This window comes from Paraburkholderia phosphatilytica (assembly GCF_003443895.1).
Classification (GTDB): Bacteria; Pseudomonadota; Gammaproteobacteria; order Burkholderiales; family Burkholderiaceae; genus Paraburkholderia; species Paraburkholderia phosphatilytica.
Genome location: NZ_QQOA01000014.1, coordinates 57,672 through 115,342, shown reverse-complemented (window position 1 = coordinate 115,342; position 57,671 = coordinate 57,672). Strand labels below are relative to the sequence as shown.

Here is a 57,671-nt window from a genome sequence, read left to right as displayed (position 1 = left end):
TCGCTTTCACCAACGGATCGTCGACGAAAGCGCCGTCGCGCCACGCACATTTGTAGATTTTTGGCGTCGGCGTGCTGCGCGTGGCTGCAGTTGCCCGAGCATAGGCGGCGCCTCCAATCATGGAGCGGAACACAGGGAGATGGCATGCCAAGAGGCAAGATGAGCTCCACCCAGGTCTCGAACTGGGCGGACGGTAATCAGGCGCCGCAGGTCGCGCCCGTGCCGGCCAACCTCGTAGGGGGCTCCGGCGTCGGCAATACGATCGGGAAGCCGGCGAGTTCGGGCAGCGCGGGTGGATCGATCAGCACGTATGGCAAAAACCAGGGCTACAACCTGAAGCCCACGGATCCGGAGTGGAAAGAGCACCTGCACGAGGTGCTGGATATGTTCGGCAATATTCCTGTGCTCGGCGGCCTGTTCAATGCAATCAACGCGGGGCTGTACATCGCCGAAGGAAACCCCGCGGAAGCGCTGCAGTCGCTCATCGCGGCTGTCATGGACGTGATTCCTGGCGGCGAGGCAGGCTCCGCGGCGAAGTCCGCCGGGAAGATCGGCGAGGACCTCTCGAAGACGGCGGAAAAATACGGCGTCAAGCTTGCGGAGGAAGATGCCGGGAAGGCCGCGGAGAAACTGGCCGAGCAGAGAGCCAGCAAGGTCGGGAAGCCGCCGAAAGAAGGGGGCGCGCCCAAAGAAGAGGGGCCGCCGAAAGAAGAGAGTCCGCCGAAAGAAGAGAATCCGTCCGGGAACGACAAGGATCCGAAAAACCAGAAGAAGGATGGTGGCGCGTCCGAGCAGGAAAGGCAGCAGCCGTGCAAGGCACAAAACGGCGTGGGCAAGTGAACGGAACGGATTGCACCGCGCAGTGAGCAACACCGGTGAGCCACACCAGTGAGCCACGCTCGAGGGGCGAAGGCTACCTTGCCCCGCCCGCGGCCTCCAGCCGCCTGGTCGCCTCCGCGACGTCGTGCCGGAACCGCGTGAGCGCGGCGAGCGTCGCATCGGGCGGCTGCAGCGCGGCCCACAGCACCTCGACGAGCGCATCCGCGGTCGCGTCGATGTTCATGCGGCGGTTCGTGAGCGTCGCGTCCCACAGCACGTGCTCCATCGGCCCGAACACCATCGAGCGCAACAGACGCAGCGGCACGTCCGAGCGGATCTGTCCGGTCTCCTGGCCGCGAGCCAGCACGCGCATCAGCGGCGCTGTGTAGCGCCGCTGCAGGTCGGTCAGCGCCGCGCCGAGTTCGTGCTGCCGCGTGCGGCCCTCGGACAGCACCAGCGCACATAGACCCGTGCCGTTGACCAGCATCAGCCGCAGATGCATCCGCACGATGAACGCGAACTGCTGGCGCACGCTGCCGTCGCGCGGCAGGCCGGAGTCGATTGCCTCGATGATTTCGTCGTACCAGTCGCCGATCACGCGCGCGCATAGCTCCCGCTTGCCGCGAAAGTAGCTGAACACCGTCGCTTCCGATACGCCGACACGCTGCGCGATCTCCGCTGTGGTTGCGCGCTCGTAGCCTTTCTCCGAGAACACGTCGCGGCCCGCTTCGAGAATCTCCCGCACGCGCTGTTGCGACTTGCGGCCGGCCGGCTGGCGGCGGGTGGCCGGGCTGGTCGCCGCAGCCGTGGAGGTTTGTTGAGTCGTGGTCATATTAGGCGGGCTATTCGCATCGGATAGTCATCATACTAGCACCTGAAAAGCAATGAAATGCCGGGCTTTATGAATCTGAGCCGTACTCAGAAAAGCCTATTGACGTATACGGAAATTTGGCGTGAAATTCGGGCTGGACGGTTGGCGGAGCGCTCCACACAATGGCGTGTCCGGCAATCCGCACGCATCCCACCCATCCGGCATCAGCCATGCCAGGACCGGCACCGAGGAGACACTGATGAGCAACCTGACAGGTTTGCAGTTCCCGCTCGGCGAAGAGATCGAAATGCTGCGCGACAGCATCGCGAACTTCGCCGCCAAAGAAATCGCGCCCCGTGCCGGTGAGATCGACCGTACCGACCAGTTCCCGATGGACCTGTGGCGCAAGTTCGGCGACCTGGGCGTGCTCGGCATGACGGTGTCGGAAGAGTACGGCGGCGCGGACATGGGCTACACCGCGCACATGGTCGCGATGGAAGAGATCTCGCGCGCGTCCGCATCGGTGGGCCTCTCGTACGGCGCGCATTCGAACCTGTGCGTGAACCAGATCCACCGCAACGGCACCGAAGCACAGAAGCGCAACTATCTGCCGAAGCTCGTGTCCGGCGAACACGTCGGCGCGCTTGCAATGAGCGAGCCGAACGCCGGTTCGGACGTGGTCAGCATGAAGCTGCGCGCGGACAGGAAGGGCGACCGCTACGTGCTGAACGGCACGAAGATGTGGATCACCAACGGCCCGGACTGCGACACGCTGGTGGTCTACGCGAAGACCGATATCGATGCCGGCCCGAAGGGCATTACCGCGTTCATCGTCGAGAAGGGCATGAAGGGCTTTTCAGTGGCGCAGAAGCTCGACAAGCTCGGCATGCGCGGCTCGCATACCGGTGAACTCGTGTTTCAGGATGTTGAAGTGCCGGAGGAAAACATCCTCGGCGCGCTGAACGGCGGCGTGAAGGTGCTGATGAGCGGCCTCGATTATGAGCGCGCGGTGCTCGCCGGCGGCCCGACCGGCATCATGGTCGCGGTCATGGACGCGGTCGTGCCGTATATCCACGACCGCAAGCAGTTCGGCCAGCCGATCGGCGAATTCCAGCTGATCCAGGGCAAGGTCGCCGACCTCTACACCACGCTGCAGGCGTGCCGCGCGTATCTGTACGCGGTGGGCCGCCAGCTCGACACGATCGGCCGCGAGCACGTACGCCAGGTTCGTAAAGATTGCGCGGGGGTGATTCTCTACACCGCTGAAAAGGCCACGTGGATGGCCGGCGAAGCGATCCAGATTCTCGGCGGCAACGGCTACATCAACGAGTATCCGGTCGGCCGTCTGTGGCGCGACGCGAAGCTCTACGAGATCGGCGCGGGCACGAGCGAGATTCGCCGCATGCTGATCGGCCGCGAGCTGTTCGCGGAAACGATGTAAGCGTCAGCGCGACAGTTCACGTCGCGCCTAGCAAGCCGTGACAGCACAGAGGACAGCACGCCCATGCCGATCATCGAAACGAAACTGAACCCGCGCTCCGACGACTTCCGCGCGAACGCGGCCGCGCTCGAAGCGCTCGTCGCCGATCTGCGCGCGAAGATCGACCAGCTCGCGCAAGGCGGCGGCCAGGCGGCGCGCGACAAGCACGTGTCGCGCGGCAAACTGCTGCCGCGCGATCGCATCGCGCAGCTGCTCGATCCGGGTACGCCGTTCCTCGAGCTGTCGCAGCTCGCCGCATACGGCATGTACAACGACGACGCGCCGGGCGCGGGCGTGATCACGGGCATCGGCCGCGTGGGCGGCCAGGAGTGCGTGATCGTCTGCAACGATGCCACCGTGAAGGGCGGCACCTACTATCCGGTCACGGTGAAGAAGCATGTCCGCGCGCAGGAAATCGCCGCGGAAAACCGCCTGCCGTGCGTGTATCTCGTCGATTCGGGCGGCGCGAACCTGCCGAACCAGGACGACGTGTTCCCCGATCGCGATCACTTCGGCCGCATCTTCTTCAACCAGGCGAATCTGTCCGCCGCGGGCATTCCGCAGATCGCGGTCGTGATGGGCTCGTGCACTGCGGGCGGCGCTTACGTGCCCGCGATGAGCGACGAGTCGATCATCGTGAAGAACCAGGGCACGATTTTTCTCGGCGGTCCGCCGCTTGTGAAAGCAGCCACCGGCGAGGAAGTGAGCGCGGAAGACCTGGGCGGCGGCGACGTGCACACACGTCTGTCCGGCGTGGTGGACCATCTCGCGCAGAACGACGCGCATGCGCTTTCCATCGCGCGCAGCATCGTCGGCAATCTGAACCGCACGAAAACGCCGCCTGTCGTGATGCAGGAACCGAAGCCGCCGCGCTTCGACGCGAAGAGCATCTACGGCGTGATTCCTGCGGATACGCGCAAGCCGTTCGACATCCGCGAGGTGATCGCGCGCATCGTCGACGACTCGGCCTTCGACGAATTCAAGGCGCGCTACGGCACCACGCTCGTCACCGGTTTCGCGCACATCTGGGGGCACCCGGTCGGCATCGTCGCGAACAACGGCATCCTGTTTTCCGAGTCGGCGCTGAAGGGCACGCACTTCATCGAGCTGTGCGCGCAGCGCAAGATTCCGCTCGTGTTCCTGCAGAACATCACGGGCTTCATGGTGGGCCGCAAGTACGAGAACGAAGGCATCGCGCGCAACGGCGCGAAGATGGTGACGGCTGTCGCCACCGCGAAGGTGCCGAAGTTCACGGTGATCATCGGCGGCTCGTTCGGCGCGGGCAACTACGGCATGTGCGGCCGCGCGTATTCGCCGCGCTTCCTGTGGATGTGGCCGAACGCGCGCATTTCGGTGATGGGCGGCGAGCAGGCCGCGTCGGTGCTCGCGACGGTGCGACGCGACGGCATCGAAGCGAAGGGCGGTGCATGGTCGAAGGACGAGGAAGAGGCGTTCAAGCAGCCGATCCGCGACCAGTACGAACGCCAGGGCCATCCGTATTACGCGAGCGCGCGGCTGTGGGACGACGGCGTGATCGATCCCGCGCAGACCCGCGACGTGCTCGGCCTCGGCTTGTCCGCGGCGATGAACGCGCCGATCGAAGAGACGCGCTTCGGCGTGTTCCGGATGTGACGCGGCCCGTGTTGCGGCCTGTATTGCACGCCTTCAGACGCGGAGTTCATCGATGACTTACGAAACGCTGCTTCTCAACACTAACGCCCAGATTGCGACCGTCACGCTGAACCGCCCCGACGTGCGCAACGCGTTCAACGAGACGATGATCGCAGAGCTGACCGACGCGTTCGTTGCGCTCGATACGCGCGACGACGTGCGCGCCGTCGTGCTCGCCGCGAACGGCAAGGCGTTCTGCGCGGGCGCGGACCTCAACTGGATGAAGAAGATGGCGGGCTTCTCGGACGACGAGAACCGCGCCGACGCGCGGCGTCTCGCGCAGATGCTTAACGCGATCTATCGCTGCGGCAAGCCGGTGATCGCGCGCGTGAACGGCGACGTGTACGCGGGCGGCATGGGCCTGATCTCGGCGTGCGACGTGGTGGTGGCCGTCGAAGGCGCGCGCTTTTGCCTGTCGGAAGCGCGCCTCGGTCTGTTGCCCGCGACGATCGCGCCGTACGTGATCCGCGCGCTCGGCGAACAGGCATCGCGCCGCTACTTCGCAACCGCCGAGCAGTTCGACTGCGCGACGGCGCTGCGGCTCGGACTCGTGAGCGAAGCGGTGAGCGACAGTGAACTCGATGCGACCGTGCAACGCATTGCCGAAACGCTGTGCGCGAACGGACCGCACGCGGTGCGCGCATGCAAGCGGCTCGTGCAGGACGTCGCGGGCCGCGCGCTCGACGACGCGCTGATCGACGACACGGCCGGCCGTATCGCGCGGATTCGCGCGAGCGCTGAAGGGCGCGAGGGCGTCGCGTCGTTCCTCGAAAAGCGTTCGCCTTCGTGGCGTACGTGAAGCGCACTTGAAGCAACCGCAAGCCTCACAACGAGACCTCATATGTTCAACAAGATCCTGATTGCGAACCGCGGCGAGATTGCCTGCCGGGTCGCCGCGACCTGCAGGCGGCTCGGCATCGCGAGCGTCGCGGTGTACTCGGATGCGGACGCGAACGCGAAGCACGTTGCCGCGTGCGACGAAGCGGTGCATATCGGCGGCGCGACGGCGGCGGAGAGCTATCTGCGCATCGAGCGCATCATCGACGCCGCGCGCGCAACAGGCGCGCAGGCCGTGCATCCGGGCTACGGATTTCTGTCGGAGAACGAAGATTTCGCCGAGGCCTGCGAAAAGGCCGGCATCGTGTTCATCGGGCCGCCGGTCGAGGCGATCGCCGCGATGGGATCGAAGGCCGCCGCGAAGGCGCTGATGCATTCGGCCGCGGTGCCGCTCGTGCCTGGCTATCACGGCGACGATCAGGACGCGGCGCTGTTGCAGCGCGAAGCCGACGGCATCGGTTACCCGGTGCTGCTGAAGGCGAGCGCGGGCGGCGGCGGCAAGGGCATGCGCGTCGTGGAACGAAGCGCGGACTTCGCGGCGGCGCTCGCCTCATGCAAGCGTGAAGCGGCCAGCAGCTTCGGCAACGACCGCGTGCTGATCGAAAAATATCTGACACGGCCGCGCCACGTCGAAGTGCAGGTGTTCGCTGACAAACTCGGCGGCGCGGTGTGGCTGTTCGATCGCGACTGCTCGGTGCAGCGGCGCCACCAGAAGGTGCTGGAAGAAGCGCCCGCGCCGGGACTCTCCGACGAAACCCGTCGCGCGATGGGCGAAGCCGCGGTGGCGGCGGCGCGCGCGGTGAACTACGTCGGCGCGGGCACGGTGGAATTCATCATGTCGCCGGGCGGCGAGTTCTACTTCATGGAAATGAACACGCGCCTGCAGGTCGAGCATCCGGTCACGGAGATGGTGACGGGGCAGGACCTGGTCGAATGGCAGTTAAGGGTGGCGAGCGGCGAGCCGCTGCCGCTGCAGCAACATGAGATCGCAGTGACCGGTCACGCGATCGAAGCGCGCATCTACGCCGAGAATCCGGCGCGCGGCTTTCTGCCGTCCACGGGTACGCTGCGGCATCTGCGTGTGCCCGATGCCGTGGAGTTCCGCGTCGGCACGCTGAGCGGCGAACGCGCGCCGGTGCGCGTGGACAGCGGCGTGCGCGAGGGCGACACGATCACGCCGTTCTACGATCCGATGATCGCGAAACTGATCGTGCACGGCGCCGACCGCGACGAAGCACTGTTGCGGCTGACGCGCGCGCTGCGCGGCTTCGAGATCGTCGGGCCGCATACGAACGTCGAATTCCTGCAGCGGATCGCGACGAGCGTGCCGTTCTCGACCGCGGATCTCGATACCGGCCTGATCGAACGCAATCACGCGACGCTGTTCGCGCCGCGCGACAAGCCGGTGCATGCGGCGCTTGCGCTTGCGTGTGCCGCGTTGCTGGCCGGCAGCATGAGCGGCATGAGCGATGCACAGCAGGCGTCGCCGTGGACCGCGCTGTCGCACTGGCGGCTGAACGGCAGTTTCCGCCAGACGATCGACTGGCGCGATGTGGACACGGATGCCGCGCTGTCCGCGCAGTTCGTCGCGAACGGCGACGGCGCGACGCTCGAGACCGGCGACGAGCGCTATCCGTTCACGTGGTGGCGCTGCGATGGCGAGCACGAATTCGGCATGACGTTCGGCACGAGCCGGATCACCGGGCGCGTGTTCGTCGATGGCGATACGTTCCATGTGTTCTCGCGTGGCGATGCGTTCGCGTTCGAATGGCAGAACCTGCTCGCGCATGCGGCGGACGCCGAGCATGGCGAAGGCCGGCTGACCGCGCCGATGCCGGGCAAGATCATCGCGGTGCTGGTGGAAGCGGGCGCGGTGGTCGAAAAGGGCGCGCCGCTGATGGTGATGGAAGCGATGAAGATGGAGCACACGATCGGCGCGCCGGCAGCGGGCAAGGTGACCGAGGTGCTGTATGCGGTCGGCGATCAGGTGGCGGATGGTGCGCAGTTGCTGGTGCTGGAGGCGGGGTAGCAGGCACCCCTTCGCTACGCGAGCCGCGGATAACCCGCCGCTCGCGCTTCGTCTTCCATCCGCGTGATGACGTCGTAGTCGTTCAGCGTAAGTGTCGAGAATCCGCGCAGATGCAGGCGTGTCGCGCGTGCTGCGTCATGCTGCACGGCTTCCTCCAACGCGGCACGTAACGCCTTGATCGTTTCGGCCGGCACCTGTCGCGAGGCGATCAAAGGCAGACCCGGCGCCGCGCGCGTATAGCCCAGCGTGCGAACCTCGCGCGCAACGGCAGGCAAGGCTTCACGCACATAATCCATCGTCACGCAATCGATCGCCGCGACATCTGCGCGCCGTTCCGCGATCGCTCGCAGCGAACCCACGTGCGAGCCGGTGCGGATCGCTTCGCTGAAAAAGCGTCCTTTGTCAGCGAACGGCGCAACGGTATGGCGCAGCGCGTTCATGCCGCTATGCGAGTCGTCCTGGTTGTACGCCGCGCGCAGATTGCGCAGCGCTTCGATAGAGGCGTATCGCGCATCCGCATGCACAACGATCGCACTCGAATAGCGCGCGCCTTCATAGCCTTCGACATCGAACCTCGGCGTGGCGACGACCTGCACGTCCGCGTCGTTGAGATCGTGCGTGAGCGGATAACCGCAGGTTTGCGACAGCAGCAGGTTCGGTGCGCGCCACAGCGTGGGCAGATCGTCAGACTGAGAGACGATGCACGCATCGGACGCCACTGCGCGCAATACGTCCGCGAGCAACGCGCGCCAGTCGTCGGCGAGCGCGGGCGTGACGTTATACATCGGCAGGGCGGCGATCCAGGTCATGCCGGAGATTGTGGCACGTTCGCGCAGGCGGAGTTCGTGGGACGCGCAACGCCCTCAAGGCGTCCAGCGGTAGACGACGATACTCGACCCGTTGTAGTTGTCCTTCGTGATCACGTACTGCCCGCTCGACGTCAGGTAAGCCCGAAGGCCATACATCGAATCCACGTCGTTGCCGACGTCGACTGTCTGCGGGCTCGAATCGGTCAACGTGGTGACGAGCGCACCCGTCGTCAGATCGTAGACGTCGACGTTCGGCACCGTATGCACGTAACCGACGAACAGATAGTTGCCGGCCGCCGCGATCGACTTCGGATTCGCGCCCGTCTGCGTGATCACGGGGTTGGGCGTGCGGATGTTGCCCGCGGCCCAGCCGTGATACACCTCGATCCGGCCGTCCATCGCGGTCCAGTCCCAGTTGTTCGCGAGACCCTGCGCGAGAATCATCGTGTCGCTGTCGGGCTGGTAGACGATGCGCGTGGTCGGCCGCACGCTTTCCGGAATCGACGTCCACGTGCCGGCGCCCCACGCTGGTTTGCCGCTGCTGTCGAAGCCCGTCAGCGGGTAGTGGTAGATGCGGTTGGTGCGGTTCAGACCCGCCCAGACATCGCCTTTGCTGTCGAGGCAGAAGCCGCCCGTCACCTCCAGCGTCGTGTCGAACGGGTGGCCCGGAATCGCGCCGTCGGGGATCGCGATATAACCGTTCGCTGGGTTGAAGTGGAAGAAATAGAAGATGCCCGGATTCTGGCCCGACGCGACGAGTATCCGGTTGCCGCCGATCACGGCGAGCTGCCCGAAGTGCTCGTCGCGCTGCGTGTCGTTCATGTTGAGGCGTGGATCCGTGGGGTAGGTGAACGGATCGACGGTGTTCGCGACGAAGGTTCCGCCCGCGGTGCCGCTGTAGATGTTCGTGCCGCTGTAGAACCAGGCGCCGTCGGTTGCCGGATCGGGCGCGCCGACCGCTTCGAAGTTCAGCGACTGCAGCGTCCACAACAGCGTGCCGCCGCTGCTGTACGCGTGCAGGTCCGTGCCGCCGTTGCGGCCCAGGTCCCAGCCGCCGCCCCACGGATTGTTGAGCACGTACAGATTGCCGGCTGTGTCCTTGCCGATCCCTACGATTCGGGTGAAGCGCTTGTCGCCCACCTGGCCCTTGATGCCCGACGTGGTGTCGAGATAGCCGCCCTGAACGCCGAACGTGCCGACGAGTGCCGGTGCGCCGGACACGTCGTAGAGCTTGATGTTCATGTCCGGGCCTTCGTCGCCGACCATCAGACGCTGGCTCGACGCATCCAGATACAGCGCGGAAGGTTGCGAACCGGCGGGCAGCTGGATCGTGTCCAGCACCGCGCCGGCCGCGCTGAACTCGACGACGGTCCCGGCGCTCTTCTGCGCGACCCACAGGTTGCCGGCGCCGTCCAGCGCGAGTGCGCCCGGGCTGCTCAACGGGATGTCGCGCTGCCAGACGCCGGCGGTCGTGAACACGCGCACGCGGTTGCCGAAGAAGTCGCTCGCGTACAGCAGCGAGCCCGCGGTCGCGAGGCCCGTGATCACGTCGGCGCGGCTGACGGCGTTCCACACGCTCACCGGAATCACGAGGTCGCGCGTCCCGGTCGCGCGGTTGTAACGTCCCACCGAGCCGCTGCCATACGACGTGCCGTACTGCAACGCGGCGAAGATCGAGGTTGCGTTGCCCGTGATCGCGCCGCCCTGAAACTCGCTGTGATCGCCGATCGAGCCGAGGCTTTTGCCGTTCTGGTAGATCGCGACGCCGCCTTCGTTCTCGTCCCAGAACGACGCGGTGTAGATCACGCCTTCCGGCGCGACCCACATCGAGCGCGCGGTGTTGCCGACATGCGCGGCGAGCGTGCCGAACGTATTGGCGATCCAGTCGGTCGTGTACTGCGCGTGGCAGGTTGAGGCGAGCAATGCGAGCGCGGCGCCGCACAGAACCGCGCGTATCAGTGATCGGATCATGCGGGTTGCCCTCGTGAGCGTGATGGTGACGGGCCGTGAATGCGGCATCAGGATGCGCGTCGTTCCGTGTCAGCGGATACCGAATGCGCTGCAGGAAATCCTGTCGGATAACGAAGCAATCCCTTGGCCTGAGCAAGGCCCAGACTGACGATTTCTTTTTTGGACGAAATGTTTTTGCCTGTCAAACGCGGAAAGGTTTCATTCCATTTCTTTCTGATTTTTTATTCTTTTATTGTGCTTGCAAATTCAAGGCGGATAAAAGCGGTCGAGATGACCAACGAGCTGGCTGAAGCGAAGGTCACGCAAGCCGGTTCAAACAGGAACGGCTGCGCAGGCCCCGCGGAGACGCGCGCGTATGGGCTGCACCGTACGGCTGATGCGGATCGACAACGGAGCGATTTAAACGGCATGAGGAAATTCTGATAAGTCATATTCATGCAAACCCTTAGGGTGGTATGCTTCCTGCACAAATTCTCCTATGCACGAGTGAGACCTTGTTTTGTGCTTCTCGCCAGGGAACGACCGCACTACTGCAGTGCGGCGATTTAAAAGGCGGCACAAAACGCATAAGCCAATTGTGCAACCGAGGGCATACGCGAATCGCCTGTTCACGAAGTTCGCGATTGCCCGAAGCCGCAGCCCCGGCCTGGCTGCGTGGAGAAACGCATGTCTGTCGAAGAGTTGAGCAACGAAGAGTGGTCGCAGCTGGTCGCGCTGCTGTCCGACGAGCCGGTCATGCGTCTGAACCGGCGTGGCCGTCCGCGCGCCGAGCCGCGCATCGTGGCCAATGCCGTCCTGTGGATCCTTGCGACCGGCGAACCCTGGTCGAAACTGCCGGGGCGCTTTCCGTCCGGGCCCACGTGCCGTCGCCGTTTCGAGGAATGGCAACGCAACGGCACGCTGGCCGGGATGGTCCGCATCCTGTCGCAGAACGGCCGGCAATTTCCCTATATTCCCGAACTCGATGCACCCCCGCTGCCGCGTGCGGTCGAAGCGCCGGTGGCCTGTGTGCGCGACGAAGGCCGACGGGACGACGGTGCGTTCGGTGTCTACTGGAGAAGCCCCGAATCGTGGCAAGCGTCCGGCGCCGTCGCGGAAACATACGTGGCCGGGCAGCCAGCCGATCCGTTCGCGACGATCACGCGGCAGCTCGCCGGGCAGGACGGGTTGCCGGTGGCCGTGTCTGTGCCCCCGCCATCGCGCGCAGGCGCCTTTGGCGTGATGCCGAATGCGCAGCGTCGCGTGCCCGTGCCGCCCGCCATGCCGGCGCGCAGTCCGCTGGTCTGGTCGAGCCAGGCATCGCTGGGTGAGCAGATCGTGAACCGGTACGGTTATCTGGTTCACGCGCTGGTGCACAAGGCGTCGAACGACACGTATCGCGCCGCGGTCGAGATTACGCGCGACGGCAAGCGGGTCGAACGCTCCGGTCTGATCGGGCCGCGCTTCGACCACGCCGAGGCGGCGCGATGCTACGCGCTGGACTGGGCGCAGCAATGGATCGACGCGGACCTGCGCGTGCACAACGGCGTCGGCGAACCGCAGCGGCAGCATGAATGCGTGGCGCAGCACGCGCCCGCGATGCCGGCTGCCACGCTCGATGAGCTCGCACGGCAGCCCGTCGCACTGCAGCCCGATCAGGAAGCACTGGAAGCGGTCAAGGCGGTGGCGACGCTCGCATGCGTGCCGGACACGATGAACGTGAACGGCCGCTGGGTGCCGTTGAAACGGTATCCGTCAGAGCGCGTACCGACGCTGGCGGATGGCGAAGGCGATCCGGGCGGTTCCGCGAACGACGTGCCGCGGCTGCTGGTCCAGGTCGGGTGAGCTACGTGAACGTGAAAATGAGCGTGCGCTGAGCGGAGCGCGGTCATCGCCATTCGACCGCGCCCCGCCGTTCGCCGCACACGCGCGGCTTTACTTCCACCGCTTCACTTTCTCCCATAGGTATCGTCGAAACGCACGATGTCGTCTTCGCCGAGATAGGAGCCCGACTGCACTTCGATGATTTCGAGCGGCATCTTGCCGGGGTTTTCGAGCCGGTGCGTGACGCCGAGCGGGATGTACGCGGATTCGTTTTCCGACACGACGAAGCGTTCGTCGCCGCGCGTCACGAGCGCCGTACCGCGCACGACGATCCAGTGCTCCGCGCGGTGATGGTGCATCTGCAGCGACAGACGCGCGCCCGGCTTCACGACGATGCGCTTCACCTGGAAGCGCTCTCCGGCATCCACCGAATCGTAGTGCCCCCACGGGCGATGCACCTTGCGATGATTCGACGCCTCAGTGCCGTGATTGCCCTGAATCTGTTTCACCACCTTCTTCACGTCCTGCACGCGTGCCTTGTCGGCGACGAGAATCGCATCCGGCGTCTCGACGACGACGAGATCGTGCGTGCCGACGCAGGCGATCAGGCGTCCTTCGGAATGCGCGAAGGTGGTCTGCGCGCCTTCGAACAGCACATGCCCCCGGCCTACGTTGCCCGTATCGTCTTTCGGCGAGATCGCCCAGATCGCATCCCACGAGCCGACGTCGGACCAGCCGGCCGCGAGCGGCACGACCGCGCCGGTCGCCACCGAGGCATCGCTGCCGAGCCGCTCCATCACCGCGTAGTCGATCGAATTGGACGGTGACGCCGCGAACGCATCGCGCCCCACGCGAAAGAAGTCGCCGTCCGCGGTGCCGGTCGCGCAGGCGTCGATGCACGCGTCGTAAATGGCGGGCTCGAAGTGGCGGATCGCCTTCAGCCACGTGGACGCGCGCACGATGAAAATGCCGCTGTTCCACCAGTACGCGTTCGATGCGACGTACTGCTGCGCGAGCTCCAGATGCGGCTTTTCGACGAATCGTTCGAGGTGTCGCGCCGCGCTAACGGCACCAGGCGCACTAATGTCCGGCCCTTCGCCATCCGCTGCCTGCGCGAGCGGCTCGCCGATCCGGATATAGCCGAAGCCCGTTTCCGCATGCGTCGGCACGATGCCCATCGTTACGATATGGCCGGTCACCGCGAAGCGCACGCCCTGTCCGAGCGCGGACTGGAAGCCTGACAGGTCGGCGACGGCATGGTCGGCGGGCATCACGACCATGATGCCGTCTTCGTCGTCGGTAGCGATCGACAGCGCGGCCACCGTCAGCGCGGGTGCCGTGTCGCGTCCCGTCGGTTCGAGAATCAGGCGCGCGGCCTTGCCGCTCGTGCGCAACTGCTCGGCGGTCGTGAAGCGATGTTCCTCGTTGCAGACCACCACGAGCTGCTCCGCGAGCGGGTAGCCCGCATCGAGCGCGTCGAGCCTGCGCGCGGTGGATTGCAGCAGCGAATCGCTGCCCAGGAGTCCGATCAGCTGCTTCGGATGCTGCTCGCGGGACATCGGCCACAGGCGCGTGCCCGAGCCGCCCGCGAGAATGACCGGATGCACTTTCAGTTTGACGCCGGCAGCAGCGGTGGTACGGGCGCCACTCGCGGTTGCTGCCGTTGTAACCGGAACCGACATGTCGTTCTCCTCACACTGAATGGGTGCGGGTAGTTGTAGCACGACGTAAATCGTCAATAAAACGCATCGATAATCCGTTTAAATTTTATCTTCCGGTGTCGGGACCTGTGTGTCGGCAGGAATTTCGATGAATTCAGGCGGATAAAAATAATTCGAAAAAATACCGCCGCCATTCGACTGGTGGCGCGGTGCGTGACGCTGCGCCGCTGGAACGCCTGTCAGTCGGGCATCTGGCCGCATCGATCAGCGGTAAAAATATAAAAATAAGTCAGAAAAAATCCCCGCGGAATTTAAAGATTTTTTGCCAGCTTGCGCCGGAAATTTAAATGCGGCTTTATCTATACCCATGCAGGTGACCGGGTCGCATTTCGCCAGCGCAACACAAAGCAATGCGATTCCGGACGCCGGTTGCCCGATCGACACGAGGTGCGCTTCCATGCTGAGCGTTCTATCCAGAATCATCGACATTGCCATGGTGACCGCCGGCGCGCTGATCGCCGCCGCGGCGTATGGCGGCGAGTTCGTCTGGCTCAGCGACTTCCAGGACATCGCGCTCGCGTTCAACTGTCTGCTCGTGATCTGGCTGTTTCCCGTGTTCGGCATCTATCAGTCGTGGCGCGGTCAGCGTGTCTACGATCTGCTGGTGCGCGTCGCGCTCGCGTGGCTCGTCGTGGAAGGCATCGGCATCCTGATCAGCTTCAGCCTGCATCGTTCGGACCTGCTGTCGCGGTTGTGGCTCGCGTACTGGGCCGTCGCAAGCGTCGCCTTGCTGATGCTCTCGAAGGGCATCGTGCATACGGTGCTGAAGGGGCTGCGGCGCGGCGGCTATAACCACAAGGCCGTCGCGATCGTGAGCGGCGCGCGCTATGCGCGTTTCCTGAGCCGCCAGATGCGCGGCCGCCCGGAGGCCGGCTTCCGGCCGGTCGCGGTGTTCGACGACGATGAAGGCGAGCATCAGGAGATCGACGGCATGCCGGTGGAGCGCGACTTCGACGCGATGATCCGTCTGATCCGCGGCCGCAACATCCGCGAACTGTGGCTCGCGCTGCCCATCTCGAAGGAACGCACGATCCATCGCTTCGTGGTGGAGCTGCGCAACGACTTCGTGAACATCCGCTTCATTCCGGACGTGCAGAGCCTGACGCTGTTCCGCGAGCCGGTGGTCGATCTGCTGGGCGTGCCCGCGATCAATCTCGCCGCGTCGCCGATCACCGATCTGCGCGTGCTGCCGAAACGCGTGTTCGACCGCTTCTTCGCGCTCGGCGCGCTGACCGCGCTCGCGCCGCTGATGCTCGTGATCGCGATGCTGGTCAAGCTGTCTTCGCCGGGGCCGGTGTTTTTCCGCCAGAAGCGCAAGGGTATCGACGGCAACCAGTTCGAGATTTTCAAGTTCCGCTCGATGCGCGTGCATCACGAGGCGGCCGGCAAGGTCACCCAGGCTCGACGCGGCGATCCGCGCATCACGCGGGTCGGCGCGTTCCTGCGCCGCACGAGCCTCGACGAACTGCCGCAGTTCATCAACGTGCTGCTCGGCGACATGTCGGTGGTCGGGCCGCGCCCGCATGCACTCGAGCACGACGACATCTACAAGGATCTGGTGAAGGGCTACATGCACCGCTACCGGATCAAGCCCGGCATCACCGGCTGGGCGCAGATCAACGGCTATCGCGGCGAAACCGACCGGATCGAAAAGATGATGGGCCGCGTGAAGCTCGACCTGTACTACATGCAGCACTGGACCTTCTGGCTCGACATCAAGATCGTCGCGCTGACGATGTGGAAGGGCTTCGCGGGACGCAACGCGTACTGAACTCCTGTTACCGAGGTGCAATCCATGAATGTGACGATCATCGGCAGCGGCTACGTAGGGCTCGTGACGGGCGCCTGCCTCGCGGACATCGGCAACGACGTGTTCTGCCTCGACGTGGACGCGCGCAAGATCGACGTGCTCAACGGCGGCGGCATGCCGATCCACGAGCCGGGTCTGCTCGACATCATCGCGCGCAATCGCCGCGCGAAGCGGCTCACGTTCTCCACCGACGTGGAGGCGGCCGTCGCGCACGGCGACATCCTGTTTATCGCGGTGGGCACGCCGCCGGACGAAGACGGCTCGGCGGACCTGCAATACGTGCTCGCGGCGGCGCGCAACATCGGCCGCCATATGGACGGCTTCAAGGTGATCGTCGACAAGTCGACGGTGCCGGTCGGCACGGCCGCGCGCGTGAGCGATGCGATTGCCGGCGAGCTGAAGGCGCGGGGCGCGCGGCACATGTACTCGGTGGTGTCGAATCCGGAGTTCCTGAAGGAAGGCGCGGCTGTCGAAGACTTCGCGCGGCCCGATCGCATCGTGCTGGGCTGCAGCGACGACGTGCCCGGCGAAAAGGCCCGCGAACTGATGAAGCGCCTGTACGCGCCGTTCAACCGCAACCGCGAACGCACGCTGCACATGGACGTGCGCTCTGCCGAGTTCACGAAATACGCGGCGAACGCGATGCTCGCCACGCGCATCTCGTTCATGAACGAACTCGCGAATCTGGCCGACGTGGTGGGCGCCGATATCGAAGCAGTGCGGCGCGGCATCGGCTCCGATCCGCGCATCGGCTACGACTTCCTGTACGCGGGCTGCGGCTATGGCGGCTCGTGCTTTCCGAAAGACGTGCAGGCGCTCGCGCGCACGGCCGACGAACACGGCCAGAGCCTGCGCATCCTGCAGGCGGTCGAGGCCGTCAACGAAACGCAGAAGCAGATTCTCGCGCACAAGATCGTGGCGCGCTTCGGCGACGACCTGAGCGGCCGCACGTTCGGCGTCTGGGGTCTCGCGTTCAAGCCCAATACCGACGACATGCGCGAAGCGCCGAGCCGTCCGCTGATCGCGGCACTGCTCGCGCTCGGCGCTGCCGTGAAAGCGTACGACCCGGTCGCGACCGGCGAAGCCACGCACGCGTTCGAGCGCGATCTCGCGCATGCGCCCGCGCAGCACGCGCGCCTCACGTTCGCCCCCGACGAAATGGACGTGCTGGACGGCGCCGACGCGCTCGTGATCCTCACCGAATGGAAAGTCTTCAGGATGCCTGATTTCGACGCGCTGAAGGCGCGCCTGAAGGCGCCGCTGATTTTCGACGGCCGCAATCTTTACGAACCCGCCGCGATGCGCGAACTCGGCTTCGAGTATCACGCGATCGGCCGTCAGGGCACACAGACGGACCGCGCGCTGCACGACGACGTGAACGCGCTCGCCGGCGCGGACGCATGACACAACGCCGAGGAGCCGACGCCATGTTCGACAACGTGCTGATCGTCTGCCATGCGAACGTGTGCCGCTCGCCCGCGGCGGAGCGGCTGTTTCGCGCGTGGCAGCGCCGCCGTTCGCGCGGCGCGTCGGCGTTTCACTCGGCGGGGCTGCGCGCGCTGGATGGCGACGGCATGGACCCGATGATGGTGCGGCTGCTCGCCGAACGCGGCGTCGGCGGCCATGAGCATTGTTCGCGGCGTCTCACGCGGCGCCTGATCTGCGATGCGGACCTCGTGCTCGTGACCGAGCGTCGCCAGGTGAAGCAGGTGGAAGCGCTCGCGCCGACCTCGCGCGGCAAGGTGCATGCGCTCGGCAAGTGGGAAGACTCGGACGTGCCCGATCCGCACGGCCTCGACGAGGCGATGTATCGCGACAGTCTCGCGTTGATCGAACATCTGGTGAAGGGATGGCTGGACCGACTATGCTGAAGCTCGACCTCGCAATCGCGCCTGCGCTGGCGCTGGTTCTCACCGTCTGCATGAGTGCGTGCTCGACGGCGCCCGGCAATTACCTCGATACGTCGCGGCTCGACGAAGCGGCCGCGCGCAAGCAGCAGCCGAACTATCCAGTCCACCTGATCGACGAAGAACTGGTCGACGAGCAGACCCAGGCCGCGCCGCCGCCGCAGGACCTGCCGCTGCCGCCGTTCGCGAATCCGGCGGACTACGTGTACCGGATCGCACCGCAGGACATTCTCGGCGTGACCGTGTACGACCATCCGGAACTGTCGACGCCGCAGGGCAGCACGTTTTCCGCAGGCGGCAACACCACGCAGACGCTCGGCCAGGCGCTCGCGCAGCCGTATACCGCCGCGTTGCCGGGCGAAGCGGATCCGTACGGGCAGACCGTCGCACCGGACGGCACGATCTACTTCCCGTTCGTCGGCCGCATTCATGCGGCGGGCAAGACCGTCAACGATCTGCGCGAGCAGCTTGCGAGCGGCCTCGTGCGCTACATCAGGAACCCGCAGGTCGACGTGCGCGTGCTCGCATACCGCAGCCAGAAGGTGCAGGTGACGGGCGAGGTCAAGCAGCCGGGGCCGCTCGCGATCAGCGACATGCCGCTGACGCTTGTCGACGCGATCACGCGTTCGGGCGGCACGACGACCGACGCCGACATCCAGCGCGTGCGGCTCACGCGCAACCACCACCTGTACGTGCTGGACGCGAACCGTCTGCTCGATCGCGGCGACACGTCGCAGGACGTGATGCTGCAGAGCGGCGACATCATCAACATTCCGGACCGCACCGACACCCGCGTCTTCGTGCTCGGCGAAGTGAAGACGCCGACCCAGATGCCGATGCTGAAGGGCCGCCTGACGATCGCGGATGCGCTCACGCAAGCCGGCGGCATTCTCGATACCGACGCGAACCCGCGCCAGATCTACGTGATGCGCGGAATGATGGACCACCCGACGCAGCCCGACGTGTACCGGCTCGACATGACGCAGCCGGACTCGATCATGCTGTCGACGAAATTCCAGCTGAAGCCGCTCGACGTCGTCTATGTCGGCACGGCTTCGTCCACGACGTTCAACCGCGTGCTGCTGGAGGTGCTGCCGACCATCCAGGCCGTGTTCTACACGAAGCAGATCACACGCTGACGCGCACCGCCACCCATCCACCGGGACCGAACCGTGAACACGCAAGCCCATACCGCACTGACCGTAACGCCGAAGACCGAAGAAGAGGACGTGGTCCTCGGCGACCTGCTGCAGGTCATGCTCGACGACGTCTGGTGGCTGATCGCGATTGCCGCGACGGTCGTGGCCATCGCAGTGTTCTACTGCTACGTCGCGAAACCCGTCTACACGGCGGATGCGCGCGTGCGCGTCGAGCCGTCGGATTTCACGTCGCAGGCGCTCACGCAGACTCAGACGGGCGCGGCGGTGTCGACCGGTTCATCGTCGCTGCCTACCGATGCCGAGATCGAGATGATCAAGAGCCGCAGCGTCGTCGAACCGGTGGTGGACCGCTTCAAGCTGAACTTCTTCGTCGCGCCGAAGACGATTCCGGTGCTCGGCAATCTCGCCGCGCGGCTCGCCACGCCCGGCGAACTGGCGAAGCCCTGGCTCGGCATGACATCGTTCGCATGGGGCGGTGAAGTGGCGGACGTGGATTCACTCGACGTGACGCCTTCGCTCGAAGGCAAGAAGCTCATGCTGACCGCGTTGCCGCAGGGCCGCTACACGCTCGAAGACAGCGACGGCAATCTGCTGCTGACGGGGCAGGTGGGTCAGCAGGCACAGGGCAACGGCGTGACGATCCTCGTGAAGCGGCTGGTGGCGCGGCCCGGCACGCGCTTCACGGCCGCGCGCATGAACGACCTCGACGCGATCACCGCGTTCCAGTCGGCGATCACCGTGCAGGAGCAGGGCAAGCAGACCGGCGTGATCGGCATCTCGCTCGAAGATACGGATGCCGAGCGCGCATCGCAGATCGCCAATGCGCTCGCGCAGTCGTACGTACAGGAGCACATCGCGACCAAGCAGGCCGACGCGAACAAGATGCTCGATTTCCTGCGCGCCGAAGAGCCGCGCCTGAAGGGCGATCTGGTGCGCGCGGAAGCGGCGTTGACCGATTATCAGAGCAAGTCCGGTTCGATCAACGCGAGCGAAGAAGCGAAGATCTATCTGGACGGCAGCATCCAGTACGAGCAGCAGATCTCGCAGATGAAGCTGCAGATCGCGACGCTCGATGCGCGCTTCGGCAGCGATCACCCAGTGCTGATCGCCGCGAGCGAACAGCTCGCGCAGCTCGAAGCCGAACGCGCGAAATACGACACGCGTTTCCGCGATCTGCCCGCTACCGAGGTGAAAGCGGTGCAACTGCAGCGCGACGCGAAAGTGGCCGAAGACATCTACGTGCTGCTGCTGAACCGCATTCAGGAGCTGTCGGTGCAGCGCGTCGGCACCGGCGGCAACGTGCACATCGTCGATGCGGCGATGCGGCCCGGCATGCCGTCGAAGCCGAAGAAGGTGCTGATCGTTTCGGCCGCGACGATTCTCGGCCTGATCGTCGGTACGGGTTTCGTGTTCGTGCGGCGCAACCTGTTCAAGGGCATCGTCGATCCGGAGCAGGTGGAGCGCGCATTTCATCTGCCGGTGTACGGGCTGATTCCGCTGTCCGCCGAGCAGGCGGTGCTGGAGCACACCGTGGTGCGCGGCGGCAACCGGCTGCGCTCGGTACTCGCGAGCGCACGACCGAAAGACGTCACGGTGGAAAGCCTGCGCAGCCTGCGGACCGCGCTGCAGTTCTCGACGATGGATGCGCGCAACCGCGTGATCATGCTGACCGGCGCGATGCCGGGCGTCGGCAAGAGCTTTCTCACCGTCAACCTCGCGGTGCTGCTTGCGCATTCAGGCAAGCGCGTGCTGATGATCGACGGTGACATGCGGCGCGGCGCGCTCGAACGCTATCTGGGCGGTTCGCCCGACAACGGTTTCTCCGAACTGCTGTCCGGACAGATCGCGCTCGACGAAGCGATCCGCGGCAGCGAAGTGGAGAACCTGCAGTTCATTTCGTGCGGCCGCCGTCCGCCCAATCCGTCGGAGCTGCTGATGTCGCCGCGTCTGCAGCAGTCGCTGGAGACGCTCGTCGAGCGCTACGACGTGATCCTGATCGACACGCCGCCGGTGCTCGCAGTGACGGACGCCGCGCTGATCGGCGCGCAGGCCGGCACCACGTTCGTCGCGGTGCGCTCGGGCATGCACAGCGAAGGCGAACTCGCGGACATGCTGAAGCGCCTGAAGTCGGGCGGCGTGCAGGTGCAGGGCGCGATCTTCAACGCGATGCCGCAGCGCGCGCGTGGCGCGTATGGACGCGGCTACGCGGCGGTGCAGGAGTATCTGAGCGCGTGATGCGGGCCAAGAGCCTCGCCTGCCGAACCGAAGTGCCGACGCACTGGAGGATCCCGATGAAAGTCTCCGTACTCGTTCCGACCTATCGCCGCCCGGCGGATCTCGCGCGTTGTCTCGCGGCGTTGACGCGGCAGCGGCGGCGTCCCGACGAAGTGATCGTCGTGGCCCGTCCTGACGACGAGATCACGCATGCAGGCCTGCGCCAGCATGTGGCGAGCCGCCTGCTGCCGCTCGTCGTGGTGCCGGTGGACGTGCCGGGCCAGGTGGCCGCGCTCAACCGCGGGCTCGACGCCGCGACCGGCGACGTGATCGCGATCACCGACGACGACGCCGCGCCGCGCAACGACTGGGTCGCGCGTATCGCGATGGCGTTCGACGCGGACCCGCGACTCGGCGCGCTCGGCGGCCGCGACTGGGTGCACCAGAGCGGCCGCGTGCTGGACGGCGCGCGGCCGCTCGTCGGCAAGCTGCGCACGTCGGGGAAGATTGTCGGCAACCACCATCTCGGGGTGGGCGTCGCGCGCGAAGTGGACCTGCTGAAAGGCGCGAACATGAGCTACCGCCGCGACGCGATCCGCGCGATCCGCTTCGACAGCCGGCTGCGCGGTGCGGGCGCGCAGGTGCACAACGACATGGCGTTCAGCATGAGCGTGAAGAACGCCGGCTGGAAGCTCGTCTACGACCCGCAGGTCGCCGTCGATCACTTCCCCGCCGAACGCTTCGACGAAGACCGCCGCGACGCGCAGACGATGCAGGCCGTGCGCAATGCCGCGTACAACCTGCATCTGATCCTGCGCGCGCAACTGCCGCCGATGCGTCGCGAGACCGCGTGGTGGTGGTATGCGCTCGTCGGCACGCGCGTGTATCCGGGCTTCGTGCATGCGGTGCTCGCGCTCGCGTCGAAGCGCGGCGGCGCGACGCTCGCACGCTGGCGCGCGGTGCGCACGGGCGCGCAGGAAGCACGCCGCGCCGCGCTGTGACGCACGTCGACATAGCACCGCGCCATCAGCGCACGAGCCATCACGGACAGTCGGGGGAATCCTGCATGAATGCGACCAAGGTCCACGTGCACCTGTTTTACGGCGCCGACCCGCGTCACTACCGCAAGGGCGACGATATCGGTTGCCTGTACGGTTATCACCACGCGGAGTCGGACGAGTTCGCGCTGACCTATTCGCAGGACACGCGCGAACGCACGCCGATGCGACTCGCGCGACGCGCGCTGAAAGCCGTGCTCGGCTTCGACTTCATTCACACATGGCGCAACCGCGGCGAAATCCTGCGCTCCGATGTGATCTGGACGCATACCGAGCACGAGCATCTGTCGGTCGCGCTGCTGCTGCTCCTGCACGGCCGCCCGCGCGCCACGGCGCCGCTGCTGCTCGCGCAGAGCGTGTGGCTGCTCGACCGCTGGCCCGAGTATGGCGCGCTGCGGCGCTGGTGCTATCGCCGGCTGATCGCGCGCGCGGACGTACTGACGACGCTCGCGAGCGACAACGCGCGGCTCTGCCGCCGCTATCTGGAGCGTGACGCGGTGCAGGTGTACTACGGCCTCAACACGGTCGACTTTCCGGTGCGCGCGCCGCGCGCGTGGCAGCCGCATACGCCGCTGCGGGTCGCCGCGATCGGTAACGACCGCGACCGCGACTGGGACACCTTCGTGAAGGCGTTCGGCCACGACGCGCGCTACGACGTGCGGCTCGCCACGCGCCGGCGGATTCCCGCGTCGTTGCATGCGCCGAATGTGCGGATCGCGTCGGCCCCTGGCCTTGCGAAACAGCGCGAGCTGTACGACTGGGCCGACGTGATCGTGGTGCCGCTGCGGCCGAACGCGCACGCGTCGGGCATTACCGTGATGCTGGAAGCGGCGGCCGTCGGCAAGCCGATGATCGTCACGCGCGTGGGCGCCGTCGACGATTACTTCGACGATCACGCGGTGTCCTACGTGCCGCCCTTCGATCCGGCCGCGCTGCGCGATGCCGCGAGCCGTCTCGCGGTGCGGCCCGAAGCCGCGCTCGCGCAGGCGTGCGAGGCCGTGGGACAACTCATCGCGCGCGATCTCACGACGCAGCACTACGCGCAGCAGCACGTGTGGATCACGAACGAACTGCTGCGCACGAAGCGTCCGCATGCGGCAACGGCGCGTTCGAACGCCGGCGGCTACGCATCCGGCCGCGCAGGCGGAGGGCTGTGACGCATGTCGACGCTCATCTCCGCGCCGGCGCACGATACGTCCGGCAGCGCGCCAGCACCACACGGCTCGCGCGCATCGCGCCTGTTGCGCGACGACCCGAAAGCCTGGCTGCCGCCGCTCGCGCTGTGGACGCTCACCGGCGTGCTGATCCTCGCGCATCAGGGCTCCGCGCTGACGGTCGGCTTTCCGGTGCTCGCGATCGCGACGGGCGTCTGGCTGTATTTCCGCAGCCCCGCGCGCTATGTCGGCTTCATGTGGTGGACGTGGTTCCTGAGCCCGGAAGTGCGGCGCCTCGCGGACTACGCGAAGGGCGCGTTCACGCCCACGAGCCTGATCCAGATCGCGCCGCTCGCGGTGACGATGGTGAGCGGGCTGTCGCTCGTGCGCTACTACCCGGTGCTCGCGCAGCGGCGCGGACTGCCGGTGCTGCTGATGCTCGGCGGCATCGCGTATGCGTACCTCGTCGGCGTGGTGTCGGTCGGGCCGCTCGCCGCGACTTACGATCTCGCGAACTGGCTCTATCCGGTGCTGATCGGCTTTCACATCATGGCGCATTCGCGCCAGTATCCGCAGTACCGCGACGCGATCGTCAACACGTTCATCTGGGGCATGCTCGCGATGGGCGGCTACGGCATCGTGCAGTTCTTCATCATGCCGCCGTGGGACGCGATGTGGATGATGGGCTCCGACATGAGCTCGCAGGGCGATCCCGTGCCGTTCGGCGTGCGCGTGTTCAGCACGATGAATTCGTCCGGTCCGTTCGCGTTCGCGATGATGGGCGCGATGGTGTTCGTGATGGCCGCGAAGCACCGCGTGCGCTGGGTGGCGGGCGCGCTCGGCTTCATCTCGTTCGCGCTTTCGCTGGTGCGCTCCACGTGGGGCGGCTGGGTGATCGCGCTGTTCATCCAGTTGCTGAAGTCGAACAACACCGTGCGCATTCGCATCGTCGCGAGCGCGGTGCTGCTGACCGGGCTGTGCGTGCCGCTGCTTGCGGTGGGGCCGGTGGCGGAGCGCATGCAGGCGCGGCTGCAGACGCTCGTGAATCTCCACGACGACCAGAGCTATGCCGCGCGCAACGCGTTCTACGCGACCTTCGCGAAGACCGCGTTCACCGACGTGACCGGCGAAGGCCTCGGCGCAACCGGCTCGTCGACGAAGCTCTCCAGCGACAGCGGCGAACTCGGCAAATACGGCAGCTTCGACAGCGGCGTGATGAACATTCCGTTCGTGCTCGGCTGGCCCGGCACGCTGCTGTATCTGTCGGGCACGTTGTGGCTGTTGATGCGCGCGGTGCGCGCATCGTTCGCGGTGCGCAACGACCGCTATGCATCCGCGTGCCTGAGCCTCGCGCTGTCGATCTTCGCGATGCTCGTGTTCACCAACTCGCTCGTCGGCACCGGCGGCCTGCTGCTGTTTTCGAGCGCGTTTTCGATCCTGTCCGCGGCGCACTGGCAGAAGGCCACGCGCAGGGCAGCCCGCATTCATCCCGGAGACACCTGATTGAGAGTCGCGATCGTCACCCACGTGGTGCGCCACAACGATGGCCAGGGGCGCGTCAATCATGAAATCGCCCGCGCCGCGCTCGAAGCGGGCTTCGAGGTTACGCTGGTCGCGTCGCAGGTCGCGCCCGAGCTGCTCGCGTATCCCCACGCGCGCTGGGTGCGCGTGAAGCCCGGCAAATGGTGGCCCACCAACCTGCTGCGCCAGCAGGTGTTCGCGCTGAAAAGCGCGCTGTGGCTGCGCGCGCATCGCGCGGATTATGACGTGCTGCACGTGAACGGCTTCATCACGTGGGCGAAGGCCGACGTGAACACCGCGCACTTCGTGCATGGCGGTTGGGCGCGCAGCCGCTACTACCCGTTCGGGATCGGCCGCAGCCTGTGGTCGTCGTATCAGTTCGTGTACACGCGCGTGAATGCGTGGCTCGAACGCTGGGCGTACCGCCGCTCGCGCGTGGTGGCCGCGGTATCGAAGAAGGTCGCCGACGAGATCGATGCGATCGGGCTCACGCCGCGCAACCGGCTCGATGTGATCTACAACGGCGTCGATGCCGAAGGCTTCGCGGCCGCGAGCGGCGACCGCGCGAAATTCGGCCTGCCGCAAGCTGCGTTTCTGCTGCTCTTCGTCGGCGACCTGCGTACGCCGCGCAAGAATCTCGGCACGGTGCTCGAAGCGTTGCGGACGCTGCCGCAGCACGTGCAGATCGCCGTCGCGGGTGTTCTGACCGATAGTCCGTATCCGGCGCTCGCGCGCAAGCTCGGCATTGCGCACCGCGTGCATTTTCTGGGGCTCGTGAAGGAGATGCCCGCGCTGATGCATTCGGCGGATGCGTTCGTGTTTCCGTCGCGCTACGAAGCGATGAGCCTGTCGCTGCTCGAAGCGATGGCGGCGGGTCTGCCGGTCGTCACCGCGCGCACCGCGGGCGGCGCGGAGATCATCACCGCCGAATGCGGGATCGTGCTCGACGATCCGGACGATCCACACGCGCTCGCCGATGCGGTCGCGCGCCTGGCCGACTGCAGCGAACGGTGCCGCGCGATGGGCCGCGCGGCTGGCGAACTCGCGGCGCAGTTCGGCTGGGCGCGGATGGCCGGGCAGTACCTCGCGCTGTACCGGCAACTGGCAGACGAACGCGAAGACCGCAGCGTCCAGACCGCAGCACTCGCACCCACACCAACGACGACGCAACCATGAAAGGGGAACCGACATGAACCACCGCTCAATCAAATCGCTGCAGATCGGCATGCACTGGTTTCCGGAGCGCGCCGGCGGCCTCGACCGGATGTACTACTCGCTGGTGGGCGCGCTGCCTGGCGCGGGCGTCGAAGTGCGTGGGGTCGTCGCGGGGTCGCCGCAGGTGGCGGAAGATACGGGCGGCGCGATCCAGGGTTTCGGCCCGGCGTCGCAGTCGCTGCCGTTGCGGCTGATGGCGGCGCGCCGCGCGCTGCGCCGGGAGATCGCGCGGCATCGGCCCGACGTGATCTCGTCGCACTTCGCGCTGTACACGTTTCCCGGCCTCGACGTCGCGCGCGGCATTCCGCAGGTTTCGCATTTCCAGGGTCCGTGGGCCGACGAGAGCCAGGTGGAAGGCGCCGATTCGCTCGGCCAGCGCGTGAAGCGCTATCTCGAACAGTCGGTGTACGAGCGCTCGTCGCGGCTGATCGTGCTGTCGAATGCATTCGGGCAGATCCTCACGTCGCGCTATGGGATCGACCCCGAGCGCATTCGCGTCGTGCCGGGCTGCGTGAACGTCGCGCAGTTCAATCTGCCGATGTCGCCCGCCGAAGCGCGGCATCGTCTGCAATTGCCGCACGGCCGGCCGATCGTGCTCGCGGTGCGGCGTCTGGTGCGTCGCATGGGCCTGGAAGATCTGATCGACGCGGTCAGCCTGCTGAAGAAGCGCGTGCCGGACGTGCTGCTGCTGATTGCGGGCAAGGGCAAGATCGGCGCGGATCTTCAGAAGCGGATCGACGACGCGGGCCTCGACGACAACGTCCGGCTGCTCGGTTTCGTACCCGACGCATATCTCGCCGCGCTGTATCGCGCAGCCACCATCAGCGTGGTGCCGACCGTCGCGCTCGAAGGCTTCGGGCTGATCACCGCGGAATCGCTGGCGTCGGGCACGCCGGTGCTGGTCACGCCGGTGGGCGGATTGCCGGAGGCGGTCGCGGGGCTGTCGCAGGATCTGGTGTTGCCTGCTACGGGCGCCGCGGCGATCGCGGATGGTCTCGCGGGTGCGCTGTGTGGAGCGATCCGGCTGCCGGACGCCGAAGCGTGTCACGCGTACGCGCGCGATCACTTCGACAACGCGGTGATCGCGAAGCGGGTCGCGCGGGTGTACGAGGAAGCGATCGCGGACGGCGTGCATTAGCGCGTAGCGGCGCCGCAGCGAAGGAGGGCGGCGCGACGCGCCGCCCTGTTGCACGAGTCAACGTGAGCGGACCGCGTCGTACATCCAGCGCAGCGTGGCTTCGAGCGGCGTCACGCGATGGCCGCCCACCGCGCACCGCAGTTTCGCGTTCGAACCGACCAGGCGCTGCACGTCGTTGGTCCGCACGAAGCGCGGGTCCACCTGCACGTCGATCTCGTAGCCGGCGATGCGCGCGAGCATGTCGAGCACGTCCGCGAGCGAGTGGCCGACGCCCGAACAGATGTTGAACGTGTCGCCGGCGGGCGCGATTTCGAGCAGCCGTGCATACGCCGCGACGACATCGCGTACGTCCGAGAAGTCGCGGCTCACGTTGGTATTGCCGAGCGAGATGCTGCGTTCGCGCCGCGCAAAATGGCCGACGATTTTCGGCAGCAGATACGCTTCGCTCTGGCCCACGCCGGTGTAGTTGAACGGACGCGCGATCACGACTGGCAGCCGCGCGCTCCACAGCTTCGCCGTGTACTCCATCGACAGCTTGCTGACCGCGTAGTCGTTGGCGGGCTGCGGCGCGATGCGTTCGTCGATCGCGTCGACGTCCACGTTGCCGTACACGTTCGCGCTGCTGGCCAGTAGCACCGCATGCGGCGGCGCGCCGACGCTATCGAGCGCGGCCAGCAGGTTGCGCGTGCCGATCACGTTGACGAGATGCGTGTTCGCCACGTCGCCGTTCATCACGTGCGCGACACCCGCCAGATGCACGACCACGTCGGGGCGGATCTGCGCGGCGACGCGCGCGAGCCCGTCGCTGTCCAGCAGATCGACGCTCACCTGCACGACCTCGGGCATCGCGGCATGGTGCAGCAGGCGCTCGGGATCGCTACCCATCACGCCGCCGCGCGACGGCATCACGGTGCCCCACACCTCGTAGCCGGCATCGATCAGACGCGCGGCCATGTGCCGGCCGGTGAAGCCCGCTACACCTGTGACCAGCGCGCGCCGGCTTGCGCGCTCAGAACGTGTCATGGTGCTGGTTGCGTGCGATATCGGCCTCGACCATCATCTGGCACAGCTGCTCGAGCGTGGTGTGCGGCGTCCAGCCGAGTTGCGTGTGCGCCTTGTCCGCGCAGCCGATCAGCAGATCGACCTCCGCCGGGCGATAGAACTTCGGATTCACGCGCACCAGTTCACGCCCGGTCGCGATGTCGACGCCGGTCTCGCGCTCGTCCTTGCCCGACCATTCGAGCTGGTAGCCGGCCGCGGCGAACGCCATCCGCACGAAATCGCGCACGGTCTCCGTGCGGTTCGTCGCGAGCACGTAGGTATCGGGCTCGGACGCCTGCAGCATCCGCCACATGCCTTCCACGTATTCGCGCGCAAAGCCCCAGTCGCGCTTCGCATCCAGATTGCCGAGTTCGAGCACGCCGGTCTTGCCGAGCTTGATCTTGGCGACCGTGTCGGTGATCTTGCGGGTGACGAACTCGCGGCCGCGCAACGGCGATTCGTGATTGAAGAGAATGCCGCTCGACGCGAAGATGCCGTATGACTCGCGGTAATTGATCGTGCTCCAGTGCGCGAACAGCTTCGCGACGCCATACGGGCTGCGCGGATAGAACGGGGTGCTCTCGCATTGCGGCACGGCCTGCACCTTGCCGAACATCTCGGAGGTCGACGCCTGGTAGTAGCGCGTGCGCGGATTGACGATGCGGATGCCTTCGAGCAGATTCAGCGCACCGATGCCGGTGACTTCGGCGGTCGTGGCAGGTTGATCGAACGACACGCCGACGAAGCTTTGCGCAGCGAGGTTGTACAGCTCGTCGGCGTCGGTGCGTTCGAGCAGACGCAGCGTGGAGCCGAGATCGGTCAGGTCGTGCTCGAGCAGTTCCAGATTCGGATTCTGCAGCACGCCGAGCTCTTCCATGCGCCAGAAATTCACGGAGCTGGTGCGGCGATACGTGCCCGTCACGCGATAGCCCTTCTGGAGCAGCAGTTCAGTGAGGTAGGCACCGTCCTGTCCGGACACGCCGGTGATGATCGCCTTGCGCTGGTTGCTCATTGAATGTCGATCCCTGTATCGAAGACAAAAGAATTCCGCGGACAATGAATGACAATGCGCGGGGCCATGCGTATCAGGACACTCTGGCGGCGGTGCGCGAATCGTCGCGCACCGCATGCGCCGAGCCGTGGATCAGGCGCCGCTCGAACGCAAACCAGCTCACGCTCGCATAAGCCAGCGTGATCGCGAGCGCGAGTACCGCGCTCGCGTAACGGCCTTCGTTCAGCGGCCAGATCGCGTAGAGCACGGTCAGATGAATCAGGTAGATCGTGTAGCTCACGGTGCCGATATAGACGAGCACGGGCGTGCTCAGCACGCGCTTCACGATGCCGTTCGATTGAAGCGCGATCACGACGATCGACGTGCACAGCACGAGCGAGATGCTGTAGAGCGTCGCATTCGAGAGCAGCGTGTTCTCGGCGCGAAAGCGCGGGAAATGCAGATGCAGCCACGCGAGCAAGGCGAACGCCGCGAGCAGACCCGCGAACGCAAAAGGCTTCACGCGTTCGAGCACGGCTGGATTGCGCCGCGTCGCAACGGCCAGTAGCGCGCCTGCGGCCAGCAGGTCCATGCGGAACGGCGTCAGGTAGTAGATCGGCCAGAACGTATCGAACCAGGGCGTCGCCACCGCGCGCAGCAGCGGCACCACAACAACCAGCGCGGCAGCGACGAAGCCGAGCGTGCGTTCCGGGACGAGCAGCACGACGAACGGCCAGACGATGTAGAACTGCTCCTCCACCGCGAGCGACCACAGCACGTTGAGGCTGTCGTGTCCGCTCTGGCCGAGCGCATCGCCGATGTTGGTCGCGAAGAACGTGTACCACGGCCAGTATTTCGCCCAGCTGAGGCCGAACAGCAGCGACGATACGATCATCAGCAGCACGTACGGCGGCAGGATGCGGCGCGCGCGGCGTGCGTAGAAATAGCTGAAATAGGGCACCTGCCGCGCTTTGCGGTCGAGCAGGATGCCGGTGATCAGAAAGCCGCTCAACACGAAGAACAGATCGACGCCCATCCACAGCGGCGCCTTCAGCGCGTGCTGCGCGAACACCGCGAGCACCGCGATCGCGCGCAACCCGTCGAGCTGCACAATTCGACGGGTGTGGGACGGCGGGTCGGACAAGGTGCTGGCAGTCATGAACCATCCATCAGAGTGCGGGAGGCGGAGACCGTCGCGCGACGGACACGAAGCGATTCTAGGGAAAAGAAAATCGCTAAAAAAACCGAAATTGCGTCGATGTAAATCGCGCGATTTTTTCGACGGTTTTTTTGAAAACCCCATGAAACGCCGAATATTTTTGAATTAATTTCGATTTTCGCCGCGGCGATTTTTCAACGTACTGTGGGCTCTCGTCCTCGCCGGAGGGAGCCCTTGTTGCCATTCACCTTGCGCGTGCCGCGCCGCCTGTTCATGACGGCCGCTTTCGCCTGTGCATCGCTTGTCGCGCTGAACAGCGTGACTGGCGATCGCGCGCATGCGGAAGAAACGCAGCTCGCCGCGAAAACGTCGTGGATCGGCAATACATACGGCTATGGCGATGGGTCGTGGGTGCAGATCAATATCACCGCGATCGCGGTGTCGCCGGACGGCAAGGTCTATACGAACGCGCCGTGGGATGAAAGCGGCGCGGAAATCAGCATGTACCAGAACGGCAAGGTGCTCGGCTTCGCGGGCGGCACGCACGGCTGGGGCAACAGCGGCGGCAACGCGATCGCGCTCAACCATCGCTATATGTTCGCGGCCGTCTCGGTCGGCAACGAGAAGGGCCATCTGGTAGCGGCCGGCGTGTGGCCGGAGAAGGGGCGCCAGTGGTACGGCATCACGCGCCGCGAGATCGCCGACCCGAAACGCGATGCGCCGTTCGAGCCGCTGCCGAAACCCGCGGACCCACATGCGCAGTTCGCCGCGAGCTTCCTGAAGATCAACGACGTACCGGTACCGTCGGTCGCGAGCGTGGATGCGACGACGGATACGAGCGCCGAGATCGGCGGACTCGCCGCGAACGATGCGACGCTCTACGCGAGCAACACGACGCGCGACCGCATCGAAGTGTATGACGCCGGCTCGATGCTGCAGAAGACCGGCTGGGATGCGCCGGCGCCCGGACGTCTCGCACTGGCCGGCGACGGCTCGCTGTGGGCGCTGACGGATACGCGCGGCGGCAGGACGCCACGCCTCGCGCACTACACCGCTTCGGGTCAGCCGCTCGACGACGCACCTGCATTGCCCGACGACACCGTCGCCGTGGATATCGCAGTCGATCCGCACGGCCGGTTGCTGATTGCGGACAACGGCCCGCGTCAGCAGATCCTGATCTACACGAAGGACGGCGGGCGCTACCGGCAGAGCGCGACGCTCGGCGAACGCGGCGGCATCTTCGCGGGCGTCGCGGGCCGGCCCGGTCCGCAACGCTTCAACGGACTCACGGGCGTCGCGGTGGATGCGCGCGGCAACGTCTACGTGTCGACCAATGGCATCGGGCCGCCCGACCGCGCGAACGGCAAGAACGGCCCGATCGGCGCGGGCCTCGGCGCGACGCTCGAAAGCTATGCGCCGGACGGCAGGCAGCTATGGCAGTTGCAGGGGCTGCTGTTCGTCGACGGCGCGTGGATCGATCCGTCGCATCCCGATAGCGTCTATACGGGCAACAAGCGCTTCGAACTCGATCTGTCGAAGCCCGCGGGCGACGACTGGACCTACGCGGGTTTTCTGTCCAACCGCTTCCGCTATCCCGACGATCCGGTCTTCCACACCGACCAGTGGCCCGGCCTGCCGATCGTCCGCAAGCTGAAGGACCGCACGTTCCTCTACCTGATGGACATGTATGCGGACCATCTGAAGATCTACCGCTTCGATCCGCAGCGCGACGGCGAGATCGCGATTCCGTCGGGCTTCATCGCCGGTCGCGCGAAAGACGTGGCGGGCATTCCGAATGCGCCGCCGGGCGGCGACTGGATCTGGCGCGACCGCAACGGCGATGGCCGCTTCGATGCCGACGAGTTCGAGCCGAACACCACGGGCGCGAAGCTCGCGGGCGGCTGGGGCTGGTGGGTCGATACGAACGGCGACATCTGGCGCACGCGCGACACGAAGGGCATCGACCGCTTTCGCTTCGGGGGTCTCGATGCGAAGGGCAATCCGGTCTACGCGTATTCGGACCTGACCGTGTACCCGATGCCGCCGCCGTTCACCGAGCTGCGCCGCGCGATCTACGAACCCGACACCGATTCGCTCTACGTGACGGGCTACACCGCCGATGCGCCGCCGGACCGCGCGTTCTGGAAGGAAGCGGGCCGCGTGCTGGTGCGCTACGACCGCTGGTCGAGCGGCAAGGCGCAGCCGCGCTACACGATCGTGCTTCCCTGGGAGACCAGAACACAACCGATTGCCACGGCAGCCGGCCTCGCGGTGGCGGGCAAGTACCTGTTCGTGGTCGAACCGGTGGGCGCGGTGCACGTGTACGACCGCGACAGCGGCCGGGAAGTGGGCGTGATCCGTCCCGGTCCGGAAGTGGGACGTGCGTCGGGCTGGGTGGACGTGCCGTTCGGCGTGACCGCATTCAAACGTGCCGATGGCGAGTACCTCGTGTTCGTCGAGGAAGATGCCCGCGGCAAGGTGACGATGTATCGATGGAAGCCCGCTTAGTGCGCCGCCTGGTGCATCCTATTAATCAGGAAAACTGAAGGACTCCGATGGACAAAGGCATCCTCAGGAACGTCGCGATCAATTTCTTCGGGCTCGTACTGCCGACCTTCGTGTCGCTCGTCACCGTGCCGTCGTATATCCATCTGCTCGGCGTGGAGCGTTACGGCGTGATCGCGCTCGTGTGGACGCTGATCGGCTATTTCAGCGTGCTCGATCTCGGCATGAGCATGGCCGCGCAGAACCACATTTCGAAAGCGCGCGCATCGAACGACGCGGACGAATGCGCGGACGTGTTCTGGAGCGCATTCTGGGTGAATCTCGGCACGGGCGTGATCGGCGGATTGCTGATCTACTTCGGCACGTTTCTCTACACCGCGTATTTCACGCATGTGTCGCCGGAGCTGCTGCACGAGGTGTACATGGCGCTGCCGTGGCTCGCGGTCGCGATTCCGATCGCGAACGTGTCGTGGGTGTTCGCGGGCGCGATCAACGGCGCCGAGCGCTTCGGCATCTACAACACCAACCAGACCATCGGCACCTTCCTGTTCCAGCTGTTGCCGCTCGCGGCGGGCTGGCTGATCGCGCCGAACCTGCAGAACGTGATTGCCGGCGCGGTGGTAGCGCGTCTGGCCGCCGCGATCCTGCTGGGCCGCTCGGCGCTGCGTGTGCTGGATATCCACGGTATGCGGCCGCCGCGCGTTGGCACGTCGAAAGCGCTGTTCACGTTCGGCGGCTGGATGCTGGTGGCGAGCGTGACGGGCATGGTGGCCGATTCGCTCGACCGCGTACTGCTCGGCACGAGTCTCGGCGCGCGCTTCGTTACGTACTACACGGTGCCGCAGAACCTCGTCACGCGGCTGAACATCGTGCCGAACGCGCTGGTGCGCACGCTGTTTCCGCGGCTCTCCGCGGTGCGGCGCGAGCGCGCCGACGAACTCGCGCGGCAGTCGCTCGAATTCCTCAACGCGGCGTTCACGCCGGTCGCGCTGGTCGCGACGATCGCGCTCGAGCCGTTCCTGCGCCTGTGGGTCGGCAATGCCATCGCGGACGAAGCCGCGCCGGTGGGCCGCATTCTGGTGATCGGCGTGTGGCTCGTCGGACAGGCGAGCGTCACCCGCATCCTGATCCAGTCGCAGAACAATCCCGCGGCCGCGGCACGCGTCGGCCTCGTCGAGCTGCCGGTGTTCGCCGTGCTGTTGTGGTTCGGCATCCGTCACTTCGGACTGACGGGCGCCGCGCTGGCGGTCGTCGCGCGCGCGCTGTTCGACTACGTCGCGCTGCTCTGGCTGACGCGCATCCAGATGCGGCCGATCGTGCTCGACATGCTGCCGCATCTCGTTTTTCTGGCCGCGAGCCTGTACCTCGCGAGCCTCGTTCCGACACCGGCAATGGCGGCTGTCGCGGGCGTACTGATGGCCAGCGCGAACGTCGGCTGGTCGGTGTCGACGACGCCCGCGCTGCGCGAACTGGCGCGCTCGCTGCTGTTGCGGCTGAATCCGAGGAGAAGCGCATGAGCCACGAACTGTTGCAGGACCCCGTTCTCCAACCGGCGCCGCTCGCGCGCGCGCAATCCGCGGAGGCTGCTGGCAATGGAGCTGCCGCTGCCACCGAGCGCAATGTCGCGGCCGCGCAGCGTATGCAGCGCACCCAGCGCACCGGCCGCAACGTGCGGGTCGCGATCGTGCACGACTGGCTCGTCACCTATGCTGGCGCGGAGCGCGTGCTCGAGCAGATCGTCGCGTGCTTTCCGGATGCGGACCTGTTCGCGCTGGTCGATTTTCTCGACGACCGCACGTTTCTGCGCGGCAAGCCGGTGAAGACGTCGTTCATCCAGAAGCTGCCGCTCGCGCGCACGAAGTACCGCGCGTATCTGCCGCTGATGCCGCTCGCGATCGAGCAGCTCGACGTGTCCGCGTACGACGTGGTGATCTCCAGCAGCCACGCGGTGGCGAAAGGCGTGCTGACGGGACCGGACCAGATTCACATCAGCTATGTGCATTCGCCGATCCGCTACGCGTGGGATCTGCAGCACCAGTACCTGAACGAATCGAAGCTGACGAGCGGGCCGAAGTCCGCACTCGCGCGGCTGATTCTCCACTACATCCGCAACTGGGATATCCGCACGGCGAACTCCGTCGACCAGTTCGTCGCGAACTCGGGCTTCATCGCGCGGCGCATCCACAAGGTGTATCAACGAGGCGCACAGGTGATCTTCCCGCCCGTCGACGTGGACGCGTTCACGCTGAACACGGAGAAGGACGACTTCTATCTGACCGCTTCGCGAATGGTGCCGTACAAGAAGATCGACCTGATCGTCGAAGCGTTCGCACAGATGCCGGAGCGCAGGCTCGTCGTGATCGGCGATGGGCCGGACATGCGGAAGATCCGCGCGAAGGCCGCGCCGAACGTCGAGATCATGGGCTATCAGCCGTTCGAGGTGTTGCGTGACCGGATGCGTCGCGCGAAGGCATTCGTGTTCGCGGCGGAAGAGGATTTCGGCATTTCAGTGGTGGAAGCGCAGGCCTGCGGCACACCGGTGATCGCATTCGGCAAGGGCGGCGCGCTTGAAACGGTGCGCGACCTGATGGACCCGAAACCGACCGGCATGTTCTTCGACGAGCAGAGCGCCGCGTCGATCCAGGCGGCGGTCGAAGTGTTCGACGAGAACGCGAACCTGTTCCTGCCCGCCGATTGCCGCGCGAACGCCGAACGTTTTTCGACCGCGCACTTTCGCGAGCGCTTCGTGGCGCTCGTGCGCGCGGCCGTGCCCGCGCTCGACGGCATGGGGCCGCCGCCGGACCCGCAACCGCCCGCGAGCGTGACGAAAGCGCGGCCGCCCGCGAAAGCGCCGCGCGTGCTTGCGGTCGATCAGAGCGGCGTGCTTGGCGGCGCGGAACTGTCGCTGCTCGAAATCGTGAAGGCGTTGCGCGACCGGATCGAAGTGCTGCTGCTGGAAGATGGCCCGTTCCGGATGGCGCTCGATACGGCGGGCGTGCCCGTCGACGTGCTGGCGGCGGACGGATTGCGCGACGTGCGCAAGCAGGGTCATGGCATGCCGAAGCCGCGTGTGCTCGGCAACGTGGCGGCGCTGGTGCGCGAGACCGCGCGGCGTGCGCGCGATACCGGCGTGATCTACGCGAACACGCAGCGCGCGATGGTGATCGGCGCGCTGGCCGGCAAGCTTGCGCGGAAGCCGGTGGTCTGGCACCTGCGCGACATCGTGAGCCCGGCGCATTTCGGCCGCACGCAGCGTACCGTGATCAAGTGGTGCGCGAAGCTTGGCATCACGCACGTGATCGCGAATTCACAGGCGTCCGCTGAGGCGTTCGCGTCGCTGACCCACTTCGACGCGGCGCGCATCGACGTCGTCTTCAACGGTATCGACGACGTGCCGTTCGACGCGCTGCGCGACGTGCCGCAGGCCGTGCTGCGCGATCTGCAGGGGCTGCCGCAGGACGCGTGGCTGGTCGGTTCGTTCAGCCGGATCGCGCGCTGGAAGGGTCAGCACGTGCTGCTGGAAGCGATGACGCTCGATCCGCGGATGCACGCGGTGCTGGTCGGCGCGCCGCTGTTCGGCGAGGACGCGTGGGCCGCCGAGCTGCGCACCTATGCCGAATCGCATGGCATTGCCGACCGCGTGCATTTCCTCGGTTTTCAGCGCGACGTGGCGGCCTGCATGCGCGCCGTGGACGTGGTCGCGCATACGTCGATCACCGCGGAGCCGTTCGGCCGCGTGATCGTGGAAGGCATGCTGGCGGGCCGGCCGGTCGTGGCGGCGCGCGACGGCGGCGTGCTGGAGATCGTCGAGCACGAGGTGAACGGGCTGCTGTGCCCGCCCGGCGATGCGCGGGCGCTGGCTGATGCGCTGGCGAGACTGCAAGCGGATGCGGGCCTGCGCGAGCGCCTGAGCGGCAACGGGCTGCAGACCGCGCGCCGCCGCTTCGGCACGCGGCACTATGTGGAAGGCGTCGAACGGATCCTGAACGACGTGGCGAGCCGAAGCGGCCAGTGACAAAGCTTGTTGCGATGGAATCAGCCGCGAGTGCGGGCTGGTTCCATCGGGCGGGAAAGATTAGATAAGAAATTGCCAATGAAATTAGATAAGAAAATACATCATCCGTACTTTTAAAATAATTCGAATTCAGGTCCAGGGAAATCCTTAATGCATAAAAGGACAATCCCTAGGCCGATTTACCCGCAGCGCCAGTTGCGCGCGGTTTAAGACTCGCCGACCATTGCATCGCAGGCACCTCCACGACGCGGTAGAACAGCCAGGCGAGCGGCAACACCGCCAGCATGAACGCGAACGACGGCCAGATGGACAGTTGCAGGCTCGAGCGGAAGAACAGCGACTCGAGCAGCACGAAGAACGGCAAATGAATCAGGTACAGCGAGTAGCTGAAATCGCCGCACCGCGACAGGATGCGCAGCGGCGCCGCGGGCTGGCGCGGGCGCGCGCGGCGGCGTCCGAGGGCGGCGTGCAGGCAGCACGCGAAGCCGATCGACCAGAGCTGGAACGCGCCGTACTGGCCGAAATGGAACGCGACGCAGCCGAGCGTCAGCAGCGCCGCGCCGGCGGCGTACCAGCCGCGCGACGGTTCGAGCGTGGCCTGTGCGCGTGCACGTTGCACGCCGGCCTCGGCGATCCACGCGCCGAGCATCCACGACAGCCAGTACGACGGGAAGGCCTGCACGTCGTGGTGTTCCAGCACCCACGCGGACGCGAGATTGACGAGCGCGACGAGCGCCACCACCGCGCGCATGCCGATGCGCCGGCGCAGCGCGAATACCAGCGGATAGACCGCGTAGAACTGCACTTCGAGCGCGAGCGTCCAGAGCGCGCCGTTCGAGCCGTAGGTCTTGCCCGCGATGCCTTGCAGCGAGAACAGGTTGACCAGGAACGCGTGCAGTCCGAGCTCGCGGATCTTGTGGTTGACCGGGGGCAGCTGCAGGCTGATCGAATCGAGCGCGAACGTGACGAGCAGTGCGGCGAACAGCACCGGATAGATGCGCGCGAAGCGCCGCGCCCAGAAGTTGCCGACATCGAGCCGCCACGCCGGGTTGGCGGCGAGTTTCTGCGCCGCGCCGCGATGAATGCAGTAGCCGCTGATCACGAAGAAGATCGGCACGCCCGCCGAGCCCCAGGCGATGGGCAGCGTCAGCCACGCGACGACGGTGTCGAGGCTGAGCGGCTGGCCGCTCAGCCGATGCAGATGCTCGATGCCGATCCACACCACCTGGCGGCAATGGAAGTACGCGACGAGGAGCGCCGCGAAGCCGCGCAGCGCATCGATCAGGTATTCCTTGTCCGCGGTCGCGGTCGCGGTCGTGGCAGCGCGGCTTTCGACGCCGCGTACAGCGGGCTGCAGGCGCAGGGGGGAGCTGGTAGCGTCGAGTGCTGGGTCGCTCATGCTGGGGTCCCGGTTGAGGTCGGTTCGGCGGGAAGGGCGAAGCGTGGTGTGAAGGCCTGGAGCCCGGCGTGTACCGTATGCGCGGGCGCGCAGCCTTCCATGCACATCGTAGTGCCGTGGCGCTTTAAAAAAAGCGCGAAAAATAGCTAAAAATAAAGCGTGATTCAGGGTAATGAATTTTTTGAACGACTGAATGAATCCGATGAAGCTTGATGAAAAGGCAGCGTGAATTTTTTGTCTATTTTTTCGTGTTAGCTTGAGTCCCGCATTCATCTGTTTCGGGGGCTACCGCCATGAACCTGCATGTGCTTGCCGGCATTGCCGTGCTGCTGATTCTTGCCGCTGTGTCGGCTTATCGCGAAGCGCTGCGTAACGAACCGATCAGACGCTTCTGGACCACCTCGGGCAAGTTGCCGCCGGTTGACGAGCCCGAATAGACCTGTCGTTCCGCGACGTCGCAGGCAACAAGCAGATCAACTATCGATGGGGGATGCCCAGCATGCTCAAAGTCACCAAAGCCGTGTTTCCCGTGGCTGGACTCGGAACACGATTCCTGCCCGCCACCAAGGCCAGCCCGAAGGAGATGCTGCCCGTCGTCGACAAGCCGCTGATCCAGTACGCGGTGGAAGAAGCGATCGCGGCCGGCATCACGGAGATGATCTTCGTGACGGGCCGCAGCAAGCGCGCAATCGAAGATCACTTCGACAAGTCGTACGAGATCGAAGCGGAACTCGAAGCGCGCGGCAAGCAGAAGCTGCTCGAGCTGGTGCGCTCGATCAAGCCTTCGCACGTCGACTGCTTCTATGTGCGCCAGGCTGAAGCGCTCGGTCTCGGTCATGCGGTGATGTGCGCGGAGAAGCTGGTGGGCGAAAGTCCGTTCGCGGTGATCCTTGCGGACGACCTGCTGTACAGCAAGACGCCGGTGATGAAGCAGCTTGTGGATACCTTCAACCACTATCACAGCTCGGTGGTGGGCGTGGAGACGATCGCGCGCGAAGACAGCCGTTCTTATGGCGTGGTGGACGGCCGCGAGTGGGAAGAGGACGTGATCAAGATGTCGGGCATCGTCGAGAAGCCGGCGCCGGACGTCGCGCCGTCGAACCTCGGCGTGGTGGGCCGCTACGTGCTGATGCCGACGATCTTCCGTCATATCCGCGCGCTGAAGCCGGGCGCGGGCGGCGAACTGCAACTGACCGACGCGCTGCAGTCGATGCTGAGCGAAGAGCAGGTGCTCGCGTATCGCTATCACGGCACGCGGTTCGACTGCGGTAGCAAGCTGGGTTATCTGAAGGCGACTGTCGAATTCGCGCTGCGCCATCCGGAGGTCAGGCAGGAATTCGAGGAGTATCTGCAGTCGTGTCTGCAGCCGCCGTTTGTGGCGGCTGCGGCTTGAGTTGGGGGGGTACGGGGTGAGATCCGGGCCGCCCGCTGTTTGGCGGTCAGCCAACCTCTCCACAGCAATGCCAACACCAGTACGACAGCACAAAGGGGACGAAATGATGCAGCGCATGCTCATCATATTCGCGCTGCTCGCATGCAACGTGGCATGGGCCAGTGGGCGCGTATCCACAGCGGACGATGCGGCCGTCCGTGCTGCTGGCATTACACAGAAATACTCGCTGTCAAAAGACAATACCGAATGCCTGTATTTCGACACGGCCGACAAGGGGAGCTACTGGTTGATTCGCGTGCGCGAAAATCATACGGATGCCTGTGGTGGAGACCCTGAGGTGTCACCGGTATTGTTCTTCATGAAGATGCGGAAGAGGGATGGGTACACGACCACTACCGCGTACGATGGTGAACGATATCGTCCGCTTCGGCAGGTGAGCCCGTAGTCTCCCGTTGAGAAAGGTGGCGCATTTCGCGCAGGATGGTTCTGCCAGGCCCGGGTATCGCCCAGATCTCAGGCGGGCGGAAAGTAAGCGGAATTTTGCGGACGTGAGCGGACGAATACTTCGGAACAGGATGGGCTACCTGTGTGAATGAATACAGCTTCATCCATTCACTGAACCCCTTCACCAGAAAGCCTCCCGAGCGTTCGATATATTGCCCGCGTGACGCTTCGTAAATGCCCCGCAACGCAAACCACGGCACCGACGGCAAGTCATGATGCACGAGGTGATAGTTGTTGTTCAGAACGAACTCGGGATTGTGAAAAGCTATTCGGGATGGGGCTTAATGGCTAATTGCAGAGTGAAATCGTCGATTTTTACCCGCGATTTACCCGCATCCCGCAATTGATGTGTGGGGGCATGGTTTGGCTCACGGTCCGCTCGAGGCCGACGGTTGACGGATAGGCCTTCCGCCCAATGGATCTTCCGATCTCTTCCGTTGATGTCTGCTAGGTCGCGGATTTTAAAGCGGTTTATGGATAACGACGTGCTTGCGACTGCCGTTGATGCCCCGCACAATTTCCTCACGAAGTATGGGTAGCTATGTGGGTTTGTGGTAGGGAGGGCGACACGACTGGACGACAGTGGCAAGGGCTCAGCGCTCCGCGGGTCGCGAAAGAAGTAGCGCCGGGTCATCACGCGGATGGCGACGGCCTCCACATGCAGATCGCGGATAGTGGTGCGCGTTCATGGGTGTTCCGGTTCAAACTGAACGGTCGCATGCGGGAGATGGGTCTTGGTCCGCTCTCGCGGGTCTCGCTGGGCGAGGAGCTGAAGCTGGCCGCCGGGTACCGTGACATGGTCAGAGACCTGATCGATCCCATCCTTGCGCGGAGTGAGCAGCAGCGAAGGCAGCTGCTCGACATTTCGCCGGATGCCAATGTGACGTTCCGTGAAGCAACTGAAGCGTTTATCCGCGTGCACGAGACTCAATGGCGAAATCGCAAACATGTCCAGCAGTGGGGTAACACACTCAAAACGTGTGCATATCCGGTGATCGGTGATGTCCGGGTCCGCGACATGGACACGGCGATGGTCGTGCGGATTCTCCAGCCGATCTGGACAAAAAAAGCTGAGACGGCGAGTCGGGTGCGAGGCCACATCAAGGCCATCCTCGATGCCGAAACTGTGCTGGGTCATCGTATCGGCGCGAATCCCGCGCGGTACGTTGATCATCTGCAATTTGTGTTGCCGAGGTCGAAGAAGCGCTCACAGGTCAAACATCATCCTGCGCTGCCTTGGGAATAGCTACCGACTTTCATCCGCGAGCTTGAACGACGTCCCCTACGGGCGGCAACCCTTCGTCGCGGCGATTTTGGCCGCAGGCACTTCGTGTGGGCATCACGACGGTCGCCGGAATATCGAGAATCTTGGCGGACAGCACAATCCCTTGGGCATGTTTGCCTGAAGAGGAAAGCACTCGGTTGCTTCGCTGGACGCGATCCAGACGAACCGAACCGATCGGCGGCTTCTTGGGGGCCGACAGCGCAGTCCGATTACGTCACTCCAGAACACTCGCCTGGCGCGAGCGACCTGCAAACTGCCGCCGAATCAACGCAGCGCGTTGGGGAAAGGACAAGCCGCTTCAACCCCGGCGGTTGACACATGCACCTGCTTTTTCTGACCGTGTCGCGTTGTGTCGTCTTACGCTTCTGCGTCCGTGTCATCCATCTTGCCGGGAGGTAGTCGTCAACTGTAGGGGCTTTCCGGCATGGTAGGACGAATTTCTTCATTTCACGCACGGTCCTGATGAGGGCCACGTTGCAGTTTTTCGGAGCAGACGTATCGGCCGCACGGGTCGCCGACAAAGACTTGGTGCTTGAGCGCTGCGTGATTGATGTATCGCACCTCGGGTGCACCTCAGCCGTGAGCTTTGTTTCGGGAACCATCTGCGCAAAGTCACGATCGGATCACGTGCTAATCACGATGCGATGGTAAGCGTCGCACAACGGTTCGCTGGGAAACTGCTCAACAAACTTATGTGGCTAGGCATCTTTCCGCGTGGGTAGTCCGCGACGGCGTCATCGAGCCCTTTCGAGCAGACAATCGAACGGACGTGCCCTTTGCGTGAGGTGGAAACCAAAGTTTTTTTTCGTTCTCAACGTTCCGTTTCCACCTTTTTCCCTGTTCCGGACTCTTGCAATATTCCCCACGTCAACACCGGAAACGGTTGTTTGTAGCCCGGCGAACGAACCGTGACCGCCACTACGAAGCGCCTCCGCGAATGAGAGGCAGCACGCAATGATCCCCATGTCTGCTGGCATGAATGGACAAATGAAAGGAGACAATCCATGTCGTCACATCCCGCCTTACCGGTGGACGCTGAACGCGCGACCGCGGATGCGACCTTCCGCCGGGCAGCATGGCGCTTCATGCCTTTGTTGTTCGTCTGTTACGTCGTCGCCTACCTTGACCGGGTGAATGTCGGATTCGCAAAGCTGCAGATGCTCAACGATTTGCACTTCAGCGACGCTGTCTACGGACTCGGCGCAGGCCTCTTCTTCGTCGGCTACTTCTTCTTCGAGATTCCCAGCAATTTGCTGCTGCATCGTGTAGGCGCCCGTCGATGGATTGCCCGCATCATGGTGACATGGGCGATCCTTTCGCTCGTGACTGCCTGGGTGACTACACCCGCGACGTTCTATGTCGTTCGATTTCTTCTAGGCGTTGCCGAAGCCGGGTTTTACCCTGGCATGATCCTTTACCTCACTTACTGGTTTTCATCGCACCGTCGGGGGAAGATGATGGCTGTCCTCACAGCGGGCAATCCTGTGTCGGGCATGATTGGTGGCCCCCTGTCTGGTTACATCATGCACGCGTTCAACGGAACCGCCGGGTATGCTGGATGGCAGTGGCTCTTCATCATTGAGGCGTTGCCCGCCATCGTCCTCGGTGTAGTTGTCTATCTCTTTCTCGACGATCGGGTGCAGGACGCAAAATGGCTCAGCGATCAGGAAAAGTCCAACATTGCGCGCGAGATAAATGGCGACGCAGCAAAGCGCACGCACGGATCGGTCAAGGCGGCGTTCACTTCCCGGTGGGTGTGGCTGCTTTGTCTGATCCTGTTCGGCATCATCATGGGATCGTATGCGCTGGGATTCTGGCAACCGACGATCATCAAAAGCTCTGGCGTCAACGACCCGTTCATGGTGGGCCTGCTCACTGTGATCCCCTATACCTGTGCGCTTGTTGCCATGATTCTGGTTGGCCGCCATGCAGATCAAACCCGGGAGCGCAGGTGGCACGTTAGCGTGCCAGCCTTCGTAGCCGCCCTTGGATTCTGTATCTGTGCGCTCAGTGGCAATCAGCTGATTCCTTCGATGATCGGTTTGTCCCTCGCGGCAGCAGGAATTATCTCTGCGCTACCGATGTTTTGGGCTCTTCCGACCTCGTTTCTCGGCGGCACTGGCGCGGCCGCTGGCATTGCGCTGATCAATTCGACAGGCAATCTTGCTGGCTTTGTGAGTCCTTCCGTGATGGGATGGCTCAAAACCGAGACGCATTCGCTGACGTCCGGCCTCTACTTGGTGGCTGGCTGCCTGACCCTTTCTGCGATTCTGATTTTAGTTTTCCTTCCCGCCCGCGTCGTCAACCGATGAGGTTCGAGGAGAGTCTCGAGAGGACTGCTTCCGCCATTCATGATTGACGCACTTCTTCGGGTCGACTCGTTGAAACGTTGCAGATTACACGCGTAGTACACCACGTAGCGCCTCACTGCGTGCGCTGATTAATTTGGAGAAAGTCATGGCTGACAAGAAAGATGCCCCCCAGAAACCCGTCGAAGCGACCGGCATGAAGCGTGGATTGACGTCATACGGCGATCAGGGATTCTCGCTTTTCCTTCGCAAGGCGTTCATCAAGGGCGCGGGATACACGGATCAGGCGCTGGATCGTCCCGTCATTGGCATCGTGAACACTGGTAGCGGCTTTAATGCCTGCCACGGTAACATGCCGCAGCTGGTCGAGGCCGTAAAACGTGGCATCATGCTGGCGGGTGGCCTTCCGGTCGACTTTCCCACTATCTCTGTTCACGAAAGCTTCTCGTCACCGACATCAATGTACCTGCGCAATCTGATGTCGATGGACACCGAAGAAATGATTCGCGCGCAACCGATGGATGCCGTTGTTCTGATCGGCGGATGTGACAAGACAGTTCCGGCCCAACTCATGGGTGCAGCATCTGCCGGAATTCCGGCCATTCAGCTTGTCACCGGCTCGATGCTTACCGGGTCGCATCGCAGCGAACGGGTCGGAGCATGTACTGACTGCCGACGGTACTGGGGAAAGTTCCGTGCGAATGAGATCGACGAGCAAGAGATTGCCGACATCAACAACCAGCTTGTCGCCAGCGTTGGAACATGCTCCGTGATGGGCACTGCCAGCACGATGGCTTGCATCGCCGAAGCGTTGGGCATGACGGTGCCCGGTGGAGCGACGCCGCCTGCAGTCACGTCCGACCGGATCCGGGTCGCCGAACAGACCGGAACTGTCGCGGTCAAGATTGCGAGCGAACGCCTCACCATCGATAAAATTCTCACGCCAAAGGCCTTCGAGAACGCGATGCGTGTGCTGCTTGCCATCGGCGGATCGACGAACGCCATCGTTCATCTGGCGGCCGTTGCAGGCCGGTTGGGCAACAAGATCGACCTGGACATGCTCGATCGCATGGGCAAGGAAACACCGGTGCTGCTCGATCTCAAGCCGACCGGACAGCATTACATGGAGGATTTTCACAAGGCGGGTGGCGTTGTCACCTTGCTTCGCGAGTTGAAGCCTCTATTGCATCTGGATGCTCTGACTGTCACCGGCCGTACCCTCGGAGAAGAGATCGAAGCAAGAGGCGCGGGCTTTAGCCAGGATGTCGTTCGATCGTTCTCGAACCCGATCTATCCACAGGGCGGACTTGCCGTGCTCCGGGGCAACCTTGCTCCCGCAGGGGCGATCATCAAACAGTCCGCTGCCGATCCCGCACTGATGGAACACGAGGGGCGTGCCGTCGTGTTCGAGAATGTCGAGGATCTCATCAACCGGATCGACGATGAAGCGCTCGATGTCCACGCGGACGATGTTCTGGTGCTGAAAAACATCGGTCCCGTCGGCGCTCCCGGTATGCCGGAAGCGGGGTACATCCCGATCCCACGCAAGCTCGCGCGAACTGGGGTAAAAGATATGGTGCGGATCTCGGATGGACGCATGAGCGGCACCGCTTTCGGAACCGTCGTGCTACACGTGACCCCTGAAGCAGCGATTGGCGGGCCGCTCGCATACGTGCGCAATGGCGACCGTATCCGCCTGAGCGTATCTCGCCGCGAGATCGCGCTGCTGGTTTCCGATGAAGACATACGGAAGCGCGCAAAGGAATTGCCTGTTGCGCGACCCACAGCCGAGCGCGGTTATCGCAAGCTCTTCTTGCAGACAGTCACGCAAGCAGACGAGGGCGTCGACTTTGATTTCTTGCGTGCAGCGAGTCTGCAGAAGGACGAATCGTCGAAGTCGTAGTAAAAAGTAACGACAGGTACCAACTTTGGTGCGCCCCGTCGCGGGGCGCTTTTTTAATTGGTGGCTGCTTTTTCGAGGGCGATCACACACGTGATTCATGCCTTGAGTAATGCGGTCACGGCAGAAAATCGTTTCGAGAACGATTGCACAAACCAACAGCCTCACGAGCGAAGACCTCGACCAGCGCAAAACGCGGAGTATGACGCGACATGATCAGGCCGATGCGACGAACTGGCGCGCGCTCAGGAAGGCGTATCCGAGTGATCGCCAGTCCACTAGTCCACATTGACGGCCAATCCGGCAAGAGGGAAACGCCAAGCCCCTTGTCTACAAGGGTCGCGATGGCAAGCAGGCCGTCAATTTCCAGTCTCGAACGGGTATGGATATCGTGATCGCGTAGGTATCGGTCTGCGAGCTGACCGCCGAGAACCGAGCGAGCATAACGAATGAATGGCTCGTTTCGCAAAACCTCGTGAGCATCCCGCCCCGCCATCGACTCGTGAGCGACGACGACAAGTGGTTCCTCTGTAAGCGGTTGCCACTCGCATGTCTTCGGCATCGCAAACTGGGGCTCCACTACGATCGCAACGTCCAGTTCGTTCGAAGCCACCTTTCGACAAAGTTCGACGGAGCTCCCGGGCTCGACGAACACCTTCACATCGGGATAGTTGGCATAAACGCGCTGTAGCACCGACGGCAACACGCTGACCATCGCGGAGACGAACACACCAACTCGCAGTTCGCCAATCTGTGTTTGACCATCTTGCGCTATCGCCTCCATGTCCCGCACGGCTCGCAGGAGTGCCTGCGCGCTGTCGAGAACCTTCATTCCCTCCGCTGTGGGTCTGACGTAGCGACCCGAGCGCTGGATGAGCGACGTACCGAGCGATTCCTCTAGCGACCGAATCCGTGCCGCGACTGCGGTGGCAGTTAGGCCAAGGCGTCGCGCGGCTTCGGCAATTGAGCCGCTTTCTACCACCGCGACGAAACTCTGCACGTAACGAATGTCCATAGTCAATTTTTACGCTCTGGTGTGTTGCATCCGAAACTTCAGCTTCGCGTGTATCCAGCAAACGAAAAAACATTTGCGTGTGAAGGCAGATTCCTGCTGGTTCGAGCACCTCTTGGATTGCGATACTTGCCGAGCCCACGAAGAACCACCGAAGGGTGACTGGTGAACAGAATCGCAAAGGAGACGAACATGATGATGTTTGACAAGAAGCGGCGAACTACTGTCAAAGCATTAGGCGTATTGGTTGCATCAAGTGATGGATTCGGCCTTGCCGGATGTGCGCAGGCACCTGCCCAAGGTGTCGTGTGGTCAACTGGGACGGAACGGACGCGCCTGACAATGCCGGCCAATGCAACCGACTGTCATCATCATATTTACGATCATAGCTATCCTTGGGCACCCGAGGCGACGCTGAAGCCGGGAAATGCAACGGTTGACGATTACCGGCTGCTACAGAAACGCATCGGCACAAGCCGCAACGTCATCATACAGCCGTCCAGTTACGGTATCGATAACCGCTTGTTACTCGCCTCGATCGCACAGTTCAAGGGGCGGGCGCGGGGCGTGGCGGTCGTCAACACGAACATCACTCGAGAGCAGTTAGATGAACTGCATAGAGGTGGTGTTCGCGGCATCCGCTTCAACTTGGCCCCTCCGGGCACGACAACACTGGATATGGTCAAACCCCTCGCGCAGCGTATCGCACCGATGGGCTGGCACGTGCAGGTCAATGCGCCCGCAGCATTTCTTCTGGGCGCAAAAGAGACATGGTCTGAGTTGCCCTGCCCGGTGGTTTTCGATCACCTTGCGCATGCACCACAGCCAGACCCGTTGCATCATCCGGTATTCGAAATGGTGACTGACTTACTCAGGGCAGGCAAAGCCTACGTGAAACTGACAGGTTTTTACATGGATACCCGCGTCGGGCCGCCCACCTATTCCGACAGCGTGAAAGTCGCGTCCGCATATGCGGCGACAGCCCCTGAACGCGTGCTGTGGGGAAGTGACTGGCCGCACCCGACGGAGCAGCCACGCAACCAGATACCCGACGACGCGTTGTTAGCAGACCTTTTGAGAGTCATTATTCCTGACGAGTCGATCAGGACACGAGTATTGGTCGACAACCCGGCAGCTCTTTATCAGTTCGAGTAAGTGTTGGGGGCAGCCGTAAAGTCTGGGTGGACAGAAAATCGATGGACCTTTCGTCTGCACATCTCATATCGCCGGACTGGTTATCAACATGGCGGTGGCTCGATCGGTGTGCCGCAGAGGAGAAGGTGATCGACGGCGTCACATGAAGTGTTCGCGCTCTCCGGGGATTTGGATATCGACAGCCTGAATACGCGCCGACTCGTTCTGGGACAAGCGGCGTCACGTCCGGCATCGCTACGCATGGCCGACCTAAGGCGCAGCATGGTCTGGGTCGGGTTTGAACGCTTCGCTGGACGCGCCTTGGGCAGCGCGTCGCTTGAAGGGCAAGCGAGCACCGGCACAAAGCCTGACATCCACGCAATCGATAGCCAGGAGCGCGGCGCGATACCTGGGCCCGCCGTCGCGTTCGGTGCCAATGCGACTGCCGGAACCCGTCCCGGAAACGGCAATGACACTGGACACGCATCGCGCCAGCTATCGCCGTCGGCTCTCCCGCGCGCGTTTGGGCTTGCCGTCAGTGCTCTGGGTATCATGCGTGCGAGACGACATGCGAGTCCATATATTGAACGGCGCGGACGGGCTCGTTGGCTTTGCGGGCAGGATCGACTTGCAGCCGCAACGATTCCGCTCCTATAGTGAAAGCCGGCGAGCCAGCTTCTCGCCTGGAATCCAGTCACGGTAAGTGGAGGCGAGAATGCGAGTCGAAGGTCGATGTCTGTGTGGAGCGATTGTCTATGAGGCAGAGGTCGAGCCGGGCACCGCTTCAATCTGCCATTGTTCGGACTGCCAACGTCAGTCGGGTTCTGTTTTCAGAATGAACATATCAGCGCCTGCGGACACGTTCCGTCTGTTAAAAGGGACGCCCAAGACGTACCTGAAGATCTCTGAGCGAGGAAACAGGCGAATCCACGCGTTCTGCGATACGTGTGGTGGACCCGTTTATTCGTCGGCGGCGGAAAACGCACAGGCCTATTCACTGCGGGTGGGAGCGCTCGAGCAGAAACATGAACTTCTTAAGCCTGCCAGGCAGATCTGGACGAAGGGGAGGTTCGCGTGGCTACCACCCATTGAGGGCACCGAGGAGTTCATCGGGCAGCCGTAGAAAGTGGAAACGAAGACCGAAGAGCCGCCGGCCCATTTTTAAGGGGGCAGGCGGCTCGATCACGAGGCCCGAGTCAGATCCGCGTCATCTGCATCGGGTGAGTCAGGTCGCATTTCGAGGGGTGACGGGGTAGAGCAAGGACAGTTCATCGACTCGTTTTTCAGCCCCGAACTGACTGCGCATGCGCTCGAAGATAGCGCGCGTCCCGTTTGCGATCATCAACGGAACACCGAGTCGGCTGCCGAGTGAACAGCCTTCCTGAAGGTGCCTGAGCGCATCGTCGAGAGAGGAGTCGCTAGGCCGACCGCCGCCCATCAGCTCGCTAAAGATATTTCGCGACCCGGTACTCCAACCCGAACTGGCATGGAGAACCTCGCTCATGTCCTTCAATTGCAGCCCGTAGTTCAGGCCAGCGGAGATGCACTCGTAAGAAATCGCGCGTGACTGTGACGCACCGATGCTGGCGATGGTTTCCAGCATGCTGGCTTCGCCGGCTCCCGACTGCCCAGCCGTAGACGTAACCGCTTCGCCGGTAATGTTCGAGCCTGCCATCGATCCAATGATGTTCACCATATCCTCGAGGCGAGCCTGTGGACCCTGAAGATTCCCCCCGATCTGCAGAAGACCCTGAACGATCCCGGTGATCGGCATCGGGGCGTCGTGCGTCATGCCAAGGGAGAGTGCCTGATAAATATCCTTCAGCATCAGGGACAGTGCGAAATCGGTCGAAGCCTTGCCCTGAAGAAGGGCTGGCAACATCCGGTCGGTGATCTGACAGCACGCTTGGCTGCCTGAAAGATGGTCCGCCATCGCCTGAAGCGTGAGTCCGGACTTCCGGCCGAATGCCAGCACCTCAAGCACGCCGAGACGGTTCCCCGCGTTCATCGCATTGTTGACGGTTTTCATCGCCTGGCCGTCACCCACCCGGGATCCGCAGCGAAAAATCTTGTCCGTAATCGCTCGAAGCGCAGGGTCTGCCCGGTCCAGAACCTCGACAGGTGCCGACACCATAAGGTTGGCGTTTCCCGTGGAAACTATCTGAGGGCTTGCCGATACCGCGGCGTCCAACATCAGTACGCCCGACTCGGATAGCGCTGCCGCGATCTCGCGGGTCTCTTCGGGTACGCCGCTAGTCTGATCGACCACTATCTTTCCGGGGCTCAACCCCGCGGCCAGCCCCTCAGGTGCGAACACTGCGTTCTTTACATCGGCGCTGCGTGGCAGGCAGAGGAAGACGACGTCGGAGCGTTTCGCGAGTTCAGCCGCTGTGGACGCCACACTGGCGCCGAGGGAGGCGAGCTCGCCAACCGCAGTCGCGCTGATGTCCCATACCGTCAGTTGATGGTCCCGAAGGAATCGTCGTGCAAGCTGGCCGCCCAGCGCGCCGAGCCCAATATATCCGATGTTCATTGTCGCCTCACATGACAGTTCGATTGATGGTATCTGGTTCTTGTCGGGATGCTTTCCGTGATGATTCCGGTAATCCATCCCGAGGCTGCCGCGTATTTGCAGCGATCCTATCACGCAAATCACTGATCGATATTAGTTCCGATAATCGGAACCGATGATTTATTGGCCAATATGTAGATCGAAATGAGTCGCTGCGTGGAAGTCGGTCCATTTCTTCGTGTCCCGAAGGACGTAGTCCATCACGGACTGGGGTGTGCCGATGCCTGGCTCGTACCCGAGCTTGTGCATGTAAGCGACCGTCTGTGGCATACGGGACACCGTGTTGATCGCTACGTTCAGCTTCTGGACGACGTCCGCGGGAAGCCCTTTTGGTCCTACCAGCACGTAGTACGTGTAGGGATCGACGTTGCCCAGGCCGGCGATCTTCGCCTCTCCCAGCGCAGGGACATTGGGCAGGGAAGCCACGCGTCTGTTACCCGTAACGGCAAGAGCTCGCACCATGCCACTCTGAATCGACGGGAGTGCACCCTGAATGGGCGTCATCCCGATCTGTACCGATCCGGACAGCAGTGCAGTGATGATTTCGGCGTCCGCTTTGAAGGGAATGTGCGTCATCCGTATACCGGCGAGGCTAGACAGATATTCCATCTGTATATGGCTGGCTGAGCCGATGCCGGAAGACCCGAAGTTCAGCGAGTCGGGGTGAGCCTTGCAGTACTTCACAAGCTCTGAAATGTCGGAGACTGGGAGGGATGGGCTCGCAACGATCACGCCGGGCGCCTCGCCGACCAGACCGATAAACGAAAAGTCCTTGAGAGGGTTGTATGGAAGGTCTTTCTGCAGGCCCGGGTACTGGGACGCGGCGCTGCCGGTGATCAGGAACAGGGTGTACCCATCGGCCGGCGCGGACTTCAGGTTGCGTATCGCAATCATCTGATACGCGCCGGGGCGATTCTCGATGTAGACGCTCGTTCGTAGGACGTCGCTGAGTTTTGACGCGTAGTACCGGGCGATCGTGTCGGTGGCGCCCGCAGCGTTGAATCCGACGAGCAGCCGCACCGGCCGTGCCGGATAGCCACTCTCTGCACGCGCGAGTCCCGGAATGAACATGGCTGCGAAAAGCCACACGATTGCTCCAAGCAGGGGCCCGATAGCTCCGAATCTCCAATGCCTGTGCATGTCTTCCTCCCGTTCATGAAATTTCTAACAGTTTGCCTGATCGATGCGGTACAGTGTTTAAAATGGTACGCGTTCCGATAGTCGGAACGCAATACTTCCGCTCGAGGAATTCCCGGTTCGCGCCGCGGTCGGTATTTGCTGTGCTACGTCGGCGGGTGGTCACGACGACTGCAAGTGCGGTGCCGAGGGCGTATCGCCCCGGCTGGACGTGCTGAATAAGGCAACGCATATGGAAATCCGGCAGCTTCGCTATTTCGTACAGGTCGTTCAGAGCGGTAGCATGGGGCGTGCTGCCATCGAGCTCGATCTCGTCACATCGGCGCTAAGCCAACAGGTCAGTCGTTTGGAAAGCGAGCTTTCCGTCCGACTTCTGAAGCGCACCAAGAACGGTGTACAGCCGACAAGTGCAGGTCTCACTTTCTGGCACAAGGCGCAGTTGATCCTGCGCATGGCCGACGATGCAGCCCGGGCGGCGCAGCTGGACCGTCTGTCGGGCGAAGCGTCGGTCGGACTCGCGCCGAGCACCTCGGGCGTGCTTGCGCTGCCATTCCTTCGGGAGATGAGGTCCCGGTATCCGGACGTCGGTATTCGCATCGTCGAGAGTCTGTCCGGCAATCTGGAATCATTGCTTGCATCGCGGCAGATCGACGTCGCCATCCTCTTTGGCGGTCCAAGGGCAAAGCGTGTCCGGACCGCTCCACTGCTTTCCGAACGGCTGTATGTGATATCGGCCGGCACGTTGCCGGTCCCTGCGGATCCGTCTGGATATGACATCGCCGAACTGGCGCAATTTCCCCTGATCCTCCCAAGTAGTCCTCATGGGCTGCGGTCTCTTGTGGATGGCGCCTTTTCCCGAGCCGGTTGCGCAATGAGCGTGATTGCCGAAATAGACGGACTCGCAACGCTCATGGAGGCGGTCAGCAGTGGCCTGGGCGTGACGATTCAGCCCGCCGCGGCGCTGGCGCGCTGCAGGGGATCAAAGCTGTACACGGTGCCGATTCTTGGGGCCACCCTCAGCCGTATCAATCTCGTCGCGTCTCTGGCAGATGAGGAGTTGACCCCATCCGGTCTGGCCGCGCGTCTCGTTTTGCGGGAAGTGGCACTGAAACAGGTGGGAGAAGGTCGGTGGCTTGGGGTGACGGCGTTGATGTGACCGGAGCGCATGCTCACCGATTAACCGGTTTTCCAGTCGAGATGGTTTGCGTGGTGTTCGACGCGAGCTGGAACCAGATATTTTGAGGGGTTTTCCGTGAAAGAGACCATGCGCTCGGTGCAACGCATCCTGGCTGTGTTCGAAAGTTTCAGCGTCGACAGAACAAGTCTCATGCTTCAGGAAATAGCGGACCGCATCGCGCTTCCCAAGTCGACGGCATTCCGTATCGTCCAGAGCCTGGAGAAGGCGGGCTATCTGGTGCGCCTTGAAGATCAGCAGTATTGCCTGTCCTTCCAGTTCACCCGTCTGGCAGGCCACGTGCGCAGCACCCTGGGGATTCGCGAGATATCGCGACCCGTCCTCCTTCAGCTTGCCGACCGCACTCGCGAGACGGCTTCATTGCACACGCTGTCGGGTAGCTACCGGATCTGTATCGACGCGGTGGCGACTGTCGCCGCACCGCTCAGAATGGTCGCCCAACCTGGCGAGCAGGTGCCGATGGTGGCGGGTGCTGCGTCGAAGGTTCTGATGGCGTACATGTCGTCGGAGAAGCTGTCTGCGATGGTGGTCGATGTCGTGCGAGTGACAAGAAGGCCGAGGGCCGAGATCGAGGAGGAACTGGAAAAGATCCGCACGCAGGGGTTTGCTGTGTCACATGGCGAGCGCCTGCTCGGCATTTCAGCGATCTCCGCACCGATTCACGATTCGGACGACCAGGTCAGATATTGCATTTCCGTTGGCGCTCCTACCGTTCGAATGAGGATCAACGAGGATGAAGTCGTACGCAGCGTCCTGATCGCCGCAGCCGATATCTCGCGCCAGTTCGGCGCCGCGACGGTGGATTTTCAGGAAGGGACCCGGTTTCTCGCGAAGGATACGGGAACGATTACGCATCGCATTAGCGGCTGACATGCGAAAGTTCATGCTCAGAGTTTCGACTATCGGAACCAATGCTGTTCAGTAGAACTCGTGATAACATCGGTCGCATCTGTATGCGGGCGGGAGGGTGCACTCACGGCGGGTCGACGCACGTCGATACGCGCTGCAGGGACTTCGCTGTCGGGCATCGCGCGCTCGGAACCGGATTTTTGCTGAAAGGAGACCGGCGATGTCGGAAGAAACGTTAGTTGGATATAAGGTCGTGGACGGCGTAGCGGTGATAACGCTTAGCAATCCACCGGTGAATGCGCTTGCGCCCGGGATGCGGGAGGGCCTGATCGAATGTCTCGAGCATGCGAATGCCGACGAGGAGGTGAAGGGCGTCGTCGTCACGGGAGGCGGGAGCAATTTTGTGGCGGGAGCCGATATCCGGCAATTCGGCAAGGAGCGCAAGGTTTCATCGTCGGTCAGTACTGCCGCGCTGGACGCCAGTCAAAAGCCGGTCGTTGCGGCCATCCGCGGCTACGCATTGGGTGCGGGGCTGGAGCACGCGCTCGCATGCCACTACCGATTCGCGTCGCCCGACGCAAAACTGGGTTTGCCCGAGGTCAAGATCGGCATCATCCCGGCCGGAGGAGGTACGCAACGTCTTACGCGACTTGTCGGCCCGAAAGCAGCGATCGACATCATCGTTAGCGGGCGCCACGTGTCTGCAAAAAACGCTCTGGCATTGGGTCTGATCGACCGCGTTGTGGATGACGAACTCGTCCTCGCGCAAGCCGTGGACTTTGTAAAAGGTCTTCCGCAGGGGCAGGGCGTGCGCCGCGTTCGCGACGTAAACGACCGGATCGAGCATGCGAAAGCGAATCCGCAGGAGTGGACACCTGCGCGTGACGAAGCCGCGAGGAAGGCGCGGCTCGTCAAGGCACCGCACAGCGCATTGGCCTGTATCGAGATGGCGGTGAACGGATCGTTCGAGGAGGGCATTGCGCTTGAACAGTCGCTTTTCACCGAACTCGAAAGTTCAGATGAGGCAAAGGCGCTCCGTTATGCTTTTTTTGCGGAGCGCGAAGCTGCGAAGATTCCGGGCAAGCCGGATCACTACAAGCCCGAGTCGGTGCGCAGCGCCGCCGTGATCGGAGCGGGAACGATGGGCGGAGGGATTGCCGTCTGTTTTGCCGATGCCCGCGTTCCGGTGAAAGTGCTTGAAGCAACTCAGGAGGCCCTTGATCGTGGAATGCAGAAAATTCGGGACACGTATGCGACGAGGGTCGGTCGAGGCAGTCTCACTCAGGGTGAGATGGACGAGAGCCTCGCGTACATCCAGCCTGTGACGGACTATGAGCAGATCGGTGACGCAGATGTGGTGATCGAGGCGGTTTTCGAGCGCATTGACCTCAAGAAGGAAGTGTTCGGAAAAATCGACAGCGTAATGAAGGAGGGGGCGCTGCTGTTGACCAACTCCTCGGCGATCGATATCGATACGATGGCCAACGTGACACGCCGGCCAGGGGACGTGGCAGGAGCGCACTTCTTCGCACCGGCAAACGTCATGAAGCTGTGCGAGGTGGTGCGAGGCACCGGCAGCTCCGTCGAGACCATCTTGCGTACCGCCAGGCTCGGACGCGACCTGAACAAGGTAAGCGTCGTTGCGGGGTCGTGCGACGGCTTTGCCGCAAACCGCAGTCGTGCACCGCTCGTCACCGAGGCGATGCTGCTGCTCGAAGAGGGCGCTCGACCCGACCAGATCGATCGCGTCATGAAAACGTTCGGGTATCCGATGGGACCGTTCGCGGTCAGCGACCTGTCGGGTCTCGATGTCAGCTACGACACCCGGAAACGACGAGCGGCGGCGGATCCGACCTATCGCAAGTTGCACGTGCCTGACCGGATGGTCGAACTCGGCCGCAAAGGGCAGAAAAGCGGCGCCGGCTGGTATCGGTACAACCCCGGCGACCGGAAGCCGATCGTGGACCCGGAGGTCGACACGATCATTGGAGATGTTGCACGTGAACTCGGTGTCGAGCGGCGGGAATTCTCGGACGACGAGATTCTTCAGCGCCTGCTCTTCGCATCGGTCAACGAGGTCTGCAAGATTCTTGAGGATGGGAAAGCTTACCGTGCCAGCGACGTCGACGTGATGTGGTTGTACGGCTTCGGATTTCCGCGCCACCGGGGCGGCCTGATGTATTGGGCGGATACCGTCGGGGCAAGCAAGGTCGGCCAGCAGGTCCAGGCGTGGCACGAGCAGTTCGGCAAACGCTGGAAGCCAGGCCGCCTCTTGCTCGAAGCTGCGGCTGAGGGATCCCAGTTGCGTGACCTGCGCGCGCCGGGCATCTGAGACCGACCGGCCGATGACCTTCGATTCATGTGATACGGGATCGAAGGTCTCGTCGCACCAGCCTCTGCATCATGATGGATGCGGTATGGCTGCGAGCGACGGCAACGCCTGCATCGCTCATATCTCAAACTGCCGGGGTGGACATTTCCGATAGCTCCCAGACGGCCAGGTAAGTGGCCGGTCTTACCCTGTTGCGTCGGTGAGGCAAACCCGTGTCGCCAACGCCGCTGAACGTTCGGCGTACGAAACGTGAACACCCCGAAGACAGTTTCCGTGTCCCCGGGGTCCGTCCTGAAGGCCCGATTGCTGCGTCAGGCGTTATTTTCCTCGCGCGGGTACTGGAGGACCAGCGCCTCGAGCCCCTTGTCGCCGGATCGGATCGTAAACTTTTCTTCGTTCGGCTCGACGACAACCATGGACCAGAGCGGAAGTTCTTCACTGTTGTGCAGAAGTGTACCGTTGCCGACGAACACATAGTATCCGGCAGCGGCCTTCGGATCCGGGCCTTCGACGCTCTGACCGGCTCCGAGTCGGACGATCTGCGCGTGCATGCCGTCCGACTCGTCCTTCAGAAGCGTTTCCCAGACCGGCTCCGGCCGTTCCTTCAGCACCGGCTCGATGGAGAAGCGCACGCGTTCCGAGGTCAGGTGACGACGCTTGCTCGGCTTGAGCCGGTCCCGATACCCTTCCTTGTTCAGATACACGGGCTCCGAATTGCCCGTGTACATTCGCATCGCGACAAACGACAGACCCTGCGGACCCGCGACGATCGGACCGTAAGCCGTGTGGTGGTCCTTGAACTGCACCGTCAGCGGCTCGAGCGGCTGTTGCTTGTTCCCAAGCGTCCCGGAGCCGGCGATGAACATCTGGAACATCGTCACGCCGTGAAAATGCGGAACCACCGACTCGTGCGGTTGCAGTTCCGACATCGTGGCCTGCGGTCCTGAACCCGTGGCGTTCGAACTGCGGGGACCAAAAAACACCGTTCCCCAATGTTGGTTCCCGGTGCCCGGAGAAACTACGACGTCTCTCTTGGAAAGCGCGTCGGCGCCGCTTCGTGTGTAGATCATTCAAAGTCTCCTTGAATCTGCCATCGTCCGCAGATCGCTCTGCGATGCTTGTTGCGTTCGCCGGCATCTGGCAAACCACGATCGGATCGTAGCACGAGTTTTGAGGAATAGCATCGATTCCGGCCAGTGAAACTGTCGTCCTTGAGAGGTGGCGCCGGGGTGTTCCGCAGTCCGTTTTTTGTGGTTTCATTAATCGGAACTGATTTCATTTATCGTTGACGTTAGTCGATCCAGGGTCTACAGTCGGGTCCATTGGATCGCTCACGAAGTTGGAGCGGCCGCCGAGAAATCGCTCGCTGTCAGGGCAGACTTTTCAGGAACAACCAGCTGGAGACGGATCGGAAATGAACAATTTCAAATATTTGCTCGAACCGCGGTCGATCGCGGTTGTCGGGGTTTCGGACGAAGCGGGCCGTCCTGGCTCGCAAGCAGTCCGTGCACTTGTCGGGAATGGTTACCAGGGACATATCTATCCGGTCAATCCAAAGTACACGGAGTTCGACGGTCTCAAGTGCTATGGCGCGGTGAGCGACATCGACGCACCGATCGACCTGGTCGTGATCGGTGTACCCGCGAAAGGCGTTATCCCGGTCCTGAAAGCATGTGCGCAGAAATCGGTCCCCTATGCCGTAGTGCTGAGCGGGGGCTTTCGCGAGAGCGGCCCGGAAGGCGTTGAGCGCGAGCGTGAAATGCTGGAGATCGCAAGAGCAAGCGGAATGCGCATCATCGGCCCGAACTGTC

The 57,671-nt window shown here is 63.6% G+C and carries 45 protein-coding genes and 2 pseudogenes (1 of these 47 only partly in view); 32 read left to right on the top strand and 15 right to left on the bottom strand.

From position 1 onward, the window contains the following. The first annotated feature begins 159 nt into the window (after nt 1-159). Nucleotides 160-840: a hypothetical protein gene (locus tag DVS29_RS17125; RefSeq protein WP_118181654.1), complete on the top strand. Its 681-nt coding sequence runs from the start codon at nt 160-162 to the stop codon at nt 838-840. Between the two features lie 73 nt (nt 841-913). Here the strand turns inward: DVS29_RS17125 and DVS29_RS17120 are convergent, their stop codons facing one another. Further along, entirely contained in the window at nt 914-1,651 is a 738-nt protein-coding gene (locus tag DVS29_RS17120; protein ID WP_118181653.1) for a TetR/AcrR family transcriptional regulator, read from the bottom strand. Between the two features lie 238 nt (nt 1,652-1,889). Here DVS29_RS17120 and DVS29_RS17115 point away from each other — a divergent pair, with 238 nt between their 5' ends. The 4 genes from DVS29_RS17115 (at nt 1,890) to DVS29_RS17100 (ending at nt 7,647) form a co-directional block, all read left to right on the top strand. Further along, a complete protein-coding gene (locus DVS29_RS17115) occupies nt 1,890-3,071 on the top strand; it encodes an isovaleryl-CoA dehydrogenase (protein ID WP_118181652.1) in 1,182 nt (393 codons plus the stop codon). Between the two features lie 63 nt (nt 3,072-3,134). Then, nucleotides 3,135-4,742, top strand: coding sequence for a carboxyl transferase domain-containing protein (locus DVS29_RS17110; RefSeq protein WP_118181651.1), 1,608 nt, complete (start codon nt 3,135-3,137; stop codon nt 4,740-4,742). Nucleotides 4,743-4,794: 52 nt separating this feature from the next. Then, complete coding sequence (locus DVS29_RS17105; protein WP_118181650.1) at nt 4,795-5,580, top strand: enoyl-CoA hydratase/isomerase family protein; 786 nt, start codon at nt 4,795-4,797, stop codon at nt 5,578-5,580. A gap of 42 nt (nt 5,581-5,622) precedes the next feature. Continuing rightward, entirely contained in the window at nt 5,623-7,647 is a 2,025-nt protein-coding gene (locus DVS29_RS17100; RefSeq protein WP_118181649.1) for an acetyl/propionyl/methylcrotonyl-CoA carboxylase subunit alpha, read from the top strand. 14 nt (nt 7,648-7,661) lie between these two features. Here the strand turns inward: DVS29_RS17100 and DVS29_RS17095 are convergent, their stop codons facing one another. Together DVS29_RS17095 and DVS29_RS17090 are read right to left on the bottom strand one after the other, a co-directional pair. Beyond that, nucleotides 7,662-8,456 (bottom strand): phosphate/phosphite/phosphonate ABC transporter substrate-binding protein, encoded by a 795-nt coding sequence (locus DVS29_RS17095; protein WP_118181648.1) that lies wholly within the window; start codon nt 8,454-8,456, stop codon nt 7,662-7,664. A gap of 54 nt (nt 8,457-8,510) precedes the next feature. Beyond that, a complete protein-coding gene (locus DVS29_RS17090) occupies nt 8,511-10,427 on the bottom strand; it encodes an NHL repeat-containing protein (protein ID WP_118181647.1) in 1,917 nt (638 codons plus the stop codon). 159 nt (nt 10,428-10,586) lie between these two features. On the opposite strand from DVS29_RS17090, the gene DVS29_RS36925 reads away from it, so the two are divergent. Together DVS29_RS36925 and DVS29_RS17085 are read left to right on the top strand one after the other, a co-directional pair. After that, a complete protein-coding gene (locus DVS29_RS36925) occupies nt 10,587-10,850 on the top strand; it encodes a hypothetical protein (protein WP_124800663.1) in 264 nt (87 codons plus the stop codon). Nucleotides 10,851-11,093: 243 nt separating this feature from the next. After that, the gene (locus DVS29_RS17085; RefSeq protein ID WP_118181646.1) at nt 11,094-12,251 is read left to right on the top strand and encodes a transposase; all 1,158 of its coding nucleotides are present in this window, start codon (nt 11,094-11,096) and stop codon (nt 12,249-12,251) included. Nucleotides 12,252-12,355: 104 nt separating this feature from the next. On the opposite strand, the gene DVS29_RS17080 is transcribed toward DVS29_RS17085, so the two are convergent. Both DVS29_RS17080 and DVS29_RS36920 read right to left on the bottom strand, forming a co-directional pair. Continuing rightward, complete coding sequence (locus DVS29_RS17080) at nt 12,356-13,912, bottom strand: mannose-1-phosphate guanylyltransferase/mannose-6-phosphate isomerase (RefSeq protein ID WP_118181645.1); 1,557 nt, start codon at nt 13,910-13,912, stop codon at nt 12,356-12,358. A 243-nt stretch (nt 13,913-14,155) separates the two neighbouring features. Then, nucleotides 14,156-14,386, bottom strand: a complete 231-nt coding sequence (locus DVS29_RS36920) for a hypothetical protein (protein WP_164707934.1) — start codon at nt 14,384-14,386, stop codon at nt 14,156-14,158. Here DVS29_RS36920 and DVS29_RS17075 point away from each other — a divergent pair. From DVS29_RS17075 to DVS29_RS17030, 10 genes are all read left to right on the top strand, one after another. After that, on the top strand, nt 14,349-15,722 hold the full coding sequence (locus DVS29_RS17075) for an undecaprenyl-phosphate glucose phosphotransferase (RefSeq protein WP_118181644.1): 1,374 nt from the start codon (nt 14,349-14,351) through the stop codon (nt 15,720-15,722). The genes DVS29_RS36920 and DVS29_RS17075 overlap by 38 nt on opposite strands. Nucleotides 15,723-15,746: 24 nt before the next feature. Beyond that, the gene (locus DVS29_RS17070; protein ID WP_118181643.1) at nt 15,747-17,165 is read left to right on the top strand and encodes a UDP-glucose dehydrogenase family protein; all 1,419 of its coding nucleotides are present in this window, start codon (nt 15,747-15,749) and stop codon (nt 17,163-17,165) included. 23 nt (nt 17,166-17,188) lie between these two features. After that, nucleotides 17,189-17,632, top strand: a complete 444-nt coding sequence (locus DVS29_RS17065; protein WP_118181642.1) for an arsenate reductase/protein-tyrosine-phosphatase family protein — start codon at nt 17,189-17,191, stop codon at nt 17,630-17,632. Continuing rightward, the gene (locus DVS29_RS17060) at nt 17,611-18,807 is read left to right on the top strand and encodes a polysaccharide biosynthesis/export family protein (RefSeq protein ID WP_240655660.1); all 1,197 of its coding nucleotides are present in this window, start codon (nt 17,611-17,613) and stop codon (nt 18,805-18,807) included. Before DVS29_RS17065 ends, DVS29_RS17060 begins: the two co-directional genes overlap by 22 nt. Before the next feature lie 33 nt (nt 18,808-18,840). Beyond that, nucleotides 18,841-21,063 (top strand): polysaccharide biosynthesis tyrosine autokinase, encoded by a 2,223-nt coding sequence (locus tag DVS29_RS17055; RefSeq protein WP_118181640.1) that lies wholly within the window; start codon nt 18,841-18,843, stop codon nt 21,061-21,063. Between the two features lie 56 nt (nt 21,064-21,119). Beyond that, nucleotides 21,120-22,043 carry a glycosyltransferase family 2 protein gene (locus tag DVS29_RS17050; protein WP_118181639.1) on the top strand — a complete coding sequence of 308 codons (924 nt, stop codon included), beginning with the start codon at nt 21,120-21,122 and terminating at the stop codon, nt 22,041-22,043. Between the two features lie 65 nt (nt 22,044-22,108). After that, nucleotides 22,109-23,257, top strand: coding sequence for a glycosyltransferase (locus DVS29_RS17045; RefSeq protein WP_118181638.1), 1,149 nt, complete (start codon nt 22,109-22,111; stop codon nt 23,255-23,257). Nucleotides 23,258-23,260: 3 nt separating this feature from the next. After that, nucleotides 23,261-24,757 (top strand): O-antigen ligase family protein, encoded by a 1,497-nt coding sequence (locus DVS29_RS17040; protein ID WP_205962468.1) that lies wholly within the window; start codon nt 23,261-23,263, stop codon nt 24,755-24,757. Further along, nucleotides 24,758-25,951 (top strand): glycosyltransferase family 4 protein, encoded by a 1,194-nt coding sequence (locus tag DVS29_RS17035; protein WP_118181637.1) that lies wholly within the window; start codon nt 24,758-24,760, stop codon nt 25,949-25,951. A gap of 13 nt (nt 25,952-25,964) precedes the next feature. Continuing rightward, the gene (locus tag DVS29_RS17030) at nt 25,965-27,128 is read left to right on the top strand and encodes a glycosyltransferase family 4 protein (RefSeq protein ID WP_118181636.1); all 1,164 of its coding nucleotides are present in this window, start codon (nt 25,965-25,967) and stop codon (nt 27,126-27,128) included. Between the two features lie 57 nt (nt 27,129-27,185). Here DVS29_RS17030 and DVS29_RS17025 read toward each other — a convergent pair whose 3' ends face one another. The 3 genes from DVS29_RS17025 to DVS29_RS17015 all read right to left on the bottom strand — a co-directional run bounded on the left by DVS29_RS17025 (nt 27,186) and on the right by DVS29_RS17015 (nt 30,319). Next, nucleotides 27,186-28,151: a GDP-mannose 4,6-dehydratase gene (locus DVS29_RS17025; protein WP_118181635.1), complete on the bottom strand. Its 966-nt coding sequence runs from the start codon at nt 28,149-28,151 to the stop codon at nt 27,186-27,188. Then, nucleotides 28,138-29,181: a GDP-mannose 4,6-dehydratase gene (gene gmd, locus DVS29_RS17020; protein ID WP_118181634.1), complete on the bottom strand. Its 1,044-nt coding sequence runs from the start codon at nt 29,179-29,181 to the stop codon at nt 28,138-28,140. The genes DVS29_RS17025 and gmd overlap by 14 nt, the downstream gene beginning before the upstream one ends. Before the next feature lie 73 nt (nt 29,182-29,254). Continuing rightward, nucleotides 29,255-30,319 carry an acyltransferase family protein gene (locus DVS29_RS17015; protein WP_118181633.1) on the bottom strand — a complete coding sequence of 355 codons (1,065 nt, stop codon included), beginning with the start codon at nt 30,317-30,319 and terminating at the stop codon, nt 29,255-29,257. 273 nt (nt 30,320-30,592) lie between these two features. Here DVS29_RS17015 and DVS29_RS17010 point away from each other — a divergent pair, with 273 nt between their 5' ends. From DVS29_RS17010 to DVS29_RS17000, 3 genes are read left to right on the top strand one after another with little or no spacing between them, the layout of a single operon-like run. Then, nucleotides 30,593-32,827, top strand: coding sequence for an NHL repeat-containing protein (locus DVS29_RS17010; protein ID WP_118181711.1), 2,235 nt, complete (start codon nt 30,593-30,595; stop codon nt 32,825-32,827). Between the two features lie 47 nt (nt 32,828-32,874). Further along, nucleotides 32,875-34,341 (top strand): flippase, encoded by a 1,467-nt coding sequence (locus DVS29_RS17005; RefSeq protein ID WP_118181632.1) that lies wholly within the window; start codon nt 32,875-32,877, stop codon nt 34,339-34,341. Then, entirely contained in the window at nt 34,338-36,839 is a 2,502-nt protein-coding gene (locus DVS29_RS17000; protein WP_118181631.1) for a glycosyltransferase family 4 protein, read from the top strand. The genes DVS29_RS17005 and DVS29_RS17000 overlap by 4 nt, the downstream gene beginning before the upstream one ends. Before the next feature lie 169 nt (nt 36,840-37,008). Here the strand turns inward: DVS29_RS17000 and DVS29_RS16995 are convergent, their stop codons facing one another. After that, a complete protein-coding gene (locus DVS29_RS16995; protein ID WP_118181630.1) occupies nt 37,009-38,238 on the bottom strand; it encodes an acyltransferase family protein in 1,230 nt (409 codons plus the stop codon). 293 nt (nt 38,239-38,531) lie between these two features. Between DVS29_RS16995 and DVS29_RS37340 the strand changes: the two genes are divergently transcribed. The 3 genes from DVS29_RS37340 to DVS29_RS36915 all read left to right on the top strand — a co-directional run bounded on the left by DVS29_RS37340 (nt 38,532) and on the right by DVS29_RS36915 (nt 40,076). Next, nucleotides 38,532-38,675 carry a hypothetical protein gene (locus DVS29_RS37340; protein ID WP_164707936.1) on the top strand — a complete coding sequence of 48 codons (144 nt, stop codon included), beginning with the start codon at nt 38,532-38,534 and terminating at the stop codon, nt 38,673-38,675. A 62-nt stretch (nt 38,676-38,737) separates the two neighbouring features. Further along, the gene (galU, locus tag DVS29_RS16990) at nt 38,738-39,631 is read left to right on the top strand and encodes a UTP--glucose-1-phosphate uridylyltransferase GalU (RefSeq protein WP_118181710.1); all 894 of its coding nucleotides are present in this window, start codon (nt 38,738-38,740) and stop codon (nt 39,629-39,631) included. 115 nt (nt 39,632-39,746) lie between these two features. Next, complete coding sequence (locus DVS29_RS36915) at nt 39,747-40,076, top strand: hypothetical protein (RefSeq protein ID WP_124800661.1); 330 nt, start codon at nt 39,747-39,749, stop codon at nt 40,074-40,076. Here the strand turns inward: DVS29_RS36915 and DVS29_RS16985 are convergent. Further along, a pseudogene (locus tag DVS29_RS16985) lies at nt 40,024-40,377 on the bottom strand (hypothetical protein); the annotation flags it as partial. The gene DVS29_RS36915 and the pseudogene DVS29_RS16985 overlap by 53 nt on opposite strands. Nucleotides 40,378-40,676: 299 nt before the next feature. On the opposite strand from DVS29_RS16985, the gene DVS29_RS16980 reads away from it, so the two are divergent. After that, the gene (locus DVS29_RS16980) at nt 40,677-41,381 is read left to right on the top strand and encodes a tyrosine-type recombinase/integrase (protein WP_338069332.1); all 705 of its coding nucleotides are present in this window, start codon (nt 40,677-40,679) and stop codon (nt 41,379-41,381) included. 48 nt (nt 41,382-41,429) lie between these two features. Here the strand turns inward: DVS29_RS16980 and DVS29_RS37850 are convergent. Continuing rightward, a pseudogene (locus tag DVS29_RS37850) lies at nt 41,430-41,583 on the bottom strand (serine dehydratase); the annotation flags it as partial. An 841-nt stretch (nt 41,584-42,424) separates the two neighbouring features. Between DVS29_RS37850 and DVS29_RS16975 the strand changes: the two are divergent. Together DVS29_RS16975 and DVS29_RS16970 are read left to right on the top strand one after the other, a co-directional pair. Then, entirely contained in the window at nt 42,425-43,732 is a 1,308-nt protein-coding gene (locus tag DVS29_RS16975) for an MFS transporter (protein WP_118181628.1), read from the top strand. 145 nt (nt 43,733-43,877) lie between these two features. Next, nucleotides 43,878-45,632: an IlvD/Edd family dehydratase gene (locus DVS29_RS16970; protein WP_118181627.1), complete on the top strand. Its 1,755-nt coding sequence runs from the start codon at nt 43,878-43,880 to the stop codon at nt 45,630-45,632. Between the two features lie 115 nt (nt 45,633-45,747). Here the strand turns inward: DVS29_RS16970 and DVS29_RS16965 are convergent, their stop codons facing one another. After that, a complete protein-coding gene (locus DVS29_RS16965; protein ID WP_118181626.1) occupies nt 45,748-46,644 on the bottom strand; it encodes a LysR family transcriptional regulator in 897 nt (298 codons plus the stop codon). 189 nt (nt 46,645-46,833) lie between these two features. On the opposite strand from DVS29_RS16965, the gene DVS29_RS16960 reads away from it, so the two are divergent. Further along, entirely contained in the window at nt 46,834-47,796 is a 963-nt protein-coding gene (locus DVS29_RS16960) for an amidohydrolase family protein (RefSeq protein ID WP_118181625.1), read from the top strand. Nucleotides 47,797-48,490: 694 nt separating this feature from the next. Next, nucleotides 48,491-48,898 carry a GFA family protein gene (locus DVS29_RS16955; RefSeq protein ID WP_118181624.1) on the top strand — a complete coding sequence of 136 codons (408 nt, stop codon included), beginning with the start codon at nt 48,491-48,493 and terminating at the stop codon, nt 48,896-48,898. Nucleotides 48,899-49,000: 102 nt separating this feature from the next. Here the strand turns inward: DVS29_RS16955 and DVS29_RS16950 are convergent, their stop codons facing one another. Next, nucleotides 49,001-50,386 (bottom strand): NAD-binding protein, encoded by a 1,386-nt coding sequence (locus DVS29_RS16950; protein WP_240655658.1) that lies wholly within the window; start codon nt 50,384-50,386, stop codon nt 49,001-49,003. 81 nt (nt 50,387-50,467) lie between these two features. After that, the gene (locus DVS29_RS16945; protein ID WP_240655657.1) at nt 50,468-51,436 is read right to left on the bottom strand and encodes a Bug family tripartite tricarboxylate transporter substrate binding protein; all 969 of its coding nucleotides are present in this window, start codon (nt 51,434-51,436) and stop codon (nt 50,468-50,470) included. A 280-nt stretch (nt 51,437-51,716) separates the two neighbouring features. On the opposite strand from DVS29_RS16945, the gene DVS29_RS16940 reads away from it, so the two are divergent. From DVS29_RS16940 to DVS29_RS16930, 3 genes are all read left to right on the top strand, one after another. Beyond that, nucleotides 51,717-52,640 carry a LysR family transcriptional regulator gene (locus DVS29_RS16940; protein ID WP_118181621.1) on the top strand — a complete coding sequence of 308 codons (924 nt, stop codon included), beginning with the start codon at nt 51,717-51,719 and terminating at the stop codon, nt 52,638-52,640. Nucleotides 52,641-52,736: 96 nt separating this feature from the next. Then, nucleotides 52,737-53,549 (top strand): IclR family transcriptional regulator, encoded by an 813-nt coding sequence (locus DVS29_RS16935; protein WP_240655656.1) that lies wholly within the window; start codon nt 52,737-52,739, stop codon nt 53,547-53,549. A gap of 199 nt (nt 53,550-53,748) precedes the next feature. Then, nucleotides 53,749-55,860, top strand: coding sequence for a 3-hydroxyacyl-CoA dehydrogenase NAD-binding domain-containing protein (locus DVS29_RS16930; protein WP_118181620.1), 2,112 nt, complete (start codon nt 53,749-53,751; stop codon nt 55,858-55,860). A gap of 311 nt (nt 55,861-56,171) precedes the next feature. On the opposite strand, the gene DVS29_RS16925 is transcribed toward DVS29_RS16930, so the two are convergent. Beyond that, nucleotides 56,172-56,930: a cupin domain-containing protein gene (locus DVS29_RS16925; protein ID WP_240655655.1), complete on the bottom strand. Its 759-nt coding sequence runs from the start codon at nt 56,928-56,930 to the stop codon at nt 56,172-56,174. A gap of 344 nt (nt 56,931-57,274) precedes the next feature. On the opposite strand from DVS29_RS16925, the gene DVS29_RS16920 reads away from it, so the two are divergent. Beyond that, nucleotides 57,275-57,671, top strand: partial view of an acetate--CoA ligase family protein gene (locus tag DVS29_RS16920; RefSeq protein ID WP_118181618.1) — the 5' end (the start) only. 1,724 nt of this gene lie beyond the right edge of the window; 397 of the gene's 2,121 nt are visible here — the first part of the coding sequence; it begins with the start codon at nt 57,275-57,277; the stop codon falls past the right edge of the window.

Coding starts and splice junctions, on each gene's coding strand:
- DVS29_RS17125 (WP_118181654.1), top strand. CDS start 160: ATGAGCTCCACCCAGGTCTCGAACTGGGCGGACGGTAATCAGGCGCCG.
- DVS29_RS17120 (WP_118181653.1), bottom strand. CDS start 1,651: ATGACCACGACTCAACAAACCTCCACGGCTGCGGCGACCAGCCCGGCC.
- DVS29_RS17115 (WP_118181652.1), top strand. CDS start 1,890: ATGAGCAACCTGACAGGTTTGCAGTTCCCGCTCGGCGAAGAGATCGAA.
- DVS29_RS17110 (WP_118181651.1), top strand. CDS start 3,135: ATGCCGATCATCGAAACGAAACTGAACCCGCGCTCCGACGACTTCCGC.
- DVS29_RS17105 (WP_118181650.1), top strand. CDS start 4,795: ATGACTTACGAAACGCTGCTTCTCAACACTAACGCCCAGATTGCGACC.
- DVS29_RS17100 (WP_118181649.1), top strand. CDS start 5,623: ATGTTCAACAAGATCCTGATTGCGAACCGCGGCGAGATTGCCTGCCGG.
- DVS29_RS17095 (WP_118181648.1), bottom strand. CDS start 8,456: ATGACCTGGATCGCCGCCCTGCCGATGTATAACGTCACGCCCGCGCTC.
- DVS29_RS17090 (WP_118181647.1), bottom strand. CDS start 10,427: ATGATCCGATCACTGATACGCGCGGTTCTGTGCGGCGCCGCGCTCGCA.
- DVS29_RS17085 (WP_118181646.1), top strand. CDS start 11,094: ATGTCTGTCGAAGAGTTGAGCAACGAAGAGTGGTCGCAGCTGGTCGCG.
- DVS29_RS17080 (WP_118181645.1), bottom strand. CDS start 13,912: ATGTCGGTTCCGGTTACAACGGCAGCAACCGCGAGTGGCGCCCGTACC.
- DVS29_RS17075 (WP_118181644.1), top strand. CDS start 14,349: ATGCTGAGCGTTCTATCCAGAATCATCGACATTGCCATGGTGACCGCC.
- DVS29_RS36920 (WP_164707934.1), bottom strand. CDS start 14,386: ATGGCAATGTCGATGATTCTGGATAGAACGCTCAGCATGGAAGCGCAC.
- DVS29_RS17070 (WP_118181643.1), top strand. CDS start 15,747: ATGAATGTGACGATCATCGGCAGCGGCTACGTAGGGCTCGTGACGGGC.
- DVS29_RS17065 (WP_118181642.1), top strand. CDS start 17,189: ATGTTCGACAACGTGCTGATCGTCTGCCATGCGAACGTGTGCCGCTCG.
- DVS29_RS17060 (WP_240655660.1), top strand. CDS start 17,611: ATGGCTGGACCGACTATGCTGAAGCTCGACCTCGCAATCGCGCCTGCG.
- DVS29_RS17050 (WP_118181639.1), top strand. CDS start 21,120: ATGAAAGTCTCCGTACTCGTTCCGACCTATCGCCGCCCGGCGGATCTC.
- DVS29_RS17045 (WP_118181638.1), top strand. CDS start 22,109: ATGAATGCGACCAAGGTCCACGTGCACCTGTTTTACGGCGCCGACCCG.
- DVS29_RS17040 (WP_205962468.1), top strand. CDS start 23,261: ATGTCGACGCTCATCTCCGCGCCGGCGCACGATACGTCCGGCAGCGCG.
- DVS29_RS17030 (WP_118181636.1), top strand. CDS start 25,965: ATGAACCACCGCTCAATCAAATCGCTGCAGATCGGCATGCACTGGTTT.
- DVS29_RS17025 (WP_118181635.1), bottom strand. CDS start 28,151: ATGACACGTTCTGAGCGCGCAAGCCGGCGCGCGCTGGTCACAGGTGTA.
- gmd (WP_118181634.1), bottom strand. CDS start 29,181: ATGAGCAACCAGCGCAAGGCGATCATCACCGGCGTGTCCGGACAGGAC.
- DVS29_RS17015 (WP_118181633.1), bottom strand. CDS start 30,319: ATGACTGCCAGCACCTTGTCCGACCCGCCGTCCCACACCCGTCGAATT.
- DVS29_RS17010 (WP_118181711.1), top strand. CDS start 30,593: ATGACGGCCGCTTTCGCCTGTGCATCGCTTGTCGCGCTGAACAGCGTG.
- DVS29_RS17005 (WP_118181632.1), top strand. CDS start 32,875: ATGGACAAAGGCATCCTCAGGAACGTCGCGATCAATTTCTTCGGGCTC.
- DVS29_RS17000 (WP_118181631.1), top strand. CDS start 34,338: ATGAGCCACGAACTGTTGCAGGACCCCGTTCTCCAACCGGCGCCGCTC.
- DVS29_RS16995 (WP_118181630.1), bottom strand. CDS start 38,238: ATGAGCGACCCAGCACTCGACGCTACCAGCTCCCCCCTGCGCCTGCAG.
- DVS29_RS37340 (WP_164707936.1), top strand. CDS start 38,532: ATGAACCTGCATGTGCTTGCCGGCATTGCCGTGCTGCTGATTCTTGCC.
- galU (WP_118181710.1), top strand. CDS start 38,738: ATGCTCAAAGTCACCAAAGCCGTGTTTCCCGTGGCTGGACTCGGAACA.
- DVS29_RS36915 (WP_124800661.1), top strand. CDS start 39,747: ATGCTCATCATATTCGCGCTGCTCGCATGCAACGTGGCATGGGCCAGT.
- DVS29_RS16980 (WP_338069332.1), top strand. CDS start 40,677: ATGTGGGTTTGTGGTAGGGAGGGCGACACGACTGGACGACAGTGGCAA.
- DVS29_RS16975 (WP_118181628.1), top strand. CDS start 42,425: ATGTCGTCACATCCCGCCTTACCGGTGGACGCTGAACGCGCGACCGCG.
- DVS29_RS16970 (WP_118181627.1), top strand. CDS start 43,878: ATGGCTGACAAGAAAGATGCCCCCCAGAAACCCGTCGAAGCGACCGGC.
- DVS29_RS16965 (WP_118181626.1), bottom strand. CDS start 46,644: ATGGACATTCGTTACGTGCAGAGTTTCGTCGCGGTGGTAGAAAGCGGC.
- DVS29_RS16960 (WP_118181625.1), top strand. CDS start 46,834: ATGATGATGTTTGACAAGAAGCGGCGAACTACTGTCAAAGCATTAGGC.
- DVS29_RS16955 (WP_118181624.1), top strand. CDS start 48,491: ATGCGAGTCGAAGGTCGATGTCTGTGTGGAGCGATTGTCTATGAGGCA.
- DVS29_RS16950 (WP_240655658.1), bottom strand. CDS start 50,386: ATGGATTACCGGAATCATCACGGAAAGCATCCCGACAAGAACCAGATA.
- DVS29_RS16940 (WP_118181621.1), top strand. CDS start 51,717: ATGGAAATCCGGCAGCTTCGCTATTTCGTACAGGTCGTTCAGAGCGGT.
- DVS29_RS16930 (WP_118181620.1), top strand. CDS start 53,749: ATGTCGGAAGAAACGTTAGTTGGATATAAGGTCGTGGACGGCGTAGCG.
- DVS29_RS16925 (WP_240655655.1), bottom strand. CDS start 56,930: ATGATCTACACACGAAGCGGCGCCGACGCGCTTTCCAAGAGAGACGTC.